The 55,065-nt window shown below is 63.7% G+C and carries 57 protein-coding genes (2 of these 57 running past the window's edge); 31 read left to right on the forward strand and 26 right to left on the reverse strand.

The features are described 5' to 3' along the window. Together ACFE8X_RS08965 and ACFE8X_RS08970 are read right to left on the reverse strand one after the other, a co-directional pair. Positions 1 to 477, reverse strand: the start of a protein-coding gene (locus ACFE8X_RS08965) for an adenosine kinase (RefSeq protein WP_375451117.1). Its footprint begins 543 nt before the window's first position; 477 of the gene's 1,020 nt are visible here — the first part of the coding sequence; the start codon lies at positions 475 to 477; its stop codon lies off the left edge, out of view. Positions 478 to 561: 84 nt separating this feature from the next. Beyond that, the gene (locus tag ACFE8X_RS08970) at positions 562 to 1,131 is read right to left on the reverse strand and encodes a TetR/AcrR family transcriptional regulator (RefSeq protein ID WP_375451118.1); all 570 of its coding nucleotides are present in this window, start codon (positions 1,129 to 1,131) and stop codon (positions 562 to 564) included. Between the two features lie 73 nt (positions 1,132 to 1,204). Here ACFE8X_RS08970 and ACFE8X_RS08975 point away from each other — a divergent pair, with 73 nt between their 5' ends. Continuing rightward, complete coding sequence (locus tag ACFE8X_RS08975) at positions 1,205 to 1,654, forward strand: DUF2214 family protein (RefSeq protein ID WP_375451119.1); 450 nt, start codon at positions 1,205 to 1,207, stop codon at positions 1,652 to 1,654. A gap of 58 nt (positions 1,655 to 1,712) precedes the next feature. Here ACFE8X_RS08975 and nth read toward each other — a convergent pair whose 3' ends face one another. Further along, positions 1,713 to 2,387: an endonuclease III gene (gene nth, locus ACFE8X_RS08980; RefSeq protein WP_375451120.1), complete on the reverse strand. Its 675-nt coding sequence runs from the start codon at positions 2,385 to 2,387 to the stop codon at positions 1,713 to 1,715. A gap of 48 nt (positions 2,388 to 2,435) precedes the next feature. Here nth and ACFE8X_RS08985 point away from each other — a divergent pair, with 48 nt between their 5' ends. After that, positions 2,436 to 2,912, forward strand: coding sequence for a DUF2244 domain-containing protein (locus tag ACFE8X_RS08985; protein ID WP_375451121.1), 477 nt, complete (start codon positions 2,436 to 2,438; stop codon positions 2,910 to 2,912). Between the two features lie 76 nt (positions 2,913 to 2,988). Further along, a complete protein-coding gene (locus ACFE8X_RS08990; protein WP_375451122.1) occupies positions 2,989 to 3,858 on the forward strand; it encodes a methylated-DNA--[protein]-cysteine S-methyltransferase in 870 nt (289 codons plus the stop codon). A 175-nt stretch (positions 3,859 to 4,033) separates the two neighbouring features. On the opposite strand, the gene ACFE8X_RS08995 is transcribed toward ACFE8X_RS08990, so the two are convergent. Genes ACFE8X_RS08995 through dapB form a run of 3 tightly spaced genes read right to left on the reverse strand, consistent with a single transcriptional unit; the run spans position 4,034 to position 5,942 of the window. Continuing rightward, positions 4,034 to 4,648: a 2,3-bisphosphoglycerate-dependent phosphoglycerate mutase gene (locus tag ACFE8X_RS08995; protein WP_375451123.1), complete on the reverse strand. Its 615-nt coding sequence runs from the start codon at positions 4,646 to 4,648 to the stop codon at positions 4,034 to 4,036. Further along, entirely contained in the window at positions 4,645 to 5,100 is a 456-nt protein-coding gene (locus ACFE8X_RS09000; RefSeq protein ID WP_375451124.1) for an EVE domain-containing protein, read from the reverse strand. Before ACFE8X_RS09000 ends, ACFE8X_RS08995 begins: the two co-directional genes overlap by 4 nt. 2 nt (positions 5,101 to 5,102) lie before the next feature. Next, complete coding sequence (gene dapB / locus ACFE8X_RS09005) at positions 5,103 to 5,942, reverse strand: 4-hydroxy-tetrahydrodipicolinate reductase (protein WP_375451125.1); 840 nt, start codon at positions 5,940 to 5,942, stop codon at positions 5,103 to 5,105. A gap of 144 nt (positions 5,943 to 6,086) precedes the next feature. Between dapB and ACFE8X_RS09010 the strand changes: the two genes are divergently transcribed. Further along, positions 6,087 to 6,437, forward strand: coding sequence for a VOC family protein (locus ACFE8X_RS09010; RefSeq protein WP_375451126.1), 351 nt, complete (start codon positions 6,087 to 6,089; stop codon positions 6,435 to 6,437). A 43-nt stretch (positions 6,438 to 6,480) separates the two neighbouring features. Here ACFE8X_RS09010 and pyrF read toward each other — a convergent pair whose 3' ends face one another. Genes pyrF through ACFE8X_RS09025 form a run of 3 tightly spaced genes read right to left on the reverse strand, consistent with a single transcriptional unit; the run spans position 6,481 to position 8,415 of the window. After that, the gene (gene pyrF, locus ACFE8X_RS09015; protein WP_375451127.1) at positions 6,481 to 7,179 is read right to left on the reverse strand and encodes an orotidine-5'-phosphate decarboxylase; all 699 of its coding nucleotides are present in this window, start codon (positions 7,177 to 7,179) and stop codon (positions 6,481 to 6,483) included. A 27-nt stretch (positions 7,180 to 7,206) separates the two neighbouring features. Beyond that, positions 7,207 to 7,863, reverse strand: coding sequence for a histidine phosphatase family protein (locus ACFE8X_RS09020; protein ID WP_375451128.1), 657 nt, complete (start codon positions 7,861 to 7,863; stop codon positions 7,207 to 7,209). Positions 7,864 to 7,869: 6 nt separating this feature from the next. After that, positions 7,870 to 8,415 carry an NADPH-dependent FMN reductase gene (locus ACFE8X_RS09025; protein WP_375451129.1) on the reverse strand — a complete coding sequence of 182 codons (546 nt, stop codon included), beginning with the start codon at positions 8,413 to 8,415 and terminating at the stop codon, positions 7,870 to 7,872. A 94-nt stretch (positions 8,416 to 8,509) separates the two neighbouring features. Between ACFE8X_RS09025 and ACFE8X_RS09030 the strand changes: the two genes are divergently transcribed. Next, positions 8,510 to 8,659: a DUF2256 domain-containing protein gene (locus tag ACFE8X_RS09030; protein WP_375451130.1), complete on the forward strand. Its 150-nt coding sequence runs from the start codon at positions 8,510 to 8,512 to the stop codon at positions 8,657 to 8,659. Between the two features lie 6 nt (positions 8,660 to 8,665). Here the strand turns inward: ACFE8X_RS09030 and dnaJ are convergent, their stop codons facing one another. The 4 genes from dnaJ to dnaK form a co-directional block, all read right to left on the reverse strand. Next, the gene (dnaJ, locus tag ACFE8X_RS09035) at positions 8,666 to 9,805 is read right to left on the reverse strand and encodes a molecular chaperone DnaJ (RefSeq protein ID WP_375451131.1); all 1,140 of its coding nucleotides are present in this window, start codon (positions 9,803 to 9,805) and stop codon (positions 8,666 to 8,668) included. Positions 9,806 to 9,995: 190 nt separating this feature from the next. After that, positions 9,996 to 11,045, reverse strand: a complete 1,050-nt coding sequence (locus ACFE8X_RS09040; RefSeq protein WP_375451132.1) for an alpha/beta hydrolase — start codon at positions 11,043 to 11,045, stop codon at positions 9,996 to 9,998. Positions 11,046 to 11,371: 326 nt separating this feature from the next. Beyond that, positions 11,372 to 11,833 (reverse strand): hypothetical protein, encoded by a 462-nt coding sequence (locus tag ACFE8X_RS09045; RefSeq protein WP_375451133.1) that lies wholly within the window; start codon positions 11,831 to 11,833, stop codon positions 11,372 to 11,374. 511 nt (positions 11,834 to 12,344) lie between these two features. Further along, positions 12,345 to 14,255: a molecular chaperone DnaK gene (dnaK, locus tag ACFE8X_RS09050; RefSeq protein WP_375451134.1), complete on the reverse strand. Its 1,911-nt coding sequence runs from the start codon at positions 14,253 to 14,255 to the stop codon at positions 12,345 to 12,347. A 570-nt stretch (positions 14,256 to 14,825) separates the two neighbouring features. On the opposite strand from dnaK, the gene ACFE8X_RS09055 reads away from it, so the two are divergent. After that, complete coding sequence (locus ACFE8X_RS09055; protein ID WP_375451135.1) at positions 14,826 to 15,464, forward strand: nicotinamidase; 639 nt, start codon at positions 14,826 to 14,828, stop codon at positions 15,462 to 15,464. A 3-nt stretch (positions 15,465 to 15,467) separates the two neighbouring features. On the opposite strand, the gene grpE is transcribed toward ACFE8X_RS09055, so the two are convergent. After that, positions 15,468 to 16,049 (reverse strand): nucleotide exchange factor GrpE, encoded by a 582-nt coding sequence (grpE, locus tag ACFE8X_RS09060; RefSeq protein ID WP_375451267.1) that lies wholly within the window; start codon positions 16,047 to 16,049, stop codon positions 15,468 to 15,470. Positions 16,050 to 16,144: 95 nt separating this feature from the next. Next, positions 16,145 to 17,218 (reverse strand): heat-inducible transcriptional repressor HrcA, encoded by a 1,074-nt coding sequence (gene hrcA / locus ACFE8X_RS09065; RefSeq protein ID WP_375451136.1) that lies wholly within the window; start codon positions 17,216 to 17,218, stop codon positions 16,145 to 16,147. 148 nt (positions 17,219 to 17,366) lie between these two features. Between hrcA and rph the strand changes: the two genes are divergently transcribed. The 9 genes from rph to ACFE8X_RS09110 all read left to right on the forward strand — a co-directional run bounded on the left by rph (position 17,367) and on the right by ACFE8X_RS09110 (position 23,646). Next, positions 17,367 to 18,083, forward strand: coding sequence for a ribonuclease PH (gene rph, locus ACFE8X_RS09070; protein WP_375451137.1), 717 nt, complete (start codon positions 17,367 to 17,369; stop codon positions 18,081 to 18,083). After that, on the forward strand, positions 18,080 to 18,226 hold the full coding sequence (locus tag ACFE8X_RS09075) for a hypothetical protein (protein ID WP_375451138.1): 147 nt from the start codon (positions 18,080 to 18,082) through the stop codon (positions 18,224 to 18,226). Before rph ends, ACFE8X_RS09075 begins: the two co-directional genes overlap by 4 nt. Continuing rightward, entirely contained in the window at positions 18,223 to 18,870 is a 648-nt protein-coding gene (locus ACFE8X_RS09080; RefSeq protein WP_375451139.1) for a non-canonical purine NTP pyrophosphatase, read from the forward strand. The genes ACFE8X_RS09075 and ACFE8X_RS09080 overlap by 4 nt, the downstream gene beginning before the upstream one ends. A gap of 56 nt (positions 18,871 to 18,926) precedes the next feature. Continuing rightward, positions 18,927 to 20,087, forward strand: a complete 1,161-nt coding sequence (gene hemW, locus ACFE8X_RS09085; RefSeq protein ID WP_375451140.1) for a radical SAM family heme chaperone HemW — start codon at positions 18,927 to 18,929, stop codon at positions 20,085 to 20,087. 21 nt (positions 20,088 to 20,108) lie between these two features. Further along, positions 20,109 to 20,330 (forward strand): hypothetical protein, encoded by a 222-nt coding sequence (locus tag ACFE8X_RS09090; protein WP_375451141.1) that lies wholly within the window; start codon positions 20,109 to 20,111, stop codon positions 20,328 to 20,330. An 18-nt stretch (positions 20,331 to 20,348) separates the two neighbouring features. Beyond that, entirely contained in the window at positions 20,349 to 21,236 is an 888-nt protein-coding gene (rsmI, locus tag ACFE8X_RS09095) for a 16S rRNA (cytidine(1402)-2'-O)-methyltransferase (RefSeq protein ID WP_375451142.1), read from the forward strand. Continuing rightward, positions 21,205 to 21,591 carry a YraN family protein gene (locus ACFE8X_RS09100; protein WP_375451143.1) on the forward strand — a complete coding sequence of 129 codons (387 nt, stop codon included), beginning with the start codon at positions 21,205 to 21,207 and terminating at the stop codon, positions 21,589 to 21,591. The genes rsmI and ACFE8X_RS09100 overlap by 32 nt, the downstream gene beginning before the upstream one ends. A 10-nt stretch (positions 21,592 to 21,601) precedes the next feature. Continuing rightward, the gene (gene gshB, locus ACFE8X_RS09105) at positions 21,602 to 22,543 is read left to right on the forward strand and encodes a glutathione synthase (RefSeq protein ID WP_375451144.1); all 942 of its coding nucleotides are present in this window, start codon (positions 21,602 to 21,604) and stop codon (positions 22,541 to 22,543) included. Between the two features lie 473 nt (positions 22,544 to 23,016). Then, positions 23,017 to 23,646 (forward strand): MarC family protein, encoded by a 630-nt coding sequence (locus ACFE8X_RS09110; protein WP_375451145.1) that lies wholly within the window; start codon positions 23,017 to 23,019, stop codon positions 23,644 to 23,646. Positions 23,647 to 23,944: 298 nt separating this feature from the next. Here the strand turns inward: ACFE8X_RS09110 and ACFE8X_RS09115 are convergent, their stop codons facing one another. Further along, on the reverse strand, positions 23,945 to 24,067 hold the full coding sequence (locus tag ACFE8X_RS09115) for a hypothetical protein (protein ID WP_375451146.1): 123 nt from the start codon (positions 24,065 to 24,067) through the stop codon (positions 23,945 to 23,947). Between the two features lie 107 nt (positions 24,068 to 24,174). Continuing rightward, complete coding sequence (locus tag ACFE8X_RS09120; RefSeq protein WP_375451147.1) at positions 24,175 to 25,014, reverse strand: GH25 family lysozyme; 840 nt, start codon at positions 25,012 to 25,014, stop codon at positions 24,175 to 24,177. A 182-nt stretch (positions 25,015 to 25,196) separates the two neighbouring features. Here ACFE8X_RS09120 and ACFE8X_RS09125 point away from each other — a divergent pair, with 182 nt between their 5' ends. Continuing rightward, on the forward strand, positions 25,197 to 26,720 hold the full coding sequence (locus tag ACFE8X_RS09125) for a YifB family Mg chelatase-like AAA ATPase (RefSeq protein ID WP_375451148.1): 1,524 nt from the start codon (positions 25,197 to 25,199) through the stop codon (positions 26,718 to 26,720). Between the two features lie 15 nt (positions 26,721 to 26,735). Here the strand turns inward: ACFE8X_RS09125 and cfa are convergent, their stop codons facing one another. The 4 genes from cfa to ACFE8X_RS09145 all read right to left on the reverse strand — a co-directional run bounded on the left by cfa (position 26,736) and on the right by ACFE8X_RS09145 (position 31,023). Further along, positions 26,736 to 27,851, reverse strand: a complete 1,116-nt coding sequence (gene cfa, locus ACFE8X_RS09130; protein ID WP_375451149.1) for a cyclopropane fatty acyl phospholipid synthase — start codon at positions 27,849 to 27,851, stop codon at positions 26,736 to 26,738. Between the two features lie 102 nt (positions 27,852 to 27,953). Further along, the gene (locus ACFE8X_RS09135) at positions 27,954 to 28,685 is read right to left on the reverse strand and encodes a helix-turn-helix transcriptional regulator (RefSeq protein WP_375451150.1); all 732 of its coding nucleotides are present in this window, start codon (positions 28,683 to 28,685) and stop codon (positions 27,954 to 27,956) included. Between the two features lie 90 nt (positions 28,686 to 28,775). Next, positions 28,776 to 29,891: an epoxide hydrolase family protein gene (locus ACFE8X_RS09140; protein WP_375451151.1), complete on the reverse strand. Its 1,116-nt coding sequence runs from the start codon at positions 29,889 to 29,891 to the stop codon at positions 28,776 to 28,778. 121 nt (positions 29,892 to 30,012) lie between these two features. Next, entirely contained in the window at positions 30,013 to 31,023 is a 1,011-nt protein-coding gene (locus ACFE8X_RS09145) for an aldose epimerase family protein (RefSeq protein WP_375451152.1), read from the reverse strand. Between the two features lie 120 nt (positions 31,024 to 31,143). On the opposite strand from ACFE8X_RS09145, the gene ACFE8X_RS09150 reads away from it, so the two are divergent. The 10 genes from ACFE8X_RS09150 (at position 31,144) to ACFE8X_RS09195 (ending at position 45,685) form a co-directional block, all read left to right on the forward strand. After that, complete coding sequence (locus tag ACFE8X_RS09150) at positions 31,144 to 32,187, forward strand: LacI family DNA-binding transcriptional regulator (protein ID WP_375451153.1); 1,044 nt, start codon at positions 31,144 to 31,146, stop codon at positions 32,185 to 32,187. 91 nt (positions 32,188 to 32,278) lie between these two features. After that, positions 32,279 to 33,748 carry a xylulokinase gene (gene xylB, locus ACFE8X_RS09155; RefSeq protein WP_375451154.1) on the forward strand — a complete coding sequence of 490 codons (1,470 nt, stop codon included), beginning with the start codon at positions 32,279 to 32,281 and terminating at the stop codon, positions 33,746 to 33,748. Continuing rightward, the gene (gene xylA / locus ACFE8X_RS09160; protein WP_375451155.1) at positions 33,745 to 35,052 is read left to right on the forward strand and encodes a xylose isomerase; all 1,308 of its coding nucleotides are present in this window, start codon (positions 33,745 to 33,747) and stop codon (positions 35,050 to 35,052) included. The genes xylB and xylA overlap by 4 nt, the downstream gene beginning before the upstream one ends. Positions 35,053 to 35,280: 228 nt before the next feature. Next, positions 35,281 to 36,144 (forward strand): DUF2189 domain-containing protein, encoded by an 864-nt coding sequence (locus ACFE8X_RS09165; RefSeq protein WP_375451156.1) that lies wholly within the window; start codon positions 35,281 to 35,283, stop codon positions 36,142 to 36,144. Positions 36,145 to 36,209: 65 nt separating this feature from the next. After that, positions 36,210 to 38,930, forward strand: coding sequence for a DNA mismatch repair protein MutS (gene mutS, locus ACFE8X_RS09170; protein WP_375451157.1), 2,721 nt, complete (start codon positions 36,210 to 36,212; stop codon positions 38,928 to 38,930). Further along, the gene (locus ACFE8X_RS09175) at positions 38,911 to 41,715 is read left to right on the forward strand and encodes a [protein-PII] uridylyltransferase (RefSeq protein ID WP_375451158.1); all 2,805 of its coding nucleotides are present in this window, start codon (positions 38,911 to 38,913) and stop codon (positions 41,713 to 41,715) included. Before mutS ends, ACFE8X_RS09175 begins: the two co-directional genes overlap by 20 nt. Positions 41,716 to 41,871: 156 nt before the next feature. Continuing rightward, entirely contained in the window at positions 41,872 to 43,434 is a 1,563-nt protein-coding gene (gene murJ, locus ACFE8X_RS09180) for a murein biosynthesis integral membrane protein MurJ (RefSeq protein ID WP_375451159.1), read from the forward strand. A gap of 68 nt (positions 43,435 to 43,502) precedes the next feature. Further along, the gene (gene trpS / locus ACFE8X_RS09185) at positions 43,503 to 44,534 is read left to right on the forward strand and encodes a tryptophan--tRNA ligase (RefSeq protein ID WP_375451160.1); all 1,032 of its coding nucleotides are present in this window, start codon (positions 43,503 to 43,505) and stop codon (positions 44,532 to 44,534) included. A 20-nt stretch (positions 44,535 to 44,554) separates the two neighbouring features. After that, the gene (locus ACFE8X_RS09190; RefSeq protein WP_375451161.1) at positions 44,555 to 45,028 is read left to right on the forward strand and encodes a universal stress protein; all 474 of its coding nucleotides are present in this window, start codon (positions 44,555 to 44,557) and stop codon (positions 45,026 to 45,028) included. An 87-nt stretch (positions 45,029 to 45,115) separates the two neighbouring features. Next, positions 45,116 to 45,685 (forward strand): NifU family protein, encoded by a 570-nt coding sequence (locus ACFE8X_RS09195; RefSeq protein ID WP_375451162.1) that lies wholly within the window; start codon positions 45,116 to 45,118, stop codon positions 45,683 to 45,685. A gap of 28 nt (positions 45,686 to 45,713) precedes the next feature. Here ACFE8X_RS09195 and ACFE8X_RS09200 read toward each other — a convergent pair whose 3' ends face one another. Genes ACFE8X_RS09200 through ACFE8X_RS09215 form a run of 4 tightly spaced genes read right to left on the reverse strand, consistent with a single transcriptional unit; the run spans position 45,714 to position 49,223 of the window. Further along, on the reverse strand, positions 45,714 to 46,631 hold the full coding sequence (locus ACFE8X_RS09200; protein WP_375451163.1) for an acetamidase/formamidase family protein: 918 nt from the start codon (positions 46,629 to 46,631) through the stop codon (positions 45,714 to 45,716). 20 nt (positions 46,632 to 46,651) lie between these two features. Beyond that, positions 46,652 to 47,677: a hemolysin family protein gene (locus tag ACFE8X_RS09205; RefSeq protein WP_375451164.1), complete on the reverse strand. Its 1,026-nt coding sequence runs from the start codon at positions 47,675 to 47,677 to the stop codon at positions 46,652 to 46,654. A 41-nt stretch (positions 47,678 to 47,718) separates the two neighbouring features. Then, positions 47,719 to 48,180 (reverse strand): rRNA maturation RNase YbeY, encoded by a 462-nt coding sequence (gene ybeY / locus ACFE8X_RS09210; protein WP_375451165.1) that lies wholly within the window; start codon positions 48,178 to 48,180, stop codon positions 47,719 to 47,721. An 11-nt stretch (positions 48,181 to 48,191) separates the two neighbouring features. Then, the gene (locus ACFE8X_RS09215) at positions 48,192 to 49,223 is read right to left on the reverse strand and encodes a PhoH family protein (protein ID WP_375451166.1); all 1,032 of its coding nucleotides are present in this window, start codon (positions 49,221 to 49,223) and stop codon (positions 48,192 to 48,194) included. 378 nt (positions 49,224 to 49,601) lie between these two features. Here ACFE8X_RS09215 and ACFE8X_RS09220 point away from each other — a divergent pair, with 378 nt between their 5' ends. Next, complete coding sequence (locus tag ACFE8X_RS09220; RefSeq protein WP_375451167.1) at positions 49,602 to 49,829, forward strand: AbrB/MazE/SpoVT family DNA-binding domain-containing protein; 228 nt, start codon at positions 49,602 to 49,604, stop codon at positions 49,827 to 49,829. 32 nt (positions 49,830 to 49,861) lie between these two features. On the opposite strand, the gene miaB is transcribed toward ACFE8X_RS09220, so the two are convergent. Then, positions 49,862 to 51,259, reverse strand: coding sequence for a tRNA (N6-isopentenyl adenosine(37)-C2)-methylthiotransferase MiaB (gene miaB, locus ACFE8X_RS09225; RefSeq protein WP_375451168.1), 1,398 nt, complete (start codon positions 51,257 to 51,259; stop codon positions 49,862 to 49,864). Positions 51,260 to 51,429: 170 nt separating this feature from the next. Here miaB and ACFE8X_RS09230 point away from each other — a divergent pair, with 170 nt between their 5' ends. The 4 genes from ACFE8X_RS09230 to ACFE8X_RS09245 all read left to right on the forward strand — a co-directional run. Further along, on the forward strand, positions 51,430 to 51,624 hold the full coding sequence (locus tag ACFE8X_RS09230) for a hypothetical protein (protein WP_375451169.1): 195 nt from the start codon (positions 51,430 to 51,432) through the stop codon (positions 51,622 to 51,624). Positions 51,625 to 51,819: 195 nt separating this feature from the next. Further along, positions 51,820 to 52,089, forward strand: a complete 270-nt coding sequence (gene rpsO, locus ACFE8X_RS09235; RefSeq protein ID WP_375451170.1) for a 30S ribosomal protein S15 — start codon at positions 51,820 to 51,822, stop codon at positions 52,087 to 52,089. 533 nt (positions 52,090 to 52,622) lie between these two features. Then, on the forward strand, positions 52,623 to 54,749 hold the full coding sequence (gene pnp, locus ACFE8X_RS09240; RefSeq protein ID WP_375451171.1) for a polyribonucleotide nucleotidyltransferase: 2,127 nt from the start codon (positions 52,623 to 52,625) through the stop codon (positions 54,747 to 54,749). Positions 54,750 to 55,050: 301 nt separating this feature from the next. Beyond that, a protein-coding gene (locus ACFE8X_RS09245; RefSeq protein WP_375451172.1) for a L,D-transpeptidase crosses the window boundary here: on the forward strand, positions 55,051 to 55,065 show its beginning. The gene runs 633 nt beyond the window's last position; only the first 15 of its 648 coding nucleotides appear in the window; its start codon is at positions 55,051 to 55,053; the stop codon falls past the right edge of the window.

The following is a 55,065-nucleotide window of genomic DNA, read 5'->3' on the forward strand; positions in this document are numbered from 1 at the left end:
CATATAGGTGATCTCAGCGCCCCCGATCTCGTCCTCGACGATGTCGGCCTCGCTCAATTGCTGGCAGGCACCCAGATGGGTGTTCATGGTGCGCTCGCCATCGTCGTCCGATATGAAGATCATCGAGCGCGCCGTCGGCGCCCCGTCGATCAGCCGCGGCGTCGAATAATGCACGCCCATGGCGTGGAGATCCTGTTCGAAGAAATCCCCCAGCGCGTCATTGGCCACCTTGCCCACAAAGGCGGCGCGCCCGCCCAGCGAGGCGATCCCGGCCGCGGTATTGGCGGCGCTGCCACCCGAGATCTGCCGCTTGCCTGCCGGCATCCGCGCATAAAGATCGAGCGCCCGGTCCGCATCGATCAGGTGCATGATGCCCTTGCTCATCCCCTCGGCTTCGATGAACCCGTTTCCCACCGGCGCGATGATGTCGACGATCGCATTGCCGATGGTCAGGACGTCGAAACGGGAATGGGCCATCGGGCCTCCGGCGCGATCATGGGGGGGACGGGGGCCGATGTAGAGGAAGCCCCGCCCCGGCGCAACGATTATGAACGTCTCTGCTCAGCCCGCCCCGATCACCGCCGCCACCAGCGCGTCCACGTCCTCGCCCGGGCGCAGCGCGATCTGCCCGTCCAGCAGCAACACGGCCAGCCCGTGCACCTGCGCCCAGGCCCGCAGCGCCGCTACCCGCTTCTCGCCCTCGGGCAGGGCCGCCGTCACGGCCTTGAGCGTGTCGAACGCCGCATCGGCCGCCAGCCGCAGGCTCGGCCGCCCGTCGCGCTTGAGCTCGGGCGAAAACATCAGCCGGAACAGGTTGGGATTATCGAGCGCGAACCGCACATAGGCTTGCCCCATGGCCCCGATGCGCCGCGCCGGCGCGCTCTGTCGCTCGGCCGCCCACATCGCCGTGCTGAAGCGCTGGTAGCCGGTAATGGCCAGGGCTTCCAGCAGCCTGCCCTTGCTGTCGAAATGCCGGTACGGCGCGGCCGGCGACACCCCGACGACGCGGGCCAGTTCGCGCAGGCCCAAGCCCGCCGCGCCCTCGGCCTCCAGCATGGCCATGGCCGCCTCCAGCAGGGCATGCCGCAGATCGCCATGATGATAGTGCTCGGCCCGCCGGGAAGTTGACACTGCTTACATCTTTCGCTATTGATGTATGCAGCGTTAACATCAAACCGGCCGCACGCCAAGCCTTGGGGGCTTCATGTTCAATCTCGATCTGACCTTTGCCATCCTGCATCATCTCGCCGTCTTCACCCTGGTGGGCATCATCGCCGCCGAATTCGTGCTGCTGCGCCCCGGCCTCTCCGGGCAGCGTCTCACCCAATTGGCCGCCATCGACCGCCTCTACGGCATTGCCGCGGGCCTGGTCATCATCATCGGCATCGCTCGCGTCTTCTGGGGCGGCAAGGGCTGGGAATTCTACGTCGGCAGCAATATGTTCTGGGGCAAGATGCTGGCCTTCCTCGTCGTCGGCCTCCTGTCAGTCCCGCCCACCATTGCGTTCAGCCGCTGGACCAGCTCGCTCGCCGCCGACCCCGCCTTCGCCCCGCCACCCGCCGAACTCGCCCGCAGCCGGCGCTTCCTTCACGCCGAAGTGCTCATCCTGGTGCTGATCCCCATCTTCGCTGCCGCCATGGCCCGGGGTTATTGAGCGTTGCCAGGACAAGGGCGACGCCGGTTTCTGGTTCGGAAACGCCACGGCTTGAGGTCTAACGTCCTTTGGGCGTCGGCGTCTTGGGCTCGAACCGGCACCATTGCGCGATCACGCAGCGCCAGCATTCCGGCCTGCGCGCCTTGCACACATAGCGCCCGTGCAGGATCAGCCAGTGATGGGCATGTAGCAGGTAATGCTCGGGTATCGCCTTGAGCAGCCCGAGCTCGACTGCCAGCGGCGTCGCCCCTGGCGCCAGTCCCGTACGGTTGCCGACGCGGAACACATGGGTATCCACCGCCATGGTCTTGTGCCCGAAATAGCTGTTCAGCACCACATTGGCCGTCTTGCGGCCCACGCCCGGCAAGGCCTCCAGCGCCGCGCGATCCGCCGGCACCTGCCCGCCATGCCGCTCGATCAGCAATTGGCTCAACGCGTAAACATTCTTGGCCTTGGTGCGGTAAAGACCGATGGTCTTGATCAGCCCCTCGATCCGTTCGACCCCCAGCGCCACCATCGCCGCCGGATCGGGCGCCAGCGCGAACAGCGCGCCCGTGGCCTTGTTGACGCCCGCATCGGTCGCCTGCGCCGACAGCACCACCGCCACCAAAAGCGTAAACACCGTACTGTAGTCCAGCTCGCTTCTGGGCTCGGGCTCGACGCGCGCGAAGGCCGCGAACATCGATTCCACATCCTCGGGCGGCAGGCTCTTCACTTTTTTACTTCTGGCCATTCTCTCTCCGCTGATTCTGCGCCTATACTGAAGAGGAGAGCCATGCCCATGCAAGCCACAACCACCGCGCCGCTGTTTGCGGCTGAACTGACGCCCCACCGGTCATTGACGCCGCGCGGCATGCGGCTGGTGGTGCTTCTGGTGGCCGCCCTGGCGGCTTTTCCCGGCGTCATCTTCTTCCTGCTCGGCGCTTGGCCGGTCGTGGGCTTCATGGGCCTCGACGTCCTGGCCATCGCCCTGGCACTGTATGTGGCGATGCGCCGCGAAAAGCGCCGCGAGCAATTGACCCTGTGGTCGGACCGGCTCGAACTGGTCACCACAGATGCCAAGGGGGCCCAGGCCCGCACCCAGCTCGTCCCGCGCACCGTGCGGCTGGTGATCGATCGCGATTTCAACGAACGCACCACCGCCCTCAAGCTGCGCACCGCCAAGGGCGAAACCGAGATCGGCGCTTTCCTGACCCAGGATGACAAGGCCAGCCTCGCCAAGGCCTTCGGCACCGCCTTGCGCAAGGCACGCGCCTGATCTGTGGTTAAAACCGGGTCGCACCGTCTTGCGTTCGCCTTTAGACCATCCCCATGATCAGCGCATGGATGCTCCAATGAACCAGATGATGACCGCGCCGCCCCAGGCCGACTACGAGACCATCCAGGCCGCCATCCGCTATCTGAGCGAGCACGGACCGGACATGCTCGATCTGCCCCGCTTTGCCCGGGCCCTGGGCCGAACCGAGCGGCAATTGACCGATCTGTTTCGCAACTGGTGCGGCCTCAGCCCCAAATCCTTTGCCCAGGCCGTGGCGCTCGATCATGCCAAGTTCTTGCTGCGCAACCGGCAAAGCGTGCTCGACACCACCTACGCGGTGGGCCTGTCCTCGACCTCGCGCCTGCATGACCTGTTCGTGACCTATGAGGCCATGCCGCCGGGCATTTTCCGCGCCGGCGGCGCCGGGCTCGACATGGTCTGGGGCGTTGCGCCGTCCCCCTTCGGCACCGCCGTCGCCACTGCCACCGAATACGGCATGTCCGGCCTCGGCTTTGCCGGCGATGGCGTCAGCATCGAGGCGGCCTTTCTGGACCTGGCCCAGCGCTGGCCCAATGCGCGCTTCACCCGCGATGACGCGCGCCTGGCGCCCCTGATTGCCCAGGCCTTCGATCCGGGCCAATGGTCCGCCGACCGTCCGGTGCGCATCGTCCTCATCGGCACCGATTTCGAGGTCAAGGTCTGGGAAACCCTCCTCAAGATTCCCTTGGGCCACGCCGCCACCTATGCCGGCGTTGCCAACCATATCGGCCGCCCCACCGCCTCCCGCGCCGTCGGCGCCGCCGTCGGCAAGAACCCCATTTCCTTCGTCGTCCCCTGCCACCGCGTCGTCGGCACCTCCGGCGCCCTCACCGGCTACCACTGGGGCGTCCCCCGCAAACGCGCCATTCTCGGCTGGGAAGCCGGCGTCATTTCAGCGGCGCATTGAGCGCGCCGGGATTCACGTGAAACGCCGGCCGGCGATCCTTCCTTTCACCTCTCCCTGAGGAAAAGGTCGACCCTCTTGGATCGGGTGAGCGGGCCTTTACTGGGTGAAGTGTTTGCCGAAGGCCCCCTCACCCCTCACCCCTCTTCCCTTCTCCCCCGAAGGAGCGGTAAAAACCCTAAATCTCCACCCGCCCCTCTGACGCACCCTGCGCGCCGATCCGGTACACCACCGGCTCCCCCGTCGCCAGTTCGCGCTTGAGGATCTGCTCGGGCGTCAACCCCTCTACGGCCATCACGATCGAGCGCAGCGAATTGCCATGCGCCGCCACCAGCACGGTCTTGCCCGCCTTGAGCTGGGGCACGATCGCGCTGTCGTAATAGGGCAGTGTGCGCGCCGCGGTATCCTTGAGGCTCTCCCCGCCGGGCGGCGGCACGTCGAACGAGCGGCGCCAGATCAGCACCTGCTCTTCGCCCCATTTGGCCCGCGCATCGTCCTTGTTGAGCCCGGTCAGGTCGCCATAATCGCGCTCGTTGAGCTTGATCGAGCGGGTGATCGTCACCTCGGTAATGCCCATCTCCTCCAGCATCAGGTCCAGCGTATGCTGGGCCCGGCGCAGGTTGGAGGTAAAATAAACCTCCGGCACATAGCCCTTGTCGCGCAGCTTGACCCCGGTGGCCCGCGCCTCCCCGATGCCTTTTTCCGTCAGGTCCGGATTGCGCCAGCCGGTAAACAGGTTCTTGAGGTTCCAGTCGCTTTCCCCGTGGCGCACGAGGATCAGGGTGCCGCTCATAACAAAGTCTCCGGTTCGTTGCAGTGTTCGCCCACGCCCATCGCTTCGGCGATGCAGCGAAAATCCGCCACCCCGATCTTGAACAGCGATTTGCGGAAATACATGCCCCAATGGACGGGGTTGGTCACGAAGGAAAGCTGCGGCAGGAGCAAATAGATATCGGCTTCCTGCGCGCTGAAAAACCGCGCGGCGCGGCGCCACCCAGTGGCGTCAGCGCTCATCTGCATCGCCACCGGCTCTCCGGGCAGGACCTGCCCGATAGCTGTGAAGCGCCGGACGGTATCGGCAACGCCCAGCGTTTGCGTCGGCGAATAATAGGCGAACCAGTCGCCCGGCTGTACCCGTTTGACAGCGCTGTGCTGGCCATGCGCGAACATCACCAAGCCCTGCTCGACGCCAACCATCACATGGGCTCGCGCCGCTACGCCGATCCAGTAGTTCGACGCGCTCATGCTCAAAGCCCCAGCACGTCGGCCATCGAATACAGCCCTGGCGTCCGGTCCTTGGCCCACGAGGCCGCCCGGGCGGCGCCATGGGCAAAAATCCCCCGGTCTTCGGCCCGATGATTGAGCTCGATCCGCTCCGACGGCCCGGCCAGGATCACGCTGTGATCGCCCACCACCGTGCCCCCGCGCAGGCTGGCAAAGCCGATACTGCCCTGCGCCCGTGGCCCGGTATGGCCGTCCCGCACCCGCACCGCATGCCGGGCCAGTGCAATCTGCCGCCCCGCCGCCGCCGCTTCGCCCAGCAGCAATGCCGTGCCCGAAGGCGCATCGACCTTTTTGCCGTGATGCATCTCCAGGATTTCGACATCGTATTGCGCCAGGATCGCCGCGGCCTGCCGCACCAGGCTCGCCAGCACCGTGACGCCCATCGAAAAATTGCCCGATTTGACGATCCGCGCTCCTGCCACACCGGCCGCAGCGATCGCCGCATCGTCCTCCGCGGTGCACCCGGTCGTGCCGATCACGTGGATCAGGCCCCGCTCGGCCGCGCGCTGCGCCATCGCCACGCTGGCGGCCGGCGCGGTAAAATCGATGACCGCGTCGGCGCCCTCGAGCGCGCCCTCCAGATCGTCGGTGATGCGCACGCCCAGTGCGCCGATGCCGGCGAACAGGCCGGCATCCTGCCCTAAGGCGGGGCTCTCCGGCCGGTCGAGCGCGGCATGCAGCGCCAGGCCCCTTCCGGCCACCGCGCCATGAACCGCAAGGCCCGTCAGCGCCGCCACGGCGCGGATATTGGCCGCGCCCATGCGCCCGCCCGCCCCGGCGACGACGACCTTGAGATCGGCCATGCAAAAGCCTCCAGCAATCACCACGATGATTTCGGGCTTGTACCAGCGCCTCCGGCAAACGCCAACACCAAGCCGCATTGCCGATACGAGGAACCAGTCATGCCGTGCTAGACTTGCATATGTTGGAGCTGTGAAGGATTGCCCATGACCATCACCAATGCCCTTGCCGGCATCGCCGTGGATGACCTTGCCGCGGCCCTGCCCTGGTATGAACGTGTGTTCGGGCGCACCGCCGATGCACGGCCGATGGCCGATGTGGCCGAGTGGAAATTCTCCACCGGCGGGTGGGTGCATGTCTCGACCGATGCCGACCGCGCCGGCGCCTCCTCGGTCACCCTGATCGTCGATGATCTGGGCACCCATGTCGCGGCGCTCGAAACCCAGGGCATATCCCCGGTCAGCAAGCGCATCGGCGATTACGTCAAGACCGCCATCTACCGCGATCCCGACGGCAACCAGCTGATCTTCACCCAGCCGCTCAAGAATACCTATTAGGCGCTTCTTTTCACCTCTCCTCTTGGGGGAGAGGTGAAGCCGGTCAAGCTACCCGCAGCCCGCCTGCCATCTCCGCCAAAATCCCGCGCGCCGCTGCCGCCGGATCGTCCGCGGCGATGATCGGCCGCCCCACCACCAGGTGCGACGCCCCCGCTGCCAGCGCCTCGGCCGGGCTCATCACCCGCTTCTGGTCGCCATGGGCGGCCCCGGCCGGCCGGATGCCCGGCGTCACGATCGCCGGCTTCGGCCCCAGGATGGTGCGCACCATTTCCGCCTCATGCGCCGAAACCACGACGCCGCCGATGCCCGCGTCGCGCGCCTGTTGCGCCCGCAGGGCGACAAGCCCCGCCGCATCGCGCTGATACCCCGCTTCCTTGACGTCGGCATCGTCCATCGAGGTCAGAACCGTCACGCCCAGCACCATCAATCCGGACCCGGCCGCCGCCTTGGCCGCCGCCCGCATGGTCTTGGGATAGGCATGCACCGTCAGCATCGCCGCCCCCGTCGCCGCGATCGCTGCCACGCCTTGTTCCACCGTATTGTCGATATCGAGCAGCTTGAGATCAAAGAACACCTGCTTGCCCGCCGCGATCAGGTCCCGGCCCAGGCCATAGCCATCGGCACCGTAAAAACACTGGTAGCCGATCTTGTAGCACTGCACGTCGTCGCCCAGCGCCACAACGATCGCCTCCGCCACCGCGCGCGAGGAAACATCGAGGCCAACGATCAGCTGTCCGGCCATGGCCTGATTCTCCCGCTTGATCGGCCTTCACTCGCACGACGGACCCTGAGAGACAACACCCTTAGATAGCGGAAGCGAACCGGTGACCAGTTCGGCCGTGAGCGCCTCGAGGGGCGTCCAGTCGCAATGGAGCCTGCGCCCCTCCAGATCGAACGCGAAGCCATTGCCGCCGCCCGGATCCCCGATCCGGCTCTGGTCCTCCGAGCGCGCGATGGCCCAGCCGCCCAGATAGCATTTGAGCAGCGTGCCCACCGCCCCATGGCCGCAGAACACCACAAGCGGCGCTGGCTCCGCCGCCGCCATGGCCCGTGTCACCGCTGCCACGATGCGCGCCTGCGCGTCGAACGCCCGTTCCCAGCCCTCGATGCTTTCCAATGGATGGGCAAAGAACCGGTCCGCCGTGGCTTCGAACCGCTCCGGTGGCAGGAACCCCGTCGCCGACCGGTCGTTTTCGCCCATCTCCCGGTCCAGCCGCGCCACGCTCCCGATGCGCTGGCCGATGATCGCTGCCAGTTCCACCGCCTTGTGCTCCGCGCTCGCGAACAGCGCGGCACCCGCCGGGATTAACGCGCGCGCTGCAAACGCCTCGGCGCGCGTGCGGCCAATGGCGGAAAGCCCCCATTGCGGCACCGGCACGTCGGGATCGATCTGCACCTGCGGATGGGTGAGATAGAGTGCGCGCATGAAAACCTAGCCCCGCCTGCAATGGGTCAGTTCATGCACCATCGTCTCGACCTTGCTGATGATCGCCGGCTCGAGCGGGTTGCCCGCCCCGTCCAGCGCCTCCGCGGCCGGCCCGATCCCCAGAAGCGTCGGCACCACCAGCGCGCCGAGCTTGCTCAGCGAGTCGCGCAGATGGCTCAGCGCGAAGATCGTCCCGTATTTGCCCGAACTCACCCCGCCGATCCCGAACACGGCATGCCGGAACGGGCTGGGCTTCTGCCGGCTGAGCCAGGCGATGGTGTTGACCGTCAGCGGCGTCACCCCCCCATTGTATTCGGGGCTGGCCCAAAAGACGATATCGTGGCTGCCAAACAGCGCCGCCAGGCGCCCCGCCGCTTCGGGCACCTGGTCGCTCTCCATGTCCTCGTCAAAGATCGGCATGGGAAAATCGCGAAGGCTGATCGCCGTCACCGCCACGCCGGCCGCCTGCAACTGCCGGCCGACATGCTCTTGCAATTGCTGATTGAGCGATCCCTTGCGGATCGAACCCGACAGGGTTAAGGCGGTGCTCATGGGGCTTGGTCCTGCATGGGCCCGACTGTGCCCGTACCAACGCTGCGCGACAAGGCCATAATCGAGCCCGTTTCACAACGCGATAGTGCCAGCCATGCCCAAGATGATCCGCAAAGCCCAATTGCCCAGCAAGACCTGCCCGGTCTGCGGCCTGCAATTCGGCTGGCGCAAGAAATGGGCCCGGGACTGGGATCAGGTGGTCTATTGCTCCGACCGCTGCCGCAAGGGCAAGGCCGGAGCCTGAGGGCCGCTATGCCCCGAACATCGTCTTGAGCTTGGCAAAGAACCCATCCGAGGTCGGATTGGTCTCCCTGGTCGTCAGCCGCTGGAATTCCTCCAGCAACTCGCGCTGCTTGCGGCTCAGGTTCTGCGGCGTCTCGATATCGAGCTGCACATAAAGATCGCCCGTGTCCTTGCTGCGCAGCACCGGCATGCCCTTGCCCTTGAGCCGCACCCGCTGTCCCGGCTGGGTGCCCGCCGCCACCTTGACCTTGGCCCGCATGGCATCGAGCGTGGGCACTTCGAACTCGCCCCCCAATGCCGCCGTCGCCATGGCGATCGGCACCCTTGCGTAAAGATCGGCCCCGTCGCGCTGGAACAGATCGTGCGGCCGGATCGAGATGAAGATATAAAGATCGCCCGGCGGGCCGCCCCGCAGTCCAGCCTCGCCCTCATTGGCCAGCCGGATGCGCGTGCCGTCCTCGATACCCTTGGGAATATCCACTGACAGCTTGCGGTTTTCCTGGCGCCGTCCCTGGCCACCGCAATCGGTGCAGGGCTGGTCCATCATCTGCCCGCGCCCCTGGCATACCGGGCAGGTCCGCTCGATGGTGAAAAACCCCTGCGCCGCGCGCACCTTGCCATGCCCGTTGCATTGCCGGCAGGTATGCGTTCCAGTCCCCGGCTTGGCCCCGTTGCCGTCGCACGTGTCGCAGGCGACCAGCGTCGGCACGTCGATTTCCACCGTCTGGCCGGCAAAGCTCTCTTCCAGCGACACGTCCAGATTATAGCGCAGGTCGCTGCCGCGCAGCTTGCCCGCGCTGCCGCCGGCGGCCCCGCCACCCCGGCGCCCGCCCATGAAGTCGCCAAAGATGTCGTCGAAGATATCGGACATCGAGGAGGAAAATTCGGGCCCGAACCCCGCGCCCTGCCCACGTCCGCCATTGTCGAACGCGGCATGCCCGAACCGGTCATAGGCGGCGCGCTTCTGGCCGTCCTTGAGCGTATCATAGGCCTCGCTCAATTCCTTGAACTTGGCTTCCGCATCGGCATTGCCGGGGTTACGGTCGGGATGGTGCTGCATGGCGAGCTTGCGATAGGCACTCTTGAGCGCCGCGTCGTCGGCGCCCTTGACGACGCCGAGCACCTCATAGAAATCACGTTTGGCCAAGAATTCTTCTCCGCAAGCCATGCCGGCGCCGCGCGTCGCGACCCGGCCGGCCGCGCCAACATCGGCGCCTGTGTGTAAATCCCATCCCTAGATGGCAATCAACCCTGCCCGTCGCAAGGGCAAGCAAATTCTCTTGGCATCGATCGGCCGCGCCCCCGCCGCTCCGGTGGCTTGCCGAGCCACCGGGTTGTCAGCTCTTGCGTCCCGGCCCGAACGCCCGGCTCAAGGCCTCGGCTGCCTCTGATTGGGCGAACAGCGCCTTGGTCACGATCAGGCCGAGCCCGAAAAAGCCCTGCGTCACCCCCTCGAACACGGTGCCTGTGCTGGCGACGCCTGCTCCGTCCAGCGCCTCGGCCAAGGCTTCGCCCTCCGAGCGCAGCGGATCGATTTCCGCTAGGATGATCGTTGCCGGCGCCACGCCGGCCAGATCGTCCCGGCCGGCCAGATTGAACCGCGCATCGTCCATCTGCTCGCGATTGTCCAGCGCGTGGCGCATCCGCCATTGCATCGCCGGCATGCCGATCGGGCGGGCCCGCAGCGCTTCGCCATAGGAGGGCCGGCTCATGTCGCTGCCCGCGATTGGATGGATCAGCACCTGGTGGATCGGCTGCGTCAGATGCGCGTCCCGCGCCCGCAACGCCACGTTCATCGCCAGGTTGGCGCCGGCATCCTCCCCGGCAATGGCCAGGCGGCGCGGATCGCCACCCAGCTCGCGCGCCGCGCCGACCAGCCAGCGCCAGCTGGCATAGGCGTCCTCATGGGCGGCCGGAAACGTATGCTCGGGTCCGAGCCGATAATCGGCCGATATCACGATCGCCCCGGTTCGCCGCGCCAGGGCCCGTGCCGAGGCATCATGGCTGTCGAGGTCGCCGGTGACAAAGCCCCCGCCATGAAAATACAGGATCATCGGATTGAGCCGGCTCAACAGGCCCGCCGGCCGATAGACGCGGCCCGCCAGTTCGCCCTCGGCGCCGGCAATGGCGATCGGCTCGGTGCCAACGCCGTCTTCGCCCGGCGCCCGTCCCTGCCGCGCCAGGATTGCCGCAATCGCGTCGGTCAGTCGTGGCTGCCGCCGGGCCGCCAGCGGGCTGCCCATTTCCAGGGGACGCGCGCCCAGTTCGGTCATCGCGTCGAGCACGTGCCGCATGTCCGCGTCGAGCCGCTCCATCGGATCGCCATTGATCAGCTCGGCCAGCCGGCCAATACCGCCCATATCGGCGGCGCTGGAAAATTCGCTCATCATGGGCCTCGCGACCAGGCGCTTGCACAGCGCAACAAAACTGGCTGGTCATGCAACGCTAGGACCGGCCCGACCGCCGCAGCGGCAGCCTTCCCTTCGAACCCCGCAATGGGTCCACAATGGGGCCCAATCTGGCTCATTTCTGGATTTGTCACCGTCCTGACAGAGTGCGCCGGCAACAAAAACCCGGGATCGCTCCCGGGCATGGTCCTGATTCACGTGAAACCCCGCGGTGTCGCGCTGCGCGCCAATTGCTTTGGCGGAGCAATTTGGACGGCCCAAGCCATGAGAGCGACGCTCGAATGGCTAAGCGGCAAAATTGCCCTTTACGCCGCTTCCACCGCCTCGGCGCTGACATTGTGGTCCATCAGCTTCTTGCGCATTGCATTGACCGCATCGACGCTGAACAGCTCTTCATTGCGCATCACGATGGCCTCGCCGCTCAAGTCGGCCCGTCCATGCTCGGCCAGCGTCGCAAAGCCCTCGGAAACCTCGGCCTCCATGGCCCAATCCGCCAGCACCTGCTGGGCGCCCACCCGCTTGTGCTTGGCCCGGATCTTGGTCAGCCGCGCCGTCTTGCCCTTGGCCGCCGTCGCAAATTCCTCGGCCGCGCTCAGCGCGGTCCAGAACTCGCGCTCCAGGCCTTTTTCGTGGGTCGCTCCCACGAGTTCGGCAATGCGCAACTGGCAGTTGAAAACGAGATCGGGATAACCGAGGCGGACGGCATTGGCCATCAGCTTGCGCAGTTTTTCAGGATCGGTGAAGGTTTTTGGATCTGGAATGTTCATGCGTCACCATAGCACATCGCGTTGGCAATAGCGAATGTGGGGCAAAATGCTCAATTGCTGAACTGAGCCAAACAGAACACAGCCTCGCAGTTGACCCCTCTTCCTCCCAGTGGAAGGATCAAGGTGGGAGTATCTGAGCACCAATATTCAGGCTCCCCTACCCCCACCTTGCTTCAGGCAGAAGGCCTATCGCCGATAACCAAGCCTCCTGCCCAAATGCCTCAGTCGATCCCTCCCCCTACCAGGGGGAGGATCAAGGTGGGGGTATCCCGGCCCCGATATCGCGGCCCCCGCACCCACCCATCCTCTCCTTGAATTTCGTTCTGTCCCTGCACCAATTCCCCAACCACCCGCAACGTCATGCCGCGAAAGCGTGAACCCATTCTTGGCTCTCATCATCACTAAGCAATTGCCCCTTTCTGCCCCCGACCAATGCTGCCCCAAAGTCCCACACCACAACAAAAAAGGGCCCGGCTTTCACCGGACCCCCTGATCGCAATCCAAACCAGCCTTACGCCGACTTTTTGTCGTCGTCCTTGACCTCTTCGAAGTCGGCATCGACGACATCGTCGTCCTCATCATCCTCGGTGCCATTGGCCTTGGCTTCGGCTTCCGCCTGCGAGGCCTTGTACATGGCCTCGCCCAGCTTCATCGAGGCCTGCGCCAGCGCATCGGTCTTTTGGCGGATCGCTTCGCCATCGTCGCCTTCGATCACCGCCTTGAGATCGGCAATGGCGGTTTCGATCGCGCTCTTGTCCTCTGCCGAAACCTTGTCGGCATATTCCTTGAGCGACTTTTCGGTCGAATGGATCAGCGATTCGCCCTGGTTCTTGGCTTCGACGGCCTCGCGCTTGCTCTTGTCGGCCTCGGCGTTCTGCTCGGCTTCCTGCACCATCTTTTCGATGTCGGCGTCGCTGAGGCCGCCCGAAGCCTGGATGCGGATCACCTGCTCCTTGCCGGTGCCCTTGTCCTTGGCCGAGACATTGACGATGCCATTGGCATCGATATCGAAGGTGACCTCGATCTGCGGCACGCCGCGCGGCGCCGGCGGAATGCCGGCCAGGTCGAAATTGCCCAGCAGCTTGTTGTTGGCCGCCATTTCGCGCTCGCCCTGGAACACCCGGATCGTCACCGCCGACTGCGAGTCTTCCGCGGTCGAGAAGGTCTGCGACTTCTTGGTCGGAATCGTCGTATTGCGATCGATCAGGCGGGTGAACACGCCCCCCAGCGTCTCGATGCCCAGGCTCAACGGCGTCACGTCGAGCAGCAGCACGTCCTTGACGTCGCCCTGCAGCACGCCGGCCTGGATCGCGGCGCCCAGCGCCACCACTTCGTCCGGATTGACGCCCTTGTGCGGCTCCTTGCCGAACAGCTGCTTGACCACTTCCTGCACTTTTGGCATGCGGCTCATGCCGCCCACCAGCACCACTTCGTCGATCTGCGCCGCGGTCAGCCCCGCATCCTTCATGGCCTGCTTGCACGGCTCGATGGTCTTGTTGATCAGGTCATCCACCAGCGATTCGAACTTCGACCGGCTGAGCTTGAGCGTCAGATGCTTGGGGCCCGATGCGTCGGCGGTGATGAAGGGCAGGTTGATTTCGGTCTGGGTCGAGCTGGACAGCTCGATCTTGGCCTTTTCCGCCGCTTCCTTTAGCCGCTGCAGCGCCAGCTTGTCGGAGCGGAGATCAATGCCCTGCTCTTTCTTGAACTCGTCGGCAAAGTAGTCGACCAGGCGCATGTCGAAGTCTTCACCGCCCAGGAACGTGTCGCCATTGGTGGACTTCACCTCGAACACGCCGTCGCCGATTTCCAGCACCGACACGTCGAAGGTGCCGCCGCCAAGGTCATAGACCGCGATGGTGCCTGAGTTTTTCTTGTCCAGCCCATAGGCCAGGGCGGCCGCGGTCGGCTCGTTGATGATGCGAAGCACCTCAAGGCCCGCGATCTTGCCGGCATCCTTGGTCGCCTGGCGCTGCGAATCGTTGAAATAGGCCGGCACGGTGATAACGGCTTGCGTCACGGTCTCTCCGAGATAGGATTCGGCGGTTTCCTTCATCTTTTGCAGGATCATGGCCGAAACCTGCGAGGGCGAATACTTGTCGCCCGAGGCTTCCACCCACGCATCGCCATTGTCGGCGGCGACGATTTTGAACGGGACCAGGTTCTTGTCCTTGCCCACCACCTTGTCGTCGTAGCGGCGCCCGATCAGGCGCTTGACCGCAAACAGCGTGCCTTCGGGATTGGTCACCGCCTGCCGCTTGGCCGGCTGGCCCACAAGGCGTTCGCCATCCTTGGAAAAGGCCACCATCGAGGGCGTGGTGCGCGCGCCTTCGGCGTTCTCGATCACTTTGGGGTTCGACCCGTCCATCACCGCAACGCAGCTATTGGTGGTCCCGAGGTCGATACCGATAACTTTAGCCATAACTCTGCCTCTCTCTCAGCAAACCCGTGGTGAAACCCTTCTTCCGAAGCAGCTTCGTGGCCGTTGGGCCGGGTTCCTTTGCAACAAAAATGTGCCCATCGCTGGGCTTGCAGGCTATATAGGGGGGTCGCCCTTTGGCTTCAAGCGCGCAAACGGCCTTAAAGCGGCTTTGCCCTGCAACATGACCGCGACCCGCCAGCGCCCGGCCATGCCGCGATTCGCCAAGCCGGCGGCCGATCGTAGGGCGGCTTGGGGCCCACCGCAAGGACGGCTGTTGCCGGCCACTGGCGCGCGCTCAAAGCCGGCCATGCCTACCTCGGCATAGGCGGCGTCATCTCCGCCCACCAATACCAGGGCACCCTGCTCAAAAGGGTATTCTTTGCCATGCCGTTTGGCGTCCGCGACATGTTGTTTTCACCGTCATTTGCTACACTCAACGGTAACGCTATGTTAACCAAAGCCGCCAAATGATCAGCGTAACGGCGCGCGTGCGACCCACGGGCCGTCTTCCCGCGCGCGGCCGTCTGCCTGCCCCGTGGAGCAAATATAATTTCCAAGGATTTCAACAACATGACCATCGATATCGGTGCCAACGACGTCCTGATCGTGGTCGACATGCAATATGATTTCCTGCCTGGCGGCCCGCTCGGCGCACCCGGTGCCGACCACATCATCCCGCTGATCAACGCCCTGGCCACGCGCTTCGCCAACGTCGTCCTCACCCAGGACTGGCACCCGCCCGGCCATGTCTCGCTGGCTTCTAGCCACCCCGGCAGGCAGCCGTTCGAGACGATCGAGCTCTCCTACGGCCCCCAGGTCTTGTGGCCCGATCACTGCCTTTGGGGCACCCATGGCGCTGAAATTTCTGCGGAAATCGTCATTCCCCACGCCCAGCTCATTATCCGCAAGGGCTACAATCGCGACGTCGACAGCTATTCCGGCTTCCAGGAGGCCGACCGCAAGACCCATACCGGCCTTGCCGGCTATCTCAAGGAACGCGCCATCGACCGGGTCTTCGTGACCGGCGTCGCCACCGATTTCTGCGTCGGCTGGACCGCCCTCGACGCCCAATCCGCCGGCCTGCAAACCGCCGTCATCGAAGATGCCACCCGCGGCATTGACACCAACGGCTCGATGCATCGCGCCTGGGCAAATATGACGACAGCCGGTATTAACCGGCTGCAATCAAACGATATTTTAGCGGCGTAGGCCTTAAACGCTCTTGTCGATCGCCTCTTCGGCCGGAGCATGGCTCGGTCCGCCCTTGGCGACACCGACCATTGCCGGCCGCAACACCCGCTCGCCGATGGCAAATCCGGCCTGCACCACCTGCACCACCGTGCCCTCGGGACGGCTCGGATCGGGCACTTCGAACATTGCCTGATGCTTGTGCGGGTCGAACTTCTGCCCTTCCGCCTCGATCTGCTTGACGCCATGCTTGGCCAGCAGCCGCTGCATTTCGCGCTCGGTCATTTCAATGCCATCGATCAGGGACTTGGTCGTTGCATCGCCCGACAAGCGCGCCTCTGCCGGCAACACCAGCAGCGCCCGGCTCAAGGCGTCGGTGGCGCTCAGCATGTCGCGCGCAAACCCGGCGATGGCGTAGGAGCGCGTATCCGCGACCTCGCGTTCCGTCCGCTTGCGCAGATTTTCCATCTCGGCAATGGTGCGCAGCACCCGGTCCTTGAGCTCGGCATTCTCGGCCCGCAGGGCCTCCGACGGATCGACTTCCGGCTCGCCGGCCAAAATTTCGATCTCGGGCGCATCGTCCTGCGAGGCGTTTTCGTCGCTCATCATTCTAGCGTTCCACATCTTAACTGGATTTGACCCGCATATCGGCCAAAGCGCCGGTTTTTTCAAGCCGTCCCGCAATCTAGACGGCCGCGGCCTTACCGCTTGCGCGCTATCATCGCGCTGATCACATGCGCGGTGTAATCCACAACGGGCACGATGCGCGCATAGTTCAATCGTGTCGGCCCGATCACCCCCAGCACCCCCACCACCTTGTCATTGGCGTCCTTATAGGGGCTCAGGATCACCGACGAGCCCGAAAGCGAAAACAGCTTGTTTTCTGAGCCGATGAAAATCCGCACACCTTGGGCCTTTTCGGCGTCACCCAGCAAGTCCAGCAAGCCATCCTTGCTTTCCAGTTCGTCGAACAATTGCCGCATGCGCAGCAATTCATCGCTCGCCATCGCGTCATTGATCAGATTGGCCCGGCCACGCACGATCACCGTAGGCTGGCTGGTGGCCGACGCCTGGCTCAGCGTGGCAATCCCGGCATCCACCAGCTTTTGCGTCAACTCATCAAGCTCGGCCCGCTGCTCCGCCCGCTGCTCGGCCAAAACCTTGCGGGCTTCGGCAATGGTGCGGCCCACCACGTGATGGGCCAGGTAGTTGCCTGCCTGCGTCAGGGCGCTCGCCGTCAACCCCGGCGGGGTTTCCATGATGCGGTTTTCCACCTGCCCGTCCTGCCCGACCATGATGGCCATGGCGCGGCTGGCATCGAGCCGCACGAATTCGATATGCCGCAGCACCATGTCGGACTTGGCGGCGATGACCACGCCAGCTCCTTGGCTGAGCCCGCTCAGGAGTTGGCTGGCCTCGGTCAGCACGTCCTCCACCTGGCCGCGATGCTGTCCTTCGATGGATTTTGCGATCTGGCTGCGCTCGGTTTCGTTCACCGAACCCACTTCGAGCATGGCATCGACGAAAAACCGCAAGCCTTCCTGCGTCGGCGCCCGACCGGCCGACGTATGCGGCGCCGCGATCAGCCCCAAATCCTCAAGGTCCGCCATCACATTGCGCACCGACGCCGGCGACAATCCCACCTGCAGCATTCGGCTTAGATCGCGTGAGCCCACCGGCATGCCGGTATCCAGATAGCGCTCGACGATCTTGCGAAAAATGTCCTGGCTGCGGGCATTGAGCACCGCGAGAAAGTCTTCGGGGGGCTTGGCCATATGTTTTTCGTAAAATCTTCCGTTTAACCCTGCCCCATCATTTAAGCGCATTGCAGCCTCCCGCCAAGCCGCAGCCGCTTGTGAGCGGCTTGCTGGGGCGGTATGAGGCAGGTTAACGTTTTACTAACCATCAGAGACTGATTTGCCCATGCGGCCTTCCGGACGTGAGCCCAACCAGATGCGCGCCGTCACCATCGAGCGCGGCGTCTCGCAAAAGGCCGAGGGGTCCTGCCTCGTGCAATTCGGCAATACCAAGGTTCTGGTCACCGCCAGCGTCGAAACCAGCCTGCCCGGCTGGCTGCGCGGTAAGGGCCAGGGCTGGGTCACCGCCGAATACGGCATGCTGCCCCGCGCCACCGGCTCGCGCAATCGTCGCGAAGCCACCGCCGGCAAGCAATCCGGCCGCACTCAGGAAATCCAGCGCCTGATCGGCCGCTCCTTGCGCGCCGTGGTCGACATGACCGCATTGGGCGAAAACCAGATCACCGTGGATTGCGACGTGCTCGAAGCCGATGGCGGCACCCGCACTGCTTCGATCACCGGCGCCTATATCGCCCTGGCCGATGCCATCGCCTGGATGGACGAGCGCAAGCTGACCAAGGGCAAGGCGCTGCGCGATTCGGTTGCCGCGGTCTCCTGCGGCATCTATCGCGGCACGCCGGTGCTCGATCTCGATTATCTCGAAGACGTCGAGGCGCACACCGACGCCAATTTCGTGCTGACCGGCTCGGGTCAGTATGTCGAAATCCAGGGCACCGCCGAACAGGTCCCGTTCAGCCGCGACGAACTCAACAACCTCATGACCTTGGCCGAGCAGGGCATTGGCGAATTGACCCTGCTGCAACAGACGGCGCTTTTGCCATGATGGGCTGGCTGTTCAAGAAAAAACCGGCCGCACGGCCCGCCACCCGCCAGCAGAACGAGCCGCGCGTGCCCTCCCCGGAGGCCTGCGCCATCTGGCACGATGTGGTCCGTGCCCTCGATGCCAAGCCAAAGAACGCCAAATGAGCACTGCCCTCAAGCTGCGCGATGGCGATCGTCTGGTCCTGGCTTCCCACAACAAGGGCAAGCTGGTGGAATTTCAGGAGCTGTTCGAGCCCTTTGGCCTCGAACTGATGTCTGCCGCCGAACTCGACCTGCCCGAGCCTGAGGAAACCGGCACTACCTTTGCCCAGAACGCCCGCATTAAGGCCCATGCCGCGGCCCAAGGCTCCGGCATGATGGCGCTTAGCGATGATTCGGGCCTCTGTGTCGATGCCTTGGGCGGCGATCCCGGCGTCTATACCGCCAACTGGGCTGGCCCCGACAAGGATTTCGCCCATGGCATGAAGCGTGTCGAGGATGCCTTGCAGGCGGCCAATGCCACCTCGCCGTCCCGGCGCAAGGCTCATTTCATGGCCACGCTGTGCCTTGCCCACCCAGATGGGCGCGACTGCCTGTTTGAGGGCCGGATTGATGGCGTTCTGGTCTGGCCGCCGCGTGGCGAACGGGGACACGGGTTTGATCCCATGTTCATGCCCTCGGGCTACGATGTCACCTTTGGGCAGATGGCCGCGCAAGCCAAGCATTCCTGGACACCTGGCCAAACCGGTCTCTCCCATCGCGCTCGGGCCTTCGCCAAGTTCGTGGAGGCTGTCATTGACCCGACTTGATCCCGAACGGCAGGTCCGCGGTAGCGAACAGTGGTCGCCGGCGTTCGGAGCCGATCATGGCGCTTGAAAAGTCCAATGATCTCTTCGGCGTCTATGTCCACTGGCCGTTCTGCGCCAGCAAATGCCCCTATTGCGATTTCAATTCGCACGTCCATCGTGGCCCCTTCGACGAACAGGGCTATGTTGCCGCCTATGAACGCGAAATCGCCCATGCCGCCAGCCTTGCGCCCGGCCGGGTCGTGCAATCCATCTTCTTTGGCGGCGGCACGCCCTCGCTGATGAGCCCCTGGGCCGTCAAGCAGATCATCGATGCGGTCGCCCGGCACTGGACCGTCGAGCCCAAGGCCGAAATCACGCTCGAAGCCAATCCCACCAGCGTCGAGGTCGAGCGGTTCCGGGGTTTTCGTTCTGCTGGCGTCAATCGTGTCTCGCTGGGCGTACAGTCGCTGCGCCCCCAGCCCCTCGCCGATCTGGGCCGTCGTCACAGTGTCGAGGAAGCCGTCGCTGCCGTGCGCATCGCCCAGTCGGTGTTCGAGCGCTCCAGCTTCGATCTGATCTATGCCCGTCCGCACCAGACGCTGGACGACTGGGAAGACGAGCTCAAGGAGGCGCTTTGGCTGGCCAAGGGCCATATCTCGCTCTACCAGCTCACCATCGAGCAGGGCACCCGCTACTTCGACCTGCACCAGGCGGGAAAGCTGGTCATGCCCGGCGAAGACCTGGCTGCCGACTTTTACGAACTGACCCAGGAACTGACGGCCGCTGCCGGCATGCCCGCGTACGAAATCTCCAACCATGCCCGCCCCGGCCAGGAAAGCGAGCATAACCTTTTGTATTGGCGCTATGGCGAATATGCCGGCATCGGCCCCGGTGCCCACGGGCGGCTGCTGATCAACAATCAGCGTCACGCCACGGCCACCGAACGCCTGCCGTTCGACTGGCAGAAAAAAGTCGTTTCCACCGGCCATGGCCTCGTTACCGACGACGTGCTGACCTGGGAAGAACAGGGCGACGAATTCCTTGTCATGGGCCTGCGCCTGCGCGAGGGCATCTCGCCTTCTCGCTTCACGGCCCTCAGCGGTCGCAAGATCAACCAGCGCCAGATCGACGATCTCAAGGGCTATGGGTTCGTTGAAACCCTGCCCAACGGCAATATCCGCGTGACCGATCGCGGCTGGCCGGTGCTGGACGCTGTGGTGGCGGATTTGGCGGCCTAGCTTGCGGGTGGGGGACCTTGCATGACCAGGATGGATGAATATGAGCGTAGCAAGCGCGACGGAATTCGTCTCGCCATAACGTGGTTACATGCGCGCGCCGCCGAGATGAACGATCCCCATGCCAGGCAATGTCTCAATGGTGCCGCGTTCAACCTTGGCGTTGACCGGGCCCGAAGTCAGGAGACGGCATCGGGTCCGCTTGCAGCCACGCCGGTTGATGCGGAATGTGACGACAAATCCTGACCGTGCTAGGTCTGCCCTATGTACACCGCCCCCTCCTACTTCATTGCCGGCCACCCCTTCCCCGCGCCCCCTCTGGCCCCCGGCCTCTATGTCGTGGCCACGCCCATCGGCAATTTGCGCGATATTACCATCCGAGCGCTTGAAACCCTTGCTGCCGCCGACGCGATCCTGTGCGAGGACACGCGCCTGTCGGCCCGCCTGCTCGATCATTACGGCATCAAGGGTCGCCGTATCGCGCTGCATGAACACAACGAACGCGCCAAGTCCGATGACATCGTCGCCCGCATCGCTTCTGGCCAGACCTTCGCCTTGATCTCGGACGCCGGCACGCCCTTGCTGTCCGATCCGGGCTTTCCCCTGATCCGGGCGCTGGCCGAAGCCGGCCTGCCCGTCTTCGCCATTCCCGGCCCTTCCGCGCTGCTGTCGGCGCTGGTTGTTGCCGGCTTGCCCACCGACGCTTTCACCTTTCATGGCTTTTTGCCCGCCAAGGCCGGGGCCCGCGCTAATGCCCTCAAGGCGCTGGCAGATTCACGTGAAACACTGGTGTTCTATGAAAGTCCCCGCCGCCTCGACGACACTCTTGCCGCCATGACCCTGGCCTTCGGCCCCGAGCGACCCTGCGCAGTCGCCCTCGAACTGACCAAGCGCTTCGAGCGCGTCCATCGCGGCACGCTGGCCGTTCTCGCTGCTGAATTTTCCGATGCGCCAACCAAGGGTGAAGCCGTTATAGTCGTTGCCGGTGACCCCGAAGCCGCCGCGCCGGACGAGGATGACTGGACCGCGGCCCTGGCTGCCACCCTTGCCACCCAGCCCACCCGCGTCGCCGTCGATGCCATCACCGCCCTATACGGCCTCAAGCGTAAACAGGTCTACGATGCCGCCCTCGCCCTCAAAGCCGAAAAGTAGCAAGCGTATCGCCGCCCAGCTTGGCGGCCATCGCAGCGAAGCTCTCGCGGCCTGGTTCCTGCGCCTGCAATTGTACCGCATCATCGCCACGCGCTACAAAACTCCGGTCGGCGAGATCGACCTCATCGCGGAGCGTTTCGGCACCACCGTCTTCGTCGAGGTCAAGGCTCGCGGCCATGTCATCGGGGAAGCGGAGGCACTCGAAGCCGTCAACACCGCGCGCATCTCCCGCGCTGCGCACTATTGGCTTGCCAAGCATCCGACCCAGGCAGAAACGCCCTTCCGTTTCGACGTGATTTTCCTTGCGCCCCGTTGCTGGCCGCGTCATGTGGTGAACGCGTTCGACGCCTCCTGAGGACCCAACAATGCTCAAAGTCGCCGTCCAGATGGACCATGTCGCCACCATCAATCCGCGCGGCGACTCTACCTTCGCCATGATGCTCGAGGCGCAAGCCCGCGGCCATGCATTGCTGCACTACACCCCCGATACCCTGGCCCTGCGCGGCGACACCGTTTCGGCGCTGGCTGCCCCCATTACCGTCCTCGATAAACCTAAGGGCGAACACTTCACCCTCGGCGAAGCAACCCGCATCGATCTGTCCACCCAGGACGTGGTGCTGATGCGCCAGGACCCGCCCTTCGACATGAACTATATCACGCTGACCCACCTGCTCGACCGCATCCACCCCCAGACCCTCGTGGTCAATCCGCCCGCTGCGGTGCGCAACGCGCCTGAAAAAATCCTCGTCACCGACTTCCCCGAACTGATGCCGCCGACGCTGGTGACGCGTGACCGCGAAATGATCCATGCTTTCCGCCAGGAGCACGGCAACATCATCGTCAAGCCGCTCTACGGCAATGGCGGTGCCGGCGTGTTCTTCATCCAGGAGGGCGACCACAATCTGGCTTCCCTGCTCGAGCTGTTTGAAAGCAATTATCGCGAACCGTTCATGATCCAGCGCTACCTGCCCGACGTGCGCAAGGGCGACAAGCGCATCATCATCATCGATGGCGAGCCCGTAGCCGGCCTCAACCGGGTCCCCGCCGATGGCGAAGCGCGCTCCAACATGCATGCCGGCGGCCGCCCGGAAATCTCCGAGCTGACCGCGCGCGACCTGGAAATTTGTGCGGCGATCGCCCCGGCGCTCAAGGAGCGGGACATGATCTTCGTGGGCATCGACGTGATCGGCGATTACCTGACCGAAATCAACGTCACCTCCCCCACCGGCATCCGCGAAATCAAGCGCTTCGGCGGCCCGGACATCGCCGTGATGATCTGGAACGCCATCGAGAAGCGGCGCGGCTGAGCGCAATACGGTCGCTGCCGCCAGGATGTTGGACGCCCTTCCGTCGGCCATCCGGCAGCAGATTGCCGATGGACCGACCTTTACGCAATTGCCGGCAGTGGTGATATAAAAGCACTGCAGGGCAACCTGGCTGTCGGCTGCGAATAGGCCGGGATGGCGTGCGATTTAGCCAAGGCCGCCAGACGATTGTGACTATCTATATTGGTAAGTGCGAAACGACGACGGATTCCGGGGAGCGACAATGGGCGTTCAAATCACTACTATGCCGGCCGGGAAGGAAATGGTCGTCATGCCGCGTGCAGCATGCCGAGAATGGCGTCGATTGAGCCAGCAAGACTTGGCGTCAGGTAGTAGCGTGATCCAAACCGAATTGGATGATCTTGAACAAGCTCGACGCATGCGGTCGCAGAACATAGCGGCCAGGCTCAGCTTGGCATTGGATCGACCGACCAGTTGGCCGGCGGAATAACCCTATGCCCACAACGACATTCTTCGTTGCCTTCGCGACGCTCTTTGCCACCGTGGGCGTGGCCGATATCGCGTTCATCTTTGCGGCCCTCACCAAGCGCAACAGTGCCAAGGAACGCTTCGCCTTTGCCACGCGCGGCGTCATCATCGCCGGAGTCATCCTGCTGCTGTTCGCGGTTCTGGGAAATCCCATCTTGGACGTCTTCGGCATCACCATTCCGGCGCTGCGCACCGCAGGCGGCCTGTTGCTGTTCCTGATCGCTATCGACATGGTGTTTGCCCGCCATTCCGGGGGCACCGACATCACCGACGAGGAAGAGGTGGAAGCGCGCTCCCGCGATGACATCGCGGTTTTTCCGCTCGCCATGCCCCTTTTGGCCGGCCCCGGCGCGATCAGCGCCGTGATCTTGCTGACCACCGGCACCAGCACAGACCTTGAATTCTGGGCCGTCCTGCTCGCCATCGTTATCATTCTGGCTCTGGCCTGGCTGACGCTTCTGGTGGCCATCCCGATCCAGCGGCTGCTTGGCGTGACGGGCTTGGCAGTCGTGTCGCGCGTCATCGGCATTCTGCTGGCAGCACTCGCCGTACAGTTCGTCTTTGACGGCATCAAGGCCAGCGGTCTGCTGGCTTGAACGCGCTCGAAACCCTGTCTGGTCACAATTTGTTAAAATTGTTATGTTAATCAAGCTTTAACGCTGCCATTGACGGCAGCGGCGCCAAGGCGTTTACCCTTGATTGACCATCCAATCGGAACCAAATGCCATGCGCCTTGCGACAGCCATCGCCCTTTTGATCGTCGCCATCATGGCCACGGCCGCCACCGGCACCACTGCCGCCCGCTCCGAAATACTGATGCCGATCCAACTGCAATAAGCCCGGCGAAAAACGGCCGGCAGGCGCCGACCGTCATGTTGGCTGCGCCAAAGCGACCTACTTCTTCTTGACGGTGCCCGCGCTGCCCGCGCCCAACCCGGTCGCGTTCGTCGTTGCGGCCAGCTTGTCCTTTTTTGGCTTCTTGGCTTCCTTGTTGCTCTTCATCTGACCTTTGGCCATTTATCGTGTCCTCGCATTGCGGGCCGTGGCGCCCTTCAAATCACCAGAAAAACCTATGCTTTTGGCATTGGAGTGACAAGCGAGCAGAGGGCGGAAATCGCCCCTATTTATTTTTGGATGCGGCAGCGCCCCGTTGGGCCCAGCGTCGATACGGCGCGTGGATCGCACCCGGTCAACAGGAAATTGATCCAGTCATTCTGGTCGCCGTAAAACGCGTTGCGATCCACTTCCTCGCGAATGCCGCGCACCACGCCCGTCTGCGTCCATTGCCAGAATGTCCAGGGTCGGTTGCGATAGCGTTCATGGGGTTCCGCTGCGGTGGAGCGCAGCCAGAAGGCATTGGGGAAATATTCCCCTTCCAGCACGTCGCGATGGAAATTCATGTCGGTATAGATGATTGGCAGCTTGCCGGTATGGGCCTCCATGGCCGCCAGCATCACCCTGATTTTCTCCAGCGCATCAGCGCGATTGGGCTTGGTCTTGCAGCTGGAATGGTTGTTCCATTCCAGATCCAGCACCGGCGGCAGTGCATCGGCGTCATTGGGAACATTGCGGGTGAACCATTCGGCCTGTTCCGAAGCCAGCGAGCACCAGGTCATGAAGTGATAGGCACCGCGCGGTATGCCCGCCGAGCGGGCCCGGTTCCAGTTCGCCGAGAAGTTGGGATCGATGTAGTCCTTGCCCTCCGTCGCCTTCATGAACACGAAGTGGATGCCCGAGGCGTAGCTTGTGTGCAGGTCCGGATTGGACTGGTAGCGCGCGATGTCGATGCCCTGAATGGGCAGGCCCCGCGCCCGGTCGACGCCGGCATGGGGCCGGTTGTCGCCCTCGATGGCGCCGTAAAGTCCGCCGCCGCTGGCACAGGCCGCCAGCGTGGCGATGACCCCGGCGATGACCACGCTCTTGAGGATCGCCCGCGGCGAGGGAATGGACCAGGCAGCAATCATGGGCGACGATACTCGATCTAAAACGCGATACTTGGCTTCCGATTCAACATGGACGGGTTAAGGAAAGCTTGTCTTAACCAGTGGCGCATCCGGCATGGTTAATCGCTGGGCTGATGTTCGCCAAACGTTCTTGTTAGCGCCCCGGAGCTCTGCTAGTTTTCCGGCAATATGGGGGTACGGGCATGGTGGCGCGGGTTGCGACGGTCGCGTTTTTAGGCATCGAGGCCGTGGCGGTGGACGTTCAGGTGCAGATCGCGCCCGGCCTGCCCAAGTTTCTTATGGTTGGTTTGCCTGATAAAGCCGTCAAGGAGTCCAGCGAACGGGTTCGCGCGGCCCTTGTCGCCTCTGGTTTGGGGCTGCCGCCCAAGCGCATTACCGTCAATCTTGCCCCGGCCGACCTGCCCAAGGAGGGCAGCCATTATGACCTGCCCATTGCCTTGGCGTTGATGGCCGAAATTGGCGCCATCCCCCGCGATGCGCTGGATGGATTTCTGGCATTGGGCGAGCTTGGCCTCGATGGTCGCCTGGCCCATGTGCAGGGCGTGCTGCCTGCGGCCATCGCTGCCCATGGACGCGACCTGGGCATTATCTGTCCCTCGGCTTCCGGCCCCGAAGCGGCTTGGGCGGGCGAAGATATCGATATCGTCGCCGCCGACAGCCTGCTGGCGCTGGTCAATCACCTGACCGGCCACCAGCTCGCCGCACGGCCCAGCCCCAAGCGCTACCTGCCCAACGGCGCCTTGCCCGATCTCAGCGAAGTGCGCGGCCAGCAAGTCGCCCGCCGCGCGCTCGAAGTCGCTGCTGCCGGTGGCCATAACATGCTGATGATCGGCCCGCCCGGTGCCGGCAAATCCATGCTGGCGGCACGCCTGCCCTCCATCCTGCCCCCGCTCAACCCGCGCGAACTGCTCGACGTTTCGATGATCCAGTCGATCGCCGGCGAACTGGCAGGCGGCGCCCTCTCCGACCGACGCCCATTTCGCGCGCCCCATCATTCTGCATCCATGGCCGCCCTGGTCGGCGGGGGCCTGCGCGTGCGGCCGGGCGAGGTCAGTCTGGCCCACAATGGCGTGCTGTTCCTCGATGAGCTGCCCGAGTTTGCGCCTCAGGTGCTCGATAGCTTGCGTCAGCCGCTGGAATCGGGGGAAACCGTCATTGCCCGTGCCAATGCCCGCGTGTCCTATCCATCCCGCGTCCAGCTGATCGCGGCGATGAACCCCTGCAAATGCGGCATGGCCGGCAGTCCGGGTCATTCCTGCAAGCGGGGCGCGGCCTGTGCCGGCGACTACCAGGCCCGGGTTTCCGGCCCGTTTCTCGACCGCATCGACATCCGCATCGACGTGCCGGCCGTCAACGCCGCCGATATGATGACCTCGGGCGGCGCGGCCGAGCCCTCCTCGGCGGTGGCCCAGCGCGTGCAATTGGCCCGCGAGCGCCAGCGGCGGCGCTACCTAGATCATGAAGCGCCGGGAATCTTCACCAATGCCGCCGCCGGAGCGAGCCTGATCGAAGCCGTGGTCAATCCCGATCGCGAAAGCCAGGCGCTACTCTTGCAGGCTGCCGAGCGGTTTTCCCTATCGGCCCGCGCCTATCACCGCGTCCTCAAAGTTGCCCGGACGCTGGCGGACTTGGCCGGCGCCGAACAGGTCGCGCGGCCTCATATCGCCGAAGCCCTCAGCTATCGTGTCAACATGGCGCTTGCCTGAGAACTGTCGCCGATCCTAACGCACGCTCCGATAGCCCCCTGGCACGCCATGGGGTGACAGCACGACCTGCCAGAGGCCGATAGCGCGAGCCCGGAAAATCCCGGCAAACGAGCTGAGATAGTAGCGCCACATGCGATAAAAGCGCTGGTCGTATTGATCGGCCAGTTGCGGCCATGCTGCCTCGAAATTGGTCAGCCAAGCCATCAGGGTCCTGTCATAATCGGCCCCGAAATTATGCCAGTCCTCGATGACGAAAAACTTTTCGCTCGCCGCGCCGATCTGCGCCGGGGACGGCAGCATGCCATTGGGAAAGATGTATTTTTCGCTCCACGGATCGCCATGCGTAGTGGTGGTATTGCCCCCGATCGTGTGCAGCAGCATCAGCCCGTCATCCACCAGAAGTTCGCGCGCCTTGGCAAAATACGGCCGGTAGTTCTTGTAGCCGACATGCTCGAACATGCCGATCGAGACAATCCGGTCAAAGCGCCCCTCGAGTTCCTGGTAATCCATCAGCAGTGTTTGGACCGGTAGCCCTCGGGTGCGGGCATTGGCCAGTGCCGCCTGTTCTTTGGAAATGGTCACGCCCACGGCGCTCACCCCATAGCGTTCAGCGGCAAATTGCATGAACCCGCCCCAGCCCGAGCCGATGTCGAGCATGCGCATGCCCGGCTCGAGCCCCACCTTGCGGCAGATCAGGTCCAGCTTGGCTTGCTGCGCGGCGTCCAGCGTTGTCGCGTCCTTCCAGTAGCCGCAGGAATAGATCATCCTCCCGTCCAGCATCGCGCGATAGAGATCATTGCCGATATCGTAGTGCTTTTCGGCAACCTCGCGCACCTTGAGCCGCTGCATATTGAGCAATTTGCCGCGCAACACGCTGCCGATCAGGGCCAGATCCGGTTTGAAGTTGGCCTGGACATTGGCCGATACCAGCCGGAAAATAAACGCATCGATCGCCTCGGCGTCCCACCAGCCCTCCATATAGCTTTCGCCCAGCCCCAACGTGCCCTGGCTCAACAACCGCCCGTAAAGCCCTTCATTGTGCACCTGCGGATCCCAAGGGTTGGGACCGTTGATGGTCACATCGGTCTTGGTCAATTGCGTCTCGACGAACCTTTTGGCAGTGCTGGACATGATGATTAGGATGCTGATGGTTACGAAAGCGGCTATATTAGCGCCTTCGCCAACGACCAATCAAGCATCTGTCTGCGGCTCACCCATGAGGCAGCGCTCGGCTTAATCTTGCGAGGCGCTCCTTGCTGCTGCGCGCTCGGTCCAAGCGGACCATTCGTGTTCGCGTTCGGCCTGCCATTGCTTGACCAGCGCCATGCGCCTTGTGCCATAGCGCTCCTCGGTCAGCCGCAAGTGGCCGATCCGGTCCGTGCGAAAATTACGGAACGCCCCGCGCATGCAGCACCAGGCGACGATGATCTGCTTGCCTTCGTAATAGGCCAGCTGGATCGGCCAGACCACGCGCTCCGAAGGCCGCCCGGTTTCGTCGCCATAAACAATGTGCAAGGCCTTTTCCTGGCGCATCGCCAACCGAATCTGGCCCAGTATAGCCACCGGCGGTCGCGGGCTGGCGACCAGCACCGGCCACAATCCGGTATCGTTGATCTTGTCGCGCAAATCCTCGGGTGACGCGGTGGCGATCTTGGCCAGGGCATTCTTGGCGGCGCCTGCCAGCCCATCGTCAGGCTGCGCCTGTACCCAACGTGCGCCCAGCACCAAGGCTTCCAGTTCCTCGGCCGAAAACATCAATGGCGGCAGGAAAAATCCGGGCTTCAGCATATAGCCGATGCCCGCCTCGCCCTCGATCGGCGCCCCCAGGCCAATAAGGGTTTGTACGTCGCGATAGAGCGTGCGCACCGAGACATTCTGCTCTTCGGCCAGCGATGCGGCGGTAACCGGCCGCCGATGCCGCCGCAGCGCATCCATGACCGCGAACAGCCGCTCCGTCTTGTCCATGCCAAGCCCTCCCGCGCGCATAACCGATGCCAGATTCCGTTCCTCCCGCCAAGGCATGCAGAACCGGCCGGCATCGCTTGGGAGCTTGCACTATTTGATCTGCGCATGGAACGCGCGGATATCGGCGGCAAACGCCTCGGGAAATTCCAACGCCGGAAAATGCCCGCCCGCCTCCGCCGGCGTCCAGCGCACGATGTTCTGCAGATGCCGCTCTCCCCAGGCGCGAGGCGCCGGCTGGTCGCCCGGCGCCAGGTAAATACCATGCGGCACGCGATGCGGAGGCCCCGGCTTGATCAGGTCCCGGTCGGCGAAGGCCTCCTTATAGAGCCGAACCGACGAACCGATGCTTTGCGAAAACCAGTAAACCGACAGGATCGTGCACAGATCATCCAGCTTGAACGCGGTTTCGAGTGGCCGATCCTTCTGGTTCCAGCCATGGAATTTCTCGGCGATCCAGGCAGCCAGCCCCCCCGGCGAATCGTTCAGCCCCACCGCCAGCGTCGCCGGCTTGGTGCCCTGGATCATCGCATAGGCGCCCTCGGCAAAGCTCCAGTAATCCGTTGCCGCAAAATATTCGGCCTCCTCCGGCGTCGGCTCGTCGGGCCGCGCAAAACCCCAATAGACATTGCTGTAGTGCGCCCCGATGATCCGCTCCGGCGCGGTCTTGACCAGCACCATTTCGACCCCCGCGCCCAGATCCGATCCGCTGACCAGAAAGCGCTCGTAGCCGAGCCGGCTCATCAACTGCGCCCAGAGCGGAGCAATCCTGCTCAGGTTCATGCCCGGCCGGCTCGGCTTGCCCGAAAACCCGTAGCCGGGCAGCGATGGAATCACGACATCGAAGCTGACGCCCTCGACTTGCCGCGTCAGCAACGGCACGATCGGCATCAACTCGACGAAATTGGACGGCCAGCCATTGGTCAGCAACAGCGGCACGCTTCGCTCGCCTTCGCCCTTCACATGAACGAAATGGATCGTTTCCCCATCGATCTCGTCGGTGAATTGCGAGAAACCGTTGAGCCGCGTCTCGGCGGCGCGCCAGTCGAACTGGTTGCCCCAATAGCTGACCAACCGCCGCACGAATCCCGCTTCGATCCCATAGTCCCAGCCAACATCGTCCAGCGTCTGCGGCAGCCGCGTATCGGCCAGCCTGACCTTGAGGTCTTCCAGCGTCGTTTCGTCCACGGCAATCTGAAACGGGATCATGGCAATCGCTCCGGGCGGCTCCATGCCGCCAGGATATTATGCTCCGGGGTCCCTGACAGTCTTCGTCAGCAGCAATGCCAAGACTGAAAGATTATAGCCTCGCCCGCCGGGCTCACGACTCTCAGGCGATTTCGAACTCGCACCAATGGCTGTAAGGCCGCTCGGGCGAATGCATCACCGAGGGGAAATGCGGGTTGTGCACTGCATCGGGAAAGGCCTGGTCTTCAAGGCATAGCCCCGCATGCTTGCCATAGCGTTTGCCGGCCAGCCCGGGTACGGCAATATCGGTCCACAACCCGTTATAGACCTGCACCCCCGGCCGGTCGCTCCACAGCTTGAGGGTCAACGCCCCATCGGGCCCGCGCACCGTGGCGATCGGGTCGGCATGGCTGCGCCCCGTGTCGAGCACCAGATTGATGTCATAGCCCACCGCATTGCCTGCCCCGTCGCGCATCGTTCGTCCCGCGCGCAGGTCGTACTGCGTGCCTGCCGAAGGCAGGATGGCGCCCGATGGGCACAGGTCCGGCCCCAGTTCGGTATAGGCGCTGGAATTGACCTGAACATGGTGGTCGAGCACGTCGTTGCCGGTGCCCAGGTTGAAATACTGGTGCTGCACCAGGCTGATCGGCGTTGCCCGGTCGGTCGTCGCCTCCAGCTCCAGCCGCAGCCGGTTGCCGGTCAGTCGATAGGTGGCGGCAAAGTTGACATTGCCGGGATAGCCCATAGCGCCGTCCGGGCTGAAATGGGTGAACCGCACCGCATTGGTGCCGCTGTCGATTTCCCCGTCCCAGACCTGGTAGCCCAGCCCCTCGGCACCGCCATGCAACTGCAGCGCGCCGGCATTGGCCGGCAATGCGTAATGCTTGCCGCCCACCTCGAACGATGCACTCTTGATCCGGTTGGCAACCCGACCGGCCAGTGAGCCGAAATGCGGGCTATGCTCAGGATAGAGCTCGAAATCATCGAACCCCAGTACCACCGAACGCAAGGCGCCATTGACCGGCACGCGCCAGTCGCGCACCACGCAGCCATAGCCGATGATATCGACGCCGACCCCGGTCTCGCTGGTCAGCCGGTACTGGTTGACCGGCTTGCCCTTGAACGCGCCAGATGCCGAAACCTCGATCGCCATGGCCAACCCTCCCTCACTCTTGGGCAAACCTGTAGCCTGCTTTGTCGCCGCCCTCAACGCCCACTTGACCTTTTGCGCGCCCCTGCCGACTGTGGACCGACCAGTTCGGGGAGGCGAGCAGTGCACGAGATCGGCTCGAAGCGGCGCACAACCGTTCACGACGTGGCCCGCGCCGCCGGTGTCTCGTTGGCCACCGTCGATCGCGTGCTCAACGGGCGCGCCGGCGTCACGTCCGTCACCACACAAAAGGTCGAAACCGCCATCGCGGCTCTGGGTTTCCAGCGTGACCTGTCGGCTTCGCTCTTGGCGCGGGCCCGCGACTTGCGGCTGGTTTTCATTATTCCTGACAGCTCCAACGAGTTCATGGCCAGCCTTGCCGATGCCGTGGCCCATCGGGGCGTTGCGGCCAATGCCGACCGGTTGCAATTGCACACCATCCGCCTCAAGGCGCTCGATGCCGATGCACTGGCCAGGTGCCTCGACGGGCTTGACCCCAACCAGTGCGATTGTGCAGTGATCGTTGCGACCGAGGACCAATCGGTCATCGCCGCCGTCGACAATGCCACCCGGCGCGGCGTTCTGGTCATGACCCTGGTATCCGACCTGCCCGGCTCCGCGCGCCGGCATTTCATCGGCATCGACAACGTCGCGGCCGGCCGGACCGCCGGCTCGCTGATGGGCCGCTTCTGTCCCCAGGGTGGAAAGGTCGCCCTCATTGCCGGCTCGCTGCATCTGCGCGATCATCGCGACCGGCTGGACGGATTTGTGGGCACCATGGCGCAGGAGTTTGCTTCAATCGCGCTGGTCGGGCCTATCGAAGGCCATGACGAGCGCGCCGAGACCCAAGCTCTCGTCACCCGTCTTTTGGTGGATAACCCTCACCTTGCCGGCATTTACAATCTGGGTGCCGGTAACGCCGGCCTCGTGGCCGCGCTCGAGGCCTCAGGTCGCGCCGGCACCATTCGGGTTATTGCCCATGAACTGACGGGTCCCACGCGCCAGGGCTTGCGCTCCGGGGCTATCGATGTGGTGCTCGATCAAAATCCCGATGCTGAAATCCGCGCCGCCATCGCTGCCGCCCGCTCGCTCGCCTTGGGGGCAAACGGAACGGCACGAACCGACCCCATTGAAATCGGTATTTTCCTGCGCGACAATCTACGCTAAGCAAATTGCCAATCAAAATTGGCGATGACCCGAAACTGGGCAGGGAGGATGTTGCAGTGTTGTTCACGATCATGTCAGAGGTACGTACCTCATGAGTGCCGCTTTTCTCGGCATCGATATCGGGACCTCGGGCGTCAAGGCACTATTGATCGATGGGAAGGGACGGGCTCTGGGCGACGCTACCGCCCCGGCCGTCGAGCCGACCCGCCCGCATCCGGGCTGGTCGGAGCAAAATCCGGCCGATTGGTGGAGCGCCACGCTGGCCGCGATCGACAAGCTCTCCAAGTCAAATCCCCAACAGCTCAGCCAGGTGCGCGGCATCGGCCTCTCCGGTCACATGCACGGCGCCACGCTGTTGGGCAAAAACGACGAAGTGCTCCGCCCCTGCATCCTTTGGAACGATGGCCGCTCTGCTGCCGAATGCGCCGAAATGGAAGCCGCGCTCCCGACCCTGCGCCAGCTTGCCGGCAATATCGCCATGCCGGGGTTCACTGCGCCTAAAATTGCCTGGGTGCGCAAGCACGAGCCGGAGATTTACGCCAGGATCGCCAAGGTCCTGCTGCCCAAGGCCTATATCCGCCTGTTGCTGTCCGGCGAGCATGTCGAGGATCTGTCCGACGCTGCCGGCACGCTCTGGCTCGATGTCGGCAAGCGCGACTGGTCCGATCAATTGCTGGCGGTTACCGGTCTCACCCGGGCCCACATGCCGCGCCTGGTCGACGGCTCCGCGCCTTCGGGTCATCTCAAGCGCGAGTTTGTTGCACGCTGGGGCATGAGCGGCGATGTCGTCATCGCCGGCGGTGCTGGCGACAATGCCGCGGCCGCCTGTGGAATAGGCGCGATCCGGCCCGGCGAAGGCTTCGTGTCGCTGGGCACCTCCGGTGTTATTTTCGTTTCCAACGACACGTTCCGCCCCAATACCGAGGGCGCCGTCCACGCTTTTTGCCATGCCATTCCCGATATTTGGCACCAGATGGGCGTCATCCTGTCGGCCGCCGATAGCCTCAATTGGCTGGCCCGCATGACGGGTCAAAAACCGGCAGATCTCGCCGGTGCTGCTGAAACGCAATTCCAGGGCCCCGGCGCGGAAATCTTCCTGCCCTACCTGTCGGGCGAACGCACCCCCCACAACAATGCCAATGCGCGTGGCGCCTTTGTCGGCCTCTCCCAAAGCACCGACCCGGCACGGCTGGCCCAGGCCGTCATGGAAGGCGTCACGTTTGCCTTCCGCGATTGCCAGCGCGTCCTGAACGATGCCGGCACCAGGATCGACCGCCTGCTGGCCGTCGGCGGCGGCTCCAAGTCGCCGCTGTGGCTCAGGATGATCGCTACCAATCTCGATATGGAGATCGCCCTGCCCGAGGATGGCGACTTTGGGGGCGCATTGGGTGCTGCCCGCCTCGGCCTCTGCGCCGCCACGGGGGCTGCACCCGCCAACATCATGACCATGCCCGCCATCATGACCGTGATCGCCCCGGATCGGGGCCTCGCACAAGCCTATGCCGACCAATATGCGCGTTATCGCGCGCTTTATCCCGCCATCGAGGAGGCACGCACGTGACTGATTTCTTTCAAGGTATTTCGCCGGTGAAGTTCGAGGGGCCGTCAAGCGCCAATGCGCTGGCCTACCATCACTACGATAAGGACGAGATGGTCCTCGGCAAGCGAATGGAAGACCATATCCGTCCGGCAGTCGCCTATTGGCACACCTTTGCCTGGGAGGGCGGCGACCCGTTCGGCGGCCGCACCTTCGATCGTCCTTGGTATGACAAGGGTCTCGACGGCGCCAAGATCAAGGCCGACGTGGCCTTCGAATTGTTCGACCTGCTCGATATTCCCTTTTTCTGCTTCCACGACGCCGATATTGCCCCCGAAGGCGCGACCCTGGCCGAGAGCAACCGCAATGTCCGTTTCATCGGCGATATCTTTGCCAAGAAGATGCAATCGAGCCGGACCAAGCTGCTCTGGGGCACCGCCAACCTCTTTTCCAACCGCCGCTACATGGCGGGCGCTGCCACCAATCCCGATCCTGATGTCTTCGCCTATGCCGCCGGCCAGGTGAAGAACGTCCTTGAACTCACCCACGAACTGGGCGGCGCCAATTACGTGCTCTGGGGCGGCCGCGAGGGTTACGAGACGCTGCTCAATACCAAAATCGGCCATGAACAAGATCAGATGGGCCGGTTCCTGCACCTGGTGATCGAGCATGCCCACAAGATTGGCTTCAAAGGCCAGATCCTGATCGAGCCCAAGCCGCAGGAGCCGTCCAAGCACCAGTATGACTTCGACGTCGCCACGGTCTATGGTTTCCTGCGCAAGTATGGCCTGGAAAAGGATGTGAAGTGCAATATCGAGGTCGGCCACGCGTTCCTTGCCAACCACACCTTCGAGCATGAACTGGCACTGGCCGCCTCACTGGGAATTCTTGGCTCGGTCGACGCCAACCGCAACGATATCCAGTCCGGCTGGGATACCGACCAGTTTCCCAATTCGGTCGCCGACACCACCCTGGCCTTCTACCAGATCCTCAAGGCCGGCGGCCTCAACTCGGGCGGCTGGAATTTCGACGCCAAGGTGCGCCGCCAGTCGATCGACCCCGCCGACCTGTTGCATGGCCATATCGGCGGCCTCGACGTGCTGGCCCGCTCGCTCAAGGCCGCGGCCGCCTTGATCACCGATGGCACCTATGACAATGCCCTGGATGCGCGCTATGCCGGCTGGAACACGCCTGACGGCAAGGCCATTCTTAACGGCAAGGTCTCCCTGGCCGATCTGGCAGCCCGCGTCGAGCAGGACAATATCAATCCCCAGCCCCGGTCCGGCCAACAGGAATATCTGGAAAACTTGATCAACCGCTTCGTTTGAATTCTTGTAACAAATTGCCCGCCGCCGCGCTCGATGCCGCGGCGGTGGGATCGACACCAACGTGTCCGGTTCTTACCAAAGTCATCACGATTGACGGCGCCAAGCGACAAAATGCCGCATTGGGTCTATAAACCGGTCCCTGCAGATCAGCGTTCGCCCGGCCGCCCTGTCAACAACGCGGCCGGTTCGCCCAAGGCTCTCTGCACCCTGTGGTAGCGGAGGACGGAGATGACGGATTTCCACGTGATTGGCGGCGCCACCGAAACGCTGGCGCGCCCGACGATACGCAAGATCGGCATCGTCGACCTGAGCGACAGCTTGCGGCTTGGCATGGCCGATTTCTGGGAAAAACCCTCCCATGTCGTGCTGCTCTGCATCATCTATCCGGCAGTCGCCATCGTTTTGACCATCTGGATGTCCGGCTATTACACCTGGCCGCTGCTCTATTCGCTGCTGGGCGGCTTCGCCCTGGTCGGCCCGTTTGCTGCGATCGGGCTTTACGAAATCAGCCGCCGCCGCGAACAGGGCCTCGATACAGCGTGGCGCCATGCGTTCGACGTGCTTCGCTCCCCGGCCATCGCCTCTATCGGCGCCGTGGCGCTCTTGCTGCTGGCGGTGTTCACCCTGTGGCTCACGGCGGCGCAATTTTTATACGAAAGCCTGTTCGGCTCAGCCCCACCCATGACGTTGAACGGTTTGCTGCGGCAAATCCTGACTACCCCGCAGGGCTGGACCCTGATCATCGTCGGCAATCTCGTTGGCCTGGCTTTTGCGGTGTTTACCTTGTGCACCACCGTCGTGGCGTTTCCGCTGCTGCTCGATCGCGACGTCGGCGCCTACGCGGCAGTCGAGACCTCGTTTCGGGCCGTCCTTAAAAATCCGCTGCCCATGGCGCTTTGGGGACTGATCGTCGCGGTGGGCATCGTCATCGGTTCGCTGCCCTTGTTTGTCGGTCTGGCGGTGGTCATCCCTATTTTCGGCCATTCCACCTGGCACCTGTATCGCAAGGTCGTCGAACCCCAGGCTGCTCCCATGCCAGCCGTGCGCCGCGCGCGGCGATCGGTCCCCATGAAACCGGGCAAACCGGCCTGATCGCTGTTGGATTCTCGGTCCTAACCTCTTAAGTTCTAGGCTTTCCCGCGATTGCCGAGACCTTGATGGACCACTCGCCCTTTGATCCCCCCGCGAGCCCTGTCGAGGCCGCGGTGCTGACGCCGATGATGGCGCAGTATTTCCAAATCAAGGCGATCAATCCGGGCTATCTGCTGTTTTATCGCATGGGCGATTTCTACGAATTGTTCTTCGAGGACGCCGAGATTGCCAGCCAGGCCCTCGGCATCGTTTTGACCAGGCGCGGCAAGCATCTGGGGCAGGACATCCGCATGTGCGGCGTGCCCATCCATGCCGCCAACGATTACCTCAACAAGCTGATCCGGCTGGGCCATCGCGTTGCCATCTGCGAGCAGGTCGAAAATCCGGCCGAAGCCAAGAAGCGGGGCGCCAAGTCGGTGGTCAAGCGCGACGTAGTGCGCCTGATCACCCCCGGCACGCTGACCGAGGATGATCATCTCGAGGCGCGCGCCTCCAATTACCTCGCGGCGCTGGCCATGGTGCGCCATGGCGAAGCCGATTTTGCCCTCGCCTGGGCCGATATCTCGACCGGGGAAACCGCTTGCCTCGATCTGGATGCCGACACCCTTCAGGACGAACTGGCGCGCATCGATCCGGCCGAACTGCTGCTGACCGAGGCGACCCGTGCCGCCTTGCAGGAGCAGCAGCTGTTGGCGCCGGCACTGGCTGCCGTGCTGTCCTTGGTACCGGCCGAAACCTTCGACAGCGAAGCCGCTCTAACCCGGTTGCGGGCGGCCTTTCCTGCGGATGCCTACGATCCGAGCGCCCTTACCCGCGCCGGACGCGCCGCTCTGGGGGCATTGGTCGCCTATGTGGGCGACTCCCAAAAAGGTCTGGCGCCTGTTGCCTTGCGGCCGCCTTCGGCTGCCTATGCCGCCCCCCATATGGCTATAGACCAGGCGACCCGGGCGTCACTTGAACTGTTGGTCACCCAGCGCGGGCAGGTCAAGGGCTCGTTGCGCGAGGCCATTGACTTGACCGTCACCGCGCCCGGCTCGCGCCTGCTGGCGACCCGGCTGGCGGCCCCGCTCTGCGACGCCGAGGCGATCAACCAGCGTCTCGATGCGGTTTCCTGGCTGGTCGACAACCCCGTTTTGCGGGATCGGCTGCGTGCCGAATTGAAGTCCGTGCCCGATCTGGCGCGGGCGCTGACCCGGCTGGCGCTCGAGCGGGGCGGGCCGCGCGACCTTGCCGCAATAGGTCTTGGCGTTAGCGCCGCGTTAGCATTGAGCGCGCATTTCAGTGGCATCCGGGAGCTTTCGCCAACCCTGTCACGCCTCAAGGATTGCCTTGCCGCCGCCCCCCTCGATCTTGCCTCCGAGCTTGCCCTGGCCATCGGCGACGAACCGCCGCTGCTGGCTCGCGATGGCGGCTTCGTGCGCGTGGGCTACGATGCCGGTCTCGACGGCGAACGGGCGCTGGCCAGCCAGACCCGCGACGTGGTCGCCGCCCTCCAGGCGCGCCTGGTCGAACAGACGGACGTCCGCTCGCTCAAGATCCGCCACAACGGGGTACTCGGCTACTTCGTCGAGGTCCCGGCCGGCCATGGCGCGCGCCTGCTGGAAGAACCGTTGCGCGCCAGCTTCATTCATCGCCAGACCCTGGCCAATGCCATGCGCTTCACCACCGTCGAACTGGCCGATCTGGAAGGCCACATCGCCCGCGCCCACGAGGCCGCGCTGGACCTCGAGCTCAAGATCTTCTCCAGCCTGCGCTATGACGTCTTGGCGCGCACCGATGGCTTGCGCGAACTGGCCGATTGCCTGGCTGAACTCGATGTGACCACCGCGCTGGCCCATCTGGCCGCCACCCGCAATTATGCCCGCCCGACGATCGATACGTCCCTGGCCTTTGATATCCGCGCCGGTCGCCACCCGGTGGTCGAAACCATGGTCGCGGCCCAGGCCATGAGCTTTATCGCCAATGATGCCGACCTGTCCGGCTCCGATGCCATCGGCGGTGGCCGGCTCTGGCTGGTGACCGGCCCCAATATGGGGGGCAAGTCGACCTTCTTGCGCCAGAACGCGCTGATCGCCATACTGGCGCAGATGGGCAGCTTCGTGCCGGCCCAAAGCGCCCATATCGGCGTCGTCGACCGCGTCTTTTCGCGCGTCGGCGCCAGTGACGATATCGCCCATGGCCGCTCCACCTTCATGGTGGAAATGGTCGAGACCGCCGCCATCCTCAATCGCGCCACCAGGCGCTCCCTGGTGATCCTGGACGAGATTGGGCGCGGCACCGCCACCTTCGATGGCCTCTCCATCGCCTGGGCCGCCGTCGAGGCGCTGCACGAGACCACCGGCTGCCGCGCGCTGTTTGCCACCCACTTTCACGAACTCACCAGCCTTCAAAACAGCTTGAGCCGGGTATCCAACGTCACCATGAAGGTGCGAGAGTGGGAAGGTGACGTCGTCTTTCTGCACGAAGTGGGCGCCGGCGCCGCCGATCGCTCCTATGGCATCCAGGTCGCGCGGCTGGCCGGATTGCCAGAGCCGGTCCTGGCGCGGGCGCGCCAGGTGCTCGCCGTGCTGGAGCAGCGTTCGGCCGGTGGAGCCTCTTCCGAGGGCAACGCTGCCGTGCTAGACGATCTGCCACTGTTTGCCCATCGGCCCGTGCCGGCCGGACCCGCCGCCGACCCTGTTGCCGAAATGCTCGATGCCGTCCGACCCGACGAAATGACCCCCAAGCAAGCCATCGAGCTGATCTACGAGTTGAAGAAGTTCCGCGATGCCGCTCGCCGAAGCTGAAGCCAAACCGCGAAAACCCCAGTTCGCGCTCAAATCCGCGTCCACCATCCTGGATGAGCTTGATGCCCTGATCGGCGCCGAGCCACCCAAAAGCGTAGCCGCGCGCGCTTCGGTGCTGGCCCATATGCGCCAGACCCTGGCCGATGCGCGCCGCAGTGCCGAAGCCGAATTGCTGGCCCACAACAAGGGCACCCGTTGCGCCGAAAACCTCAGCGCCGCCCAGGACGAGATCATCGCCGCGGTGCACCTGTTCGCCACCCGCCGCGTCTATCCGGTCGACAATCCCTCGGGCGCCGAAGCCATCGCGCTCGCCGCCGTCGGCGGCTATGGCCGCGGCACGCTGGCGCCCGGCTCCGACATCGATCTGCTGTTCATCCTGCCCTACAGGCAGACCCCATGGGGCGAGCAGGTCACCGAATATATCCTTTATATGCTGTGGGACCTGGGCCAGAAGGTCGGCCATGCCGTGCGCTCGGTCGATGAATGCATCCGCATGGCGCGCGCCGACATGACCGTGCGCACCGCCACGCTCGAAGCCCGGTTCCTGACCGGCGAGCACGGTCTGTTCAAGCAGCTGGTGCATCGCTTCGAAACCGAAATCATGCCCCGGACCGGCCCCGAATTCATTGCCGCCAAGATGGCCGAGCGCGACGAGCGCCACAAACTGATGGGCAATACCCGCTATGTCGTCGAGCCCAACATCAAGGACGGCAAGGGGGGCCTGCGCGATCTCAATACCCTGTTCTGGATCGGCAAGTATTTCTACCAGGTCAAGACCAGCCCCGAACTGGTCGGCAAGGGCGTCCTCAGCCAGGCCGAATATCGTCTGTTCTCGCGCGCCGAGGATTTCCTGTGGGCGGTGCGCTGTCACCTGCATTTCCTGACCAATCGCGCCGAGGACAAGCTGACCTTCGACGTGCAGCCCGAACTGGCGCAGCGCATGGGTTATGCCCAGCGCATCGGCATGCTCGGCGTCGAGCGCTTCATGAAGCGCTATTTCCTGGTTGCCAAGGATGTCGGCGATCTGACGCGCATTTTCTGTGCCAGCCTGGAATTCAACCACGCCAAGGACATGGACCTGATCGGCCGCGTCTTTGCCCCGTTCCGCTCCGGCAAGTCGCGCATCAGGAACGAAGCCGATTTCGTGCTCGATACCGGCCGCCTCAACATCGCCCGCCCCGACGTGTTCGAGCGGGACCCCGCCAACCTGATCAAGATGTTCCTTGTCGCCGGGCGCGAGGAATTGCTGTTTCATCCCGATGCGATCAAGGAAATCACCCGGTCGCTGCACCTGATCGACAACGTCTTGCGCCACGATACCAAGGCCAATGGTTATTTCCTGACCATCCTGACCGCCCCTCAATCGGTCGAGCGCATCCTGCGCCAGATGAACGAAAGTGGTGTGCTGGGCAAGTTCGTGCCCGATTTCGGCAAGATCGTCGCCCTGATGCAGTTCAACATGTATCACCACTATACCGTGGACGAGCACCTGATCCGCGCCGTCGGCGTCATGGCCGAGATCGCCAATGGCGGGCTGCGCAACGAATTGCCGCTGACCCATGAATTGCTGCCCCAACTCAACGACACGCGCCTGCTCTATGTCGCCCTGTTCCTCCACGACATCGCCAAAGGCCGGCCCGAGGATCATTCGCTTGCCGGCGCCCGCATCGCCAGAAAGCTCTGTCCCCGCCTTGGCCTCAGCGCCGCCGAAACCGATACCGTGTCCTGGCTGATCCAATATCACCTGCTGATGAGCGAAATCGCCCAGGCCCGCGATATCCAGGATCCCGAAACCGCCAAGGCCTTTGCCGAAATCGTTCAGTCGCCCCAGCGCCTGGCCCTGCTGATGATCCTGACCGCCTGCGATATCCGCGCCGTTGGCCCCGGCGTCTGGACCGGCTGGAAGGGCAGCCTGTTGCGGGCCCTCTATTACGCGACCGAGCCGCTGCTGTCGGGCGGCCATTCCCAGGTGACCCAGTCCGACCGTATCGGCGTTGCCCGCCACGACCTGGCCCTGGCGCTCGAAGGTTGGCCCGCCACCGACATCACCGCCTACGCCGCTCGCCACTACGATCATTACTGGCTGCGCGCCGAACCCGAACTGCAGATCGAACACGCCCGCATGATCCGCCACGCCGACATGGCCGGCGAGCCGTTTGCCGGCTCCATCCGCATCAAGGCCTTCGAGGGCATTACCGAGGTCTCGTTCTATACTCCCGACCATCCGCGGCTGCTCTCGCTGATCGCCGGCGCCTGCACCATGCAGGACGCCTCCATCATCGGCGCGCAGATTTTTTCCACGCGCGACGGCCGCGCCATCGACACCTTCCGCCTGCGCCGCGCCTTTGCCTCCGACGAGGACGAAAAGGTGCGCGCCACCCGCATCATCGACACGGTCAAGCAATTGCTCCAGGGCAAGCGCACCATCCTGATCGATCTGGGCAAGGACTCGCGCCACAATCGCCGCCTCAAGCCGTTCGCCCTGCCGGCCCAGATCAGCGTCTCCAATGCCCTGTCGGAAAAATTCACCGTCATCGAAGTATCGGGACTCGATCGCACCGGCCTGCTGCATGCCCTGACCCGCGAGATTTCCGATCTCAACCTCACCATCGGTTCGGCCCATATCGGCACCTATGGCGAAAAGGCGGTCGACGTCTTTTACGTCACCGATCTGACCGGCCAGAAGGTTGCCAGCAAGCCGCGCCAGCGCAAGATTCACGACGCGCTGCTGGCGGTGTTCCACCCCAGGCCGGTCGAGGACCGGGTCAAGGTTCTCAATGGGTGACATGCCCAAGTGGTGCCACGCCCCCGTGGTTCGAGGGTCGCTACGCTCCCACCTCACCATGAGGGCTACTGGGAACGCCGTGCTGAAAGTAGCCCTCATGGTGAGGTGCGAGCCCTTCGCGAGCCTCGAACCACGAGAGCGTGGCACCGTGCTGGCATGAGCCTCTACCGCAACTTCATTGATGTCGGCGTCCTGACCCTGGGCAGCCGTGTCTTCGGCTTTGCCCGCGACGCGCTGATGGCGGCGGTGCTCGGCACCAGCCCCGCCGCCGATGCGTTCGCGGCCGCCTTTCGCTTCCCCAATCTGTTCCGGCGCCTCTTTGCCGAAGGCGCCTTCAACACCGCCTTCGTGCCGATGTTCTCGACTGCGCTCGAACGTGACGGCACTGAGCAAGCCAGGCTGCTGGCCTCCAAGATCATGAGCTGGCTGGTCACCGCCATCGTCATCGTCACAATCCTGTTCGAAATCTTCATGCCGCAGATCACCGTGTTCTTCGTGCCCGGCTTTGTCGACGACAAGGGAAAGTTCGAGCTGACGGTGTTTCTCACCCGCATCATGTTTCCCTATCTCGCCTGCATGTCGCTGATGGCCGCCTATGGCGCTATCCTCAATACCCTGGGCCGGTTTTTCGCCGCCGCCTTTGCGCCCATCCTCCTCAACATCGTCAATATCGCGGCGCTCGTTCCCCTGGCCATCATCGCCCTGGACAATCCGGCGGACACCGCCTTCTGGGTCGCCATTGCCACCATGCTGGGCGGCATCGCCCAATTGGCGCTGGTCTATTGGGCCATCCGCCGCGCCGGCTTCTTGCCGCGCCTGGCCCTGCCGCGCTTCGATCCCGAGGTGCGCCGCTTCTGGGTCCTGGCCATTCCCGCCATCCTGACCGGCGGCATCACCCAGATCAATATCATCGTCGGCACCACTATCGCCTCGGGTGCCTCGGGCGCCATCGCCATCCTGGGCCTGGCCGACCGGCTCTACCAGCTCCCCCTGGGCATTGTCGGCATCGCCATCGGCACCGTGCTGCTGCCCGAACTCAGCCGCCATATCGGCGCCGGTCGCGCGGGCGAAGCGCGCACCAGCCAGTCGCAGTCGCTGCTGCTGGCCATGCTGCTGTCGATGCCTGCAGCGACCGCTCTCGTCGGCCTCGCCACGCCCATCGTGAGGGTCTTGTATGAACGTGGCCTGTTCACGCCGGCCGATACGGTGGCGGTGTCCCAGGCGCTGATCGCCTTTGCCATCGGCCTGCCCGCCTATGTGCTGATCCGCGTGCTGCAACCGGGCTATTTCTCGCGCAAGGATACCGTCACGCCGACAGTTTTCGCGGCCATTTCCGCGCTCGCCAATATCGGCCTGTCGCTGTGGCTGTTTCCGGTCCTGACCTATGTCGGCATTGCGCTGGCCACCACCATTTCCGCCTGGCTCAATGCCATGCTGCTGGGGCTGTTCCTGGCCCTGCGCGGCCATTTCGCCCTGACTCGAAACGAGTGGCGCAATCACCTCAAGATCGTGCTGATCAGCCTGGCGATGGGCGCGACGCTGTATCTGTTCGGCTTGCGCGGCGCCCATTTGCTGGCGACCGGCAACCCGATCTATGTCCAGGCCCCGGTGCTGGCCGCACTCGTGGCCTTCGGCATGCTGTTCTATTTCACCCTGGTCCACATCTCGGGCGCCCAGCCGCTGGGCCAACTGTTGCGGCGGCTGCGACGGGGCGCTTGATTTGCTGCCGTTCAAGCTTGTAAACAGCCGGACCGCTTTTTCTGAACTGCTAAGCTTTGGTGTACCGCATGACCTTCACCCCGCGCGTGTTTTCGGGCATCAAGCCTTCCGGCGATCTGCACCTGGGCAATTATCTGGGCGCCATCCGCCGCTTCGTGCCGCTGCAGGACACCCATGAGACGCTGTATTGCGTGGTCGACATGCATGCCATCACCGTCTGGCAGGCCCCCGAGGATCTCAAGCGCTGGACCTATGAGATCGCCGCCGCCTATATCGCCTCGGGCCTCGATCCCGGCAAATCGATCATCTTCAATCAGTCCCAGGTCATGGAACATGCCGAGCTGAGCTGGATTTTCAACTGCGTCGCCCGCATGGGCTGGATGGAGCGTATGACCCAGTTCAAGGACAAGGCCGGGGAAAACAGCGAGAACGTCTCGCTCGGCCTGTTCGCCTATCCCTCGCTGATGGCCGCCGACATCCTGCTCTACAAAGCCACCGGCGTGCCCGTGGGGGACGACCAGAAGCAGCATCTGGAGTTGACGCGCGATATCGCCAAGAAGTTCAACCACGATTTCCGCAAGCAGATCAAGGATCTGGGCTTTGAAGAGGAGTTCTTCCCGATTACCGAAACGCTCGCCACCGGCCCGGCCATGCGCGTCAAGAGCCTTAAGGACGGCACGCGCAAGATGAGCAAGTCCGACGCCTCGGACACCTCGACCATCTATATGATGGACGATGCCGGTACGATCGCGCGCAAGATCAAGCGCGCCACCAGCGATGCGGCGCCCCTGCCCGAAACCGCCCAGGGTCTGGCCGGCCGGGCGGAAGCCGAAAACCTCGTGGGCATCTTCGCGGCCCTGTCCAACCGTTCGCTCGATGACGTTCTGGGTGAGTTCGGCGGCAGGGGGTGGGGCGCCTTCAAGCCCGCTCTGGCCGATCTCGCCGTTGCCGTGCTCGCCCCCATTGCCGGCGAAATGGCGCGCCTGGTCGGCGATCGCAGCGAGATGGACACGATCCTGCGCGACGGCGCCGATCGCGCCCGGGCCATCGCCCAGCCGACCATGGACCAGGTGCGCCGCATCGTCGGTTTTATCCGCTGAACCAAGCCCCAGGAGCGCTCATGCTCGAACAATCGGAATACCGGCGCAAATTCCTCGTCGTCATCGACGAGACCCCCGAATGCGACCGGGCCCTGACCTTTGCCGCCTATCGCACCAAGCGCACCGGCGGCACGGTGGTGCTGATGAGCGTCGTCGAACCGCCCGGTTTCGTCGGCTTGGGCGTCGAGGACGTGCTGCGCGCCGAGGCGGTCGAGGAGGCCGAGCGCAATCTCGATATCCGCCTGGCCCGGCTCCGGGACATCGGCGACGTCAGGACCGAGTCGGTCATTCGCGAAGGCGATGCCGCCGAACAGATCGAGCGCGTGATCGGGCAGGATCGCGACATCGCCATCCTGGCGCTGGCCGCCTCCACCTCCCCTGACGGTCCGGGCCCCCTGGTGCTGCATTTCGCCAACCGCGCCAACGACCTGCCCATCCCCCTCACCATCGTTCCCGGTCGCATGACCGATGAGGAGATCATCGCCATCTGCTAGCGGGCTGTCTTGCCTCTTGCGTCGGCGCGTGAAATCACTATTTTAGAAGCATTCTAATTCCGAACGCGCCCTACCGCGAGGACTGTCATGTTCATCCAGACCGAAGCCACGCCCAATCCGGCGACCCTCAAATTCCTGCCAGGTCGCGACGTGCTGGACGGCGAGCCGCGCGATTTCCGCAGCCCCGATGCGGCGGCCATCTCGCCACTGGCGATGGGTCTGTTTGCCATTTCGGGCGTCAACGGGGTGTTCCTGGGGTCCGATTTCATCTCGGTGACCAAGGATGATACCAACTGGGCCCATATCAAGCCCGCCATCCTGGGCGTGATCATGGATCATTTCCTGTCCGGCAAGCCGGTGATCATGCAGTCCACCGATGGCGCGCCCCATGAGCTTGCGGGGGGCGAGGAATTCTTTGAGCCCCAGGACAGCGAAACCGTCGAAGTGATCAAGGAATTGCTGTCCACCCGCGTGCGCCCCGCTGTAGCCATGGATGGCGGCGACATCATCTTCAAGGGTTACAAGGAAGGCACCGTGTTCCTGCACATGCAGGGCGCCTGCTCGGGCTGCCCCTCCTCGACCGCGACGCTCAAGAACGGCATCGAGAACCTGCTCCGCCATTTCGTCCCCGGCGTCGAAGCCGTGCAGCAGGTTTGAGCCAAGGCCCGGATCGGTCCGGGCTTGTTCAGGCCGATCTGGCCGGCAACCACTTCTTGTCCACTCGGCACACCACCGTATAGGCCGGATCGTATACATTGCCGATATCGTAGCGCACCACCTGCCCCAGCAGGTGACTGGCGGCGACCGCGCCCAGCCCATAGTCCGCAGCCAGCCAATCCAGCATCGCGGTTGTCGCATGCTGCAATGCCTGTTCCAGCGGCCGCGCATTGCCCACCGTCAGGATCGCCGTAGCGGTTTCCCCGCGCGGCCAGACCTGGGCCTGCCCTTTGACGACGCTCAGCCGCACCTCGACCTCGAACGCCGTTTCCACCCCGGTGCCGACGATTTCGCCATCGCCTTGCACCGCGTGGCAATCGCCCAAAAACAGTAGCGCCCCCGGCACCACCACGGGAAACCACACTTTCGCCCCCGGACCGAAGCCGCGATAATCCATGTTGCCGCCAGTCTCGGCGCTGGTGGCGGTGGAAAATGCCTGGCCCAGCCCCGGCGCCACCCCGAAACAGCCGATCATCGGCTCCAGCGGCAGCACCAGTTGCTCGAGCCCCGGCACCGTGTGCTCGAGCCGGACCGTATGGTTGGCAAGATCGATGATCCAATCGGCCCGATCGCGCGGCGGCAGGTCGCGTACGCGCTCCGGATCGACCACGTTGGCGGCCAGCGCCGCCCGCGTCCACCCGCGATCCCGGATCGGGGTCATGCGGACGATCTCGACGCATAGCGCATCGCCCGGCTCCGCTCCGGCGACAAAGATCGGCCCGTTCATCGGATTGGGGCCGGAGGCCCGGTTGACGCCGTCCTTGTCGAACCCTGCGGCATCCAGCGTTGGCGTGATGACGGTATCGCCGTCGGCCACGCTCAAGGCCGCTTGCCGCGTCGCCAGCACATTGTGCCACACGCTGGGTTCAAACCGATGTACCGCCATGTCTGCCCCTGTTTGCGCCGCTACTGCGCCGCCGTCTTTTCACTCTCCGGCCGCTGGTCGGTAATCGCCAGCGTTTCGGTCTCCCCCGGCTTGCGCCGGATGCGCAGCCGCTTGATCCTGCGGCTGTCGGCTGCCAGGACCTCGAATTCAAAGCCGGCGAGGCGAGTGACCTTTTCCCCACGCTTGGGCACGTGGCCGGCCAGGTCGAACACCAGCCCGCCAATGGTATCGACATCCTCGCCATATTCGCCGGGGTCGAAATCGGGCCCGATCACCCCGCGAACCTCGCTCAGCTCGGCCCGGGCATCAGCGATATAGGTGTCGCTGCCCACCTTGCGGACCAGCGCCGCTTCCTTTTCGTCGTGCTCGTCCTCGATATCGCCGACCACTGCTTCCAGCAGGTCCTCGATCGTCACCAGCCCGTCGGTGCCGCCATACTCGTCCACCACGATCGCCATATGGACCCGCGAGGCGCGCATGGACTGCAGCAGGTCACCCACCGGCATGGTGGTGGGCACGAACATGGCCGTGCGCATCAGGTCGAGCTTGGCGATCTTCTGCTTGAGCGCCGTCGATACCAGCTTGACCGGAACGTCCTTGCTCGGGTCGACCAGCGGCTCGGTAATGCGCTGCAGCGCATCCTTGACGTGAATGAAGCCGATGATGTTGTCCAGCCCGTCCTCATAGATGGGAAGCCTGGAATGCCGCGCCTGGCGAAACTTGCCCAGCAGCGCGCCCAGGTTGATATCAATACCGGCAGCCTGCATGTCGGATCGCTCGACCATCACGTCGGCGACCGAGACATCGGACAGCTTGAGCACGTTCTGCAGGATCGTGCGCTCGCTTTCGGAAAAGTCGGCGGTCTCGGCGCTGCCCTGTTCGTCCAGCGCCACCTGCAAATCGTCGCGCAACGACACGGTGCGCAAGGCCAGCAGGGACTTGATTCGATTGAGAATCGAAGGCCCCCGCGCCGGCGCGGGGGCGGGACTAGAAGCAGGCTCGGGGTTTTCAGGTGCCCGCGGCACCATGCTGTCGCTATCGTTCATCGGTCCACGCCGCGTTGCGGCTTTCTGATCAAGAGGGCTATTCAGGCATCGCCATAGGGGTCTTGCACCCCCAGGCTCGCCAATATCTGGGTTTCAAGGCTCTCCATTTGAAGGGCCTCCGCGTCAGTGTTGTGATCATAGCCCAGAATATGCAGAAAGCCATGCACCACCAGATGGGTGAAGTGATCGTCAAAGCCTGTTGCCTGATCGAGTGCTTCGCGTTCCACGGTTTCCCGCGCCAGCGTGATATCGCCCAAAATGCCCCGCACCGGTCCGAACGGCTCGATCTGGGGGAAACTGAGCACATTGGTCGAACTGTCCTTGCCCCGCCACTGCCTGTTCAGCCCCTGCTGTTCGGCATCATCGGTCAGAACGATCGACAGTTCCGCCGCGCCCTTGACCTTGGCCTTGGCTTGCTTGAGCGCTTGCTGCACGGCACGCTCGGCGAGGGCGTCGAGGTGCTCCGGCCAGGCATCGTCGTTGCGGATGATGGCGATCTCCAACGGCGAAGCGGTCAGCGCGCAACCCCGTCGGTCAGTTTTTCCTGCACCTTGCGGGCGGTATCGGCCTCATAGGCTCGAACGATCCGCCCCACCAGCGCGTGGCGCACCACGTCCTTGTCGTTGAAGCGGCTGATATGAACCCCTTCGACACCGTCGAGCAAGCCGACCGCCTCGACCAGCCCGGATTTCTCGCCACGCGGCAGATCGACCTGGGTCGGATCCCCGGTGACGATCATCTTGGAATTCTCGCCCAGTCGGGTCAAAAACATCTTCATCTGCATCGATGTGGTATTCTGCGCCTCGTCCAGGATCACCACCGCATTGGCCAGCGTGCGGCCGCGCATGAACGCCAGGGGCGCCACTTCGATGATCCCCGAAGTCAGGCAGCGCTCGACATTTTCGGGCTTCATCATGTCGTAGAGCGCATCGTAAAGCGGGCGCAGATAGGGATCGACCTTTTCCTTCATGTCGCCCGGCAGAAAGCCCAGCCGCTCGCCCGCCTCCACCGCCGGCCGCGACAGGATGATGCGGTTGATGTCGCCGCGCTCCAGAAGGCTCGCCGCATGCGCCACGGCCAGATAGGTCTTGCCCGTACCGGCCGGTCCGACCCCGAACACCAGTTCGGCCCGCTCCATGGCGCGCATATAGGCGTCTTGCGCCGGTGTGCGTGCCACCACGGTGGACTTGCGCGTGGCAATCTGCGCCATGCGCACCTTGCCCTTGCGCTCAAGCGTCGGCAGCACCAATTGGCTGTCTTCGGTTTCAATCATGCGGATGACGCCATCAACATCGGAAATGTCGACCGAGCGGCCTTCTTCGAGCACGCCATAGAGCGATTCCAGCACCCGTCGCGCCTGGTCGACGCTCGATGCCGCGCCCTTGATCAACACATGATTGCCGCGCGGGGTGGCCGAGACCTTCAGCCGCTGTTCGATCAGGGCCAGGTTCTGGTCAAAGTCGCCGTACAATTGGGCGGCGAGCCGATTGTCTTCAAAAGCAAGTTCAAGTTGGGATGCGAGTGCGTTGTCTGCTGTCGGGGACAAATGCCTGCTCAAACTGGAATGGCTCCACGCTTGGGAAGCGCAGGTTGCCCCGCGCCGGGAACACAGTGCGGGCTTGCACCGCGTGAGACTCAAGAGGCTAGGCGGATTTGCGTTCCATGTCTGTAGCAATATTGTGACGGGACGTGGGGAGGGCAAGGGTGTGACCTGCTTTCCCTCGCCCCTTGTGGGAGAGGGACAGGAATTCTGCGTCCAGCAGAATTCCAGGGTGAGGGGTCTGCGTCCGCCCATGCTTTGATATTTCACAAACGGCCCCCTCATCCGCCCTCCGGGCACCTTCTCCCACGAGGGGAGAAGGGAAGACTGCTTGATGAGGGCTTCCCGACGGACTATTTTAGAAGCGGTATTTCCGAGGCGTACATGAGCGTGATCGTAACAAGCAGGGGACGAGTGACAATCCCAAAGCCCTTCCGAGACTTGCTTGGCATTGTGCCCGGTATGAGGGTGGATTTTCGCCGAAACTCAAACGGCGAAGTGGTGCTGGTCATTGCCGGCCAAACGCCGCCGAGTCGATTTGCCCGCTTGCTTGGGCATGCTGGCGAAGGCCTTAGCACCGATGAGGTCATGGCACTGACGCGTGGCGAGTGAACAGATATGTTACGTCTCGCACCCGACCGAAATTAAGCCGCCTGTGCCTGCCTTAATCGCCCCACCAGCGAATTGACACTGGTGCCAACGATTTCGACCTGATGGATGGCGCCGATCAGGTCGGTGCTGCCTTCGAAATGCACCGCTTGCAGATAGGGTGATCGCCCGCCCACCTGCCCCGCCTGCCGGCCGGGCCGTTCGACCAGCACCGGCATGGTCTTGCCGACGCAAGCGGCGTGGAACGCCGTGGTCTGGCTATTGATCAGGTCCTGCAGCCGATGGAGCCGCTCGGTCTTGAGGTCCTCGGCAATCTGGCCGTCCAGATTGGCGCCCGGGGTGCCGGGACGGGTGGAATATTTGAACGAATAGGCCGAGGCGTAGCCCACCTCACGGATGATCGAGAGCGTATCCTCGAAATCCTGATCGGTCTCGCCGGGAAACCCGACGATGAAATCGCCCGATAGCGCCATGTCGGGCCGCGCCGTCCTGATGCGCTCGATGATCCTGAGATACTCCGCCGCCGTGTGCCGCCGGTTCATGGCCTTGAGAATGCTGTCCGACCCCGATTGCACTGGCAGGTGCAGATAGGGCATCAGGATATCGAGGTCGCGATGCGCCGCGATCAGCGCGTCGTCCATGTCGCGCGGATGGCTGGTGGTATAGCGCACCCGTTCCAGCCCGGAAATGTCGGCCAGAAGATAGGCCAGTGCGCCCAGCCCGACGCTACGCCCAGTCGCATCCAGCCCGTGATAGCCATTGACGTTCTGGCCCAGCAGGGTGATTTCCTTGACCCCTGCGGCCACCAGCGCCCGCGCTTCCTCCAGAACCTGCCGCACCGGCCGGCTCACTTCGGCGCCGCGCGTATAGGGCACGACGCAGAATGCGCAGAACTTGTCGCAGCCTTCCTGCACCGTCAGAAACGCGGTCAGCCCGCGCTTGATGGTGACCTCCTTGGTCGCGGCGGGCAGGTGCTCGAACTTGTCTTCGTCGGGATAGTCGGTATCCACCACCGCCCGGTGCTGGCTGGGATGCAGGTCGCGCCGCGCCGCCGCCCCGTCAAGCATCTGGGGCAGGCGATGGTAGGATTGCGGCCCGAACACCATATCGACCACCGGCGCCCGCCGGGCAATTTCCTCGCCCTCGGCCTGCGCCACGCAGCCGGCAACCCCGATCACCAGGTCGGCTCCCGCGGCCCGGCGCAGATCGCGCAATTCCTTCATCCGCCCCAGTTCGGAAAACACCTTCTCGCTGGCCTTCTCGCGGATGTGGCAGGTGTTGAGCAGCACCAGGTCGGCCGCCATGATATCGCCGGTGGGCTCATAGCCGTGCGGCGCCAAGGCATCGGCCATGCGGTCGCTGTCATAGACATTCATCTGACAGCCATAGGTCTTGATGAAGAGCTTTTTGGTATTGGGGCGCATGTCGGTCATGGCCCGCTCTTTACCAGACACTTCGAGCCGACCCAAAGGGACAAATCGCTCCACTAGAGCGATTTGCGGCGAGAAGGCCTGAGGCCTGTGCCCGAATGGCGACCCCGCAACGCCTGGCGCAACCTTGCCCGCCGTCCCACGTTTTACCCTGACCCGCAAAGGAGGCCATCATGGCCGAACACTCCAAGACCACGCCCGGCGCCGCCGCTCTCAAGGACGGCAAAAAGCCCGGCCCCAAGGATGCCACCGTGCAAATCCGTCCGGCCGGCAAGGATTCCCATGCCGACAAACCCGAAAATTGGGACCAGCAGGACGAGGCACTGGACGAAAGCTTTCCCTCCAGCGACCCCGTCGCCAAATACTGAAGTCGCCATTCGACCAGAATTCAGGCCCGCCGGCCGCGATGTCGGCGGGCTTGCCCGTCTGCAATATAGTCTGGCATTGCCAGTCTTTTTGGCCTATATGCACGCCAACTTCGGCTTTCGGGCCCAAGTTTTCATGGCCCCACCTGGACGACATCCCTGCTGGGGCGACCCATCCTCCTTTGAAAGGATATGCCGATGTCGATTACTGCCGAGCGCAAGACCGAACTGATCGAGCAATACGCTACCAAGACCAATGACACGGGTTCGCCCGAAGTTCAGGTGGCGATCCTGTCGGAACGCATTGCCAATCTCACCGAGCACTTCAAGGGCCACTCCAAGGATAACCATTCCCGCCGTGGCCTGCTGCGCCTGGTCTCCACCCGCCGCCGCCTTCTCGACTACGTCAAGAAGGTCGACGATGCGCGCTACAAGACCCTGATCGAAAAGCTCGGCCTGCGCCGCTAAAGCGAGCAGGATTTGAATTGCGGATGCGGGAAGGATTCCGCATTCGCCACCAGCGCCTTGAGATGACGTCAGGGTGCGCCGAAAAGGCCGGTTTTCGAGCACCGGAGCGCAGCGTACATTGGTACGTGAGCACCGGAAGCGCAGAAAATCGGGCTTTGCAGGCCGCCCTCACGTCAAGATCAAGGTGCAGGAAGCGTAGACCGGCGATTGCCGGAGCATGGCAGGATTATTGGCCGCTCCCACGCCTCACGCTCGCAAAATCAGATTGTTTTGGTTTTGAACGCGTGGGGCTTTCGGACCCGAGTGTGGTCAGGAAAAGTTGCAGACTTTTCCTGACCACACGACCACACAAGGTGTTCCGGAGCGTCTTGTTGTCTTGCCCATGTTTCGTCACACCGCCGGGCCGAACCAGTGCCTGATTTTGAGCCGGTCGTCGCACATGGGGTGCGAGCCGGTGCGGGCACACTGATCAGCCACGCGGTCGCTACGCGCCGCGCTCCGGGCCGTTCAGCAGAGATGGAAAGACGTTAAACATGTTTGATCACCACAAAGTCGAGCTCAACTGGGGCGGCCAGCCGCTCACCCTCGAAACCGGCAAGATCGCCCGCCAGGCCGATGGCGCCGTGCTCGCCACCTTGGGCGAAACCGTGCTGCTGGCCACCGTCGTCAGCGCCAAGACCGCCAAGCCCGGCATCGATTTCTTCCCGCTGACCGTCAACTACCAGGAAAAATACTTCGCCGCCGGCAAGATCCCGGGCGGCTATTTCAAGCGCGAAGGCCGCCCGACCGAGAACGAGACCCTGACGTCTCGCCTGATCGACCGCCCGATCCGCCCGCTGTTCCCGGCCGGCTACAAGCACGAGACGCAAGTTGTCGTGACCGTCCTGCAGCATGACATGGAAAACAATCCCGACGTGCTGGCCATCGTCGCCGCCTCCGCGGCGCTGACCATTTCGGGCGTACCCTTCATGGGCCCGATCGGGGCGGCCCGCGTCGGCTATGTCGATGGCAAATATGTGCTGAACCTGGCCGTCGACCGTCGCGCCGACAGCAAGCTCGACCTCGTCATGGCCGGCACCGAAGACGCCGTGCTGATGGTCGAGAGCGAAGCCCAGGAGCTGAGCGAAGAGATCATGCTCGGCGCCGTGATGTTCGGCCATGCCGAATCGCGCAAGGTCATTGCCGGCATCATCAAGCTGGCCGAACTGGCCGCCAAGGATGCCCGCGATTTCGAGGCCGAAGATCACTCCGCCGTCGAAACCGAAATGCTGGGCGTGATCGAAACCCAGCTGCGCGATGCCTACAAGATCACCAAGAAGGAAGATCGCTACGACGCCGTCGATGCCGTCAAGGCCACGGCCAAGAAGCATTTCGCGACCCGCGTCGACGCCGGCGAGCTGACGGCCGAAGATGTTGGTGCCGTATTCAAGGAATTGCAGGCCAAGGTCGTGCGCTGGAACGTGCTCGACACGGGGCTGCGCATCGATGGTCGCGACCTGACCACCGTGCGCCCGATCGTCTCCGAAGTCGGCGTGCTGCCGCGCACCCACGGTTCGGCCATCTTCACCCGTGGCGAAACCCAGGCGCTGGTCGTGGCCACGCTGGGCACCGGCGATGACGAGCAGTACATCGACAGTCTCGAAGGCACCTATAAGCAGAATTTCCTGCTGCACTACAACTTCCCTCCCTATTCGGTGGGTGAAGCCGGGCGCATGGGTTCTCCGGGCCGCCGCGAAATCGGCCACGGCAAGCTGGCCTGGCGCGCCATCAACCCGATCCGGCCCTCGATCGAGGAATTCCCCTATACCATTCGCGTGGTATCGGAGATCACCGAGTCCAACGGCTCCTCCTCGATGGCGACCGTCTGCGGCACCTCGCTGGCTTTGATGGATGCCGGCGTGCCGATGAAGCGTCCGGTGGCGGGTATCGCCATGGGGCTGATTCTCGAAGGCGAGAAGTTCGCCGTCCTCAGCGATATCCTGGGTGACGAAGATCACCTGGGCGACATGGACTTCAAGGTGGCCGGCACCGAAGAAGGCGTCACCTCGCTGCAGATGGACATCAAGATCGCCGGCATCACCGAAGAGATCATGCAGATCGCTTTGGCGCAGGCCAAGGGCGGCCGCATCCACATCCTGGGTGAAATGGCCAAGGCGCTCACCGCCTCGCGCGCGCAGGTCGGCGAGTTCGCCCCCCGCATCGAAACCATGAAGATCCCGACCGACAAGATCCGCGAAGTGATCGGCACCGGCGGCAAGGTGATCCGCGAGATCGTCGAAAAGACCGGCGCCAAGATCAACATCGAGGACGATGGCACGATCAAGATCGCCTCAAGCGACGGCGCGCAGATCGACGCCGCGATCAAGTGGATCCGTTCGATCACCGACGAAGCCGAAGTGGGCGCCATCTATCAGGGCACCGTCGTCAAGACCGCCGATTTCGGCGCCTTCGTCAACTTCTTCGGCGCCAAGGACGGGCTGGTTCATATTTCCCAGCTGGCCGAACAGCGCGTCGCCAAGACCACCGACGTGGTTAAGGAGGGCGACAAGGTCTGGGTCAAGCTTTTGGGTTTTGACGAGCGTGGCAAGGTGCGCCTCTCCATGAAGATAGTGGACCAGGCGACCGGCAAGGAAATTGCCCAGGGCGAAGCCGCCGAATAACGATCCCGCTCAAAAATCGGGCCCGGACAGCGATGTCCGGGCCTTTTTCATGGCAAATCGGCCGGCGATCTGCCCGGCTTATCGCCAGGATGATGAGCCATAGCCGCGATGATCTGCGCCATCGTTACGGCGAGTCAGCGCGTGTCGTTCCTGCAACACCCCTTGGCTGATCAAAAAACCGCGAGCAACCGCACGTCTCGTCGAGCATTGCCCGAGTGATGCTTTCCTGCACTCGACAATCACTGCCGACGCCGCGTACCTCATTGAACAACCACAGCAATACCTGACCCAAGGATCAAACGTGATCAGCCGACGC

Origin of the sequence: uncultured Devosia sp. (genome assembly GCF_964244875.1) — a bacterium.
Classification (GTDB): Bacteria; Pseudomonadota; Alphaproteobacteria; order Rhizobiales; family Devosiaceae; genus Devosia.

Excerpts from the sequence above, each read along its gene's own strand:
- ACFE8X_RS08975 (WP_375451119.1), top strand. The coding sequence starts at position 1,205 with ATGTTCAATCTCGATCTGACCTTTGCCATCCTGCATCATCTCGCCGTC.
- nth (WP_375451120.1), bottom strand. The coding sequence starts at position 2,387 with ATGGCCAGAAGTAAAAAAGTGAAGAGCCTGCCGCCCGAGGATGTGGAA.
- ACFE8X_RS08985 (WP_375451121.1), top strand. The coding sequence starts at position 2,436 with ATGCAAGCCACAACCACCGCGCCGCTGTTTGCGGCTGAACTGACGCCC.
- ACFE8X_RS08990 (WP_375451122.1), top strand. The coding sequence starts at position 2,989 with ATGAACCAGATGATGACCGCGCCGCCCCAGGCCGACTACGAGACCATC.
- ACFE8X_RS08995 (WP_375451123.1), bottom strand. The coding sequence starts at position 4,648 with ATGAGCGGCACCCTGATCCTCGTGCGCCACGGGGAAAGCGACTGGAAC.
- ACFE8X_RS09000 (WP_375451124.1), bottom strand. The coding sequence starts at position 5,100 with ATGAGCGCGTCGAACTACTGGATCGGCGTAGCGGCGCGAGCCCATGTG.
- dapB (WP_375451125.1), bottom strand. The coding sequence starts at position 5,942 with ATGGCCGATCTCAAGGTCGTCGTCGCCGGGGCGGGCGGGCGCATGGGC.
- ACFE8X_RS09010 (WP_375451126.1), top strand. The coding sequence starts at position 6,087 with ATGACCATCACCAATGCCCTTGCCGGCATCGCCGTGGATGACCTTGCC.
- pyrF (WP_375451127.1), bottom strand. The coding sequence starts at position 7,179 with ATGGCCGGACAGCTGATCGTTGGCCTCGATGTTTCCTCGCGCGCGGTG.
- ACFE8X_RS09020 (WP_375451128.1), bottom strand. The coding sequence starts at position 7,863 with ATGCGCGCACTCTATCTCACCCATCCGCAGGTGCAGATCGATCCCGAC.
- ACFE8X_RS09025 (WP_375451129.1), bottom strand. The coding sequence starts at position 8,415 with ATGAGCACCGCCTTAACCCTGTCGGGTTCGATCCGCAAGGGATCGCTC.
- ACFE8X_RS09030 (WP_375451130.1), top strand. The coding sequence starts at position 8,510 with ATGCCCAAGATGATCCGCAAAGCCCAATTGCCCAGCAAGACCTGCCCG.
- ACFE8X_RS09040 (WP_375451132.1), bottom strand. The coding sequence starts at position 11,045 with ATGAGCGAATTTTCCAGCGCCGCCGATATGGGCGGTATTGGCCGGCTG.
- ACFE8X_RS09045 (WP_375451133.1), bottom strand. The coding sequence starts at position 11,833 with ATGAACATTCCAGATCCAAAAACCTTCACCGATCCTGAAAAACTGCGC.
- dnaK (WP_375451134.1), bottom strand. The coding sequence starts at position 14,255 with ATGGCTAAAGTTATCGGTATCGACCTCGGGACCACCAATAGCTGCGTT.
- ACFE8X_RS09055 (WP_375451135.1), top strand. The coding sequence starts at position 14,826 with ATGACCATCGATATCGGTGCCAACGACGTCCTGATCGTGGTCGACATG.
- grpE (WP_375451267.1), bottom strand. The coding sequence starts at position 16,049 with ATGAGCGACGAAAACGCCTCGCAGGACGATGCGCCCGAGATCGAAATT.
- hrcA (WP_375451136.1), bottom strand. The coding sequence starts at position 17,218 with ATGGCCAAGCCCCCCGAAGACTTTCTCGCGGTGCTCAATGCCCGCAGC.
- rph (WP_375451137.1), top strand. The coding sequence starts at position 17,367 with ATGCGGCCTTCCGGACGTGAGCCCAACCAGATGCGCGCCGTCACCATC.
- ACFE8X_RS09075 (WP_375451138.1), top strand. The coding sequence starts at position 18,080 with ATGATGGGCTGGCTGTTCAAGAAAAAACCGGCCGCACGGCCCGCCACC.
- ACFE8X_RS09080 (WP_375451139.1), top strand. The coding sequence starts at position 18,223 with ATGAGCACTGCCCTCAAGCTGCGCGATGGCGATCGTCTGGTCCTGGCT.
- hemW (WP_375451140.1), top strand. The coding sequence starts at position 18,927 with ATGGCGCTTGAAAAGTCCAATGATCTCTTCGGCGTCTATGTCCACTGG.
- ACFE8X_RS09090 (WP_375451141.1), top strand. The coding sequence starts at position 20,109 with ATGACCAGGATGGATGAATATGAGCGTAGCAAGCGCGACGGAATTCGT.
- rsmI (WP_375451142.1), top strand. The coding sequence starts at position 20,349 with ATGTACACCGCCCCCTCCTACTTCATTGCCGGCCACCCCTTCCCCGCG.
- ACFE8X_RS09100 (WP_375451143.1), top strand. The coding sequence starts at position 21,205 with ATGCCGCCCTCGCCCTCAAAGCCGAAAAGTAGCAAGCGTATCGCCGCC.
- gshB (WP_375451144.1), top strand. The coding sequence starts at position 21,602 with ATGCTCAAAGTCGCCGTCCAGATGGACCATGTCGCCACCATCAATCCG.
- ACFE8X_RS09110 (WP_375451145.1), top strand. The coding sequence starts at position 23,017 with ATGCCCACAACGACATTCTTCGTTGCCTTCGCGACGCTCTTTGCCACC.
- ACFE8X_RS09115 (WP_375451146.1), bottom strand. The coding sequence starts at position 24,067 with ATGGCCAAAGGTCAGATGAAGAGCAACAAGGAAGCCAAGAAGCCAAAA.
- ACFE8X_RS09120 (WP_375451147.1), bottom strand. The coding sequence starts at position 25,014 with ATGATTGCTGCCTGGTCCATTCCCTCGCCGCGGGCGATCCTCAAGAGC.
- ACFE8X_RS09125 (WP_375451148.1), top strand. The coding sequence starts at position 25,197 with ATGGTGGCGCGGGTTGCGACGGTCGCGTTTTTAGGCATCGAGGCCGTG.
- cfa (WP_375451149.1), bottom strand. The coding sequence starts at position 27,851 with ATGTCCAGCACTGCCAAAAGGTTCGTCGAGACGCAATTGACCAAGACC.
- ACFE8X_RS09135 (WP_375451150.1), bottom strand. The coding sequence starts at position 28,685 with ATGGACAAGACGGAGCGGCTGTTCGCGGTCATGGATGCGCTGCGGCGG.
- ACFE8X_RS09140 (WP_375451151.1), bottom strand. The coding sequence starts at position 29,891 with ATGATCCCGTTTCAGATTGCCGTGGACGAAACGACGCTGGAAGACCTC.
- ACFE8X_RS09145 (WP_375451152.1), bottom strand. The coding sequence starts at position 31,023 with ATGGCGATCGAGGTTTCGGCATCTGGCGCGTTCAAGGGCAAGCCGGTC.
- xylB (WP_375451154.1), top strand. The coding sequence starts at position 32,279 with ATGAGTGCCGCTTTTCTCGGCATCGATATCGGGACCTCGGGCGTCAAG.
- ACFE8X_RS09165 (WP_375451156.1), top strand. The coding sequence starts at position 35,281 with ATGACGGATTTCCACGTGATTGGCGGCGCCACCGAAACGCTGGCGCGC.
- mutS (WP_375451157.1), top strand. The coding sequence starts at position 36,210 with ATGGACCACTCGCCCTTTGATCCCCCCGCGAGCCCTGTCGAGGCCGCG.
- ACFE8X_RS09175 (WP_375451158.1), top strand. The coding sequence starts at position 38,911 with ATGCCGCTCGCCGAAGCTGAAGCCAAACCGCGAAAACCCCAGTTCGCG.
- murJ (WP_375451159.1), top strand. The coding sequence starts at position 41,872 with ATGAGCCTCTACCGCAACTTCATTGATGTCGGCGTCCTGACCCTGGGC.
- trpS (WP_375451160.1), top strand. The coding sequence starts at position 43,503 with ATGACCTTCACCCCGCGCGTGTTTTCGGGCATCAAGCCTTCCGGCGAT.
- ACFE8X_RS09190 (WP_375451161.1), top strand. The coding sequence starts at position 44,555 with ATGCTCGAACAATCGGAATACCGGCGCAAATTCCTCGTCGTCATCGAC.
- ACFE8X_RS09195 (WP_375451162.1), top strand. The coding sequence starts at position 45,116 with ATGTTCATCCAGACCGAAGCCACGCCCAATCCGGCGACCCTCAAATTC.
- ACFE8X_RS09200 (WP_375451163.1), bottom strand. The coding sequence starts at position 46,631 with ATGGCGGTACATCGGTTTGAACCCAGCGTGTGGCACAATGTGCTGGCG.
- ACFE8X_RS09205 (WP_375451164.1), bottom strand. The coding sequence starts at position 47,677 with ATGAACGATAGCGACAGCATGGTGCCGCGGGCACCTGAAAACCCCGAG.
- ACFE8X_RS09220 (WP_375451167.1), top strand. The coding sequence starts at position 49,602 with ATGAGCGTGATCGTAACAAGCAGGGGACGAGTGACAATCCCAAAGCCC.
- miaB (WP_375451168.1), bottom strand. The coding sequence starts at position 51,259 with ATGACCGACATGCGCCCCAATACCAAAAAGCTCTTCATCAAGACCTAT.
- ACFE8X_RS09230 (WP_375451169.1), top strand. The coding sequence starts at position 51,430 with ATGGCCGAACACTCCAAGACCACGCCCGGCGCCGCCGCTCTCAAGGAC.
- rpsO (WP_375451170.1), top strand. The coding sequence starts at position 51,820 with ATGTCGATTACTGCCGAGCGCAAGACCGAACTGATCGAGCAATACGCT.
- pnp (WP_375451171.1), top strand. The coding sequence starts at position 52,623 with ATGTTTGATCACCACAAAGTCGAGCTCAACTGGGGCGGCCAGCCGCTC.